Here is a 55,334-nt window from a genome sequence, read left to right as displayed (position 1 = left end):
TCTGCCTCGACTGAACGGGCCCCGGGCCGCGTCACGGAAGCTACGCGCGAGGCTGACACGGCCGTGTTCACGCAGCTCACTGCCGTGATCGTACGCGCCATGCGAACATATGTACGTGTCGCCCGGGGCCAGCATCCTGCACGCCGACCTGGACGCGTTCTACGCGTCGGTCGAGCAGCGTGACGACCCGCGTCTCCGCGGCCGGCCGGTGATCGTAGGCGGCGGCGTGGTGTTGGCTGCCAGCTACGAGGCGAAGGCGCGGGGCGTCCGCAGCGCGATGGGTGGGCAGCAGGCGCGGCGGCTGTGCCCGGACGCGATAGTGGTGCCGCCCCGGATGTCGGCGTACACGCGGGCCAGCCGGGCGGTGTTCGAGATCTTCCGGCACACCACGCCGCTTGTCGAGGGGCTCTCCATCGACGAGGCGTTCCTCGACGTGGGTGGTCTGCGGCGGCTGGCCGGGCCGCCTGCCGACATCGCCGACCGGCTGCGCCGGGAGGTCCGCGAACAGATCGGTTTACCGATCACGGTGGGGGTGGCGCGTACGAAGTTCCTGGCGAAGGTGGCCAGCGGGGTGGCGAAGCCGGACGGGCTGCTTGTCGTCGCGCCGGATGCCGAGATGGCGTTCCTGCACCCGCTGCCGGTGGAGCGACTCTGGGGCGTCGGCCCGGTCACGGCCGCGAAGTTGCGGGAGCGCCGGATCCGTACCGTCGGGGAGGTCGCCCGACTCGGCGAGGCGGCGTTGGTGTCCCTGCTCGGCGCGGGCACCGGCCGGCACCTGCACGCCCTGGCGCACAACCGTGACCCGCGGGCGGTGCAGGTCGGCCGGCGGCGCGGCTCGATGGGCGCGCAGCACGCGCTGAGTCGCGCCCCGCATCCGGCCACCGAGTTGGACGGCATTCTGGGGGGCCTTGTCGACAGGGTCACCAGGCGGATGCGGGCGGCCGGACGGTCCGGGCGCACTGTGCTGCTGCGGCTGCGCTTCGGCGACTACACCCGGGCGACCCGCTCGCACACAGTGCGCAAGGCGACAGCTGACACCACGCCCCTGCTCGCTGCCGCGCGGGCGCTGCTGCGCGCGGCACTGCCGGAGATCGACAGGCGGGGCATCACGCTGATCGGCGTGTCGGTGGGCAACCTCGACGACAACCCTGTGCAACCGGAGTTGCCGTTCGACGCCGTCCCCGGGGCCAACCTGGACGCCGCCGTGGACGCGGTTCGGGACCGGTTCGGGTCGACTGCCGTGACCCGCGCGGTGCTGCTAGGCCGGGATCCGGGCGTCGAAATGCCCCTTCTGCCGGACTGATCTCCCTGGTGGCGGCGGATATCACAGCTGCTGGAGGGTTTAGCGGCGGCATGATCGGAGACGTTGTGACGATCAGCCTGAGGGGGGACCACCATGTCCGACGACAGCAGCAACCGCGCGAGCCGGCGTGCCGAGCGTCCGCACGACGTGACCGACCCGCTGCTGTGGCAGCTGGCGCTCGACGTGCTCGACGCCCACGAGCCGACCGAGGACGGCGTCTGCGGCAACCTGCTCTGCGCCGGGGAACCGTACCCATGCGCGGCACGCGGCAACGCTGAACAGTCGCTGCGGCTGGCTCGAGGCGGGGCCGAGACACCGCCGACGGCCGCCCAGCAGTGGGACGGCCGTGACGAGACACCTGACAACTGGTCCACCCAGGAGTCCTTCCACCCGCGGCGAACCCGGTCCGGCGAAGCGGTATCGGCGTCGCGGGCTTCGGCAGCCTGACGCCTCCGCCACGACAGCGACACGCCAGCGGGCGCCCGACCGGAATCCGATCGGGCGCCCGCTGGGTCGTACGTCAGAGGCTGAGCCGCTGCCCGGGGAAGATCAGGCCCGGGTCCGAGCCGACGACCTGCCGGTTGCGCTCGTAGAGGGCCTGCCAGCCGCCGTCCTGCTGGTGGCTCTGGGCGATCTCCGACAGGGTGTCGCCGGACTTCACCACGTAGGTGTCGCCGCTGGCGGCGGGGGCGGTGCGCTTGTTGCTGCGGGTCGCCGGCTGCTCACCGCGCGACGACCGCTGGGCGGGCTTGTCGGCCTTCGGAGTGGACTTCGACTTGGCGGTGGACTTCGACTTCGTGGTGGGCTTCGTCGAGGACTTGGTGGCGGAGCCGCCCGACGCACCGGCCTTCTTGCCGCAGGTCGGCCACGCGCCGATGCCCTGCCCCTTGAGCACCTTCTCGGCGATGGCGATCTGCTCGCCGCGGCTGGCCAGGTCGGCGCGGGCGGCGTACTTCTTGCCGCCGTAGCCGGCCCAGGTGCTCTGCGAGAACTGCAACCCGCCGTAGTAGCCGTTGCCGGTGTTGATCTTCCAGTTGCCACCGGACTCGCACTTGGCGATGGCGTCCCAGTTGACGGCCGCCTGGGCAGGTGCGGCCGGGCCGAAGAGCGCCACGGCGCCGGTGACCGCGCCGACGGCCAGGGTGCCGACGGCGATGCGGCGGGTGCTGACCCGTCGATGACGGGGGGTGTAGACAGACGTCATGAGTGTGCTTCCTCCACGCCGGCGAGGTGAGCTGTCGGGTTCGGGCCGAGGAGCCCGGCCGCACGGTGGCGGCTTCACCCCGAGGTGACGATGCACCGAGGAACGTTTGGGTCCCCCGCTCCTGCCCGGGTGACTGGGTTCCGACGACCGGGGGCAGGATTTGGCGTTACCGGTCGTGGCGTCCGCAGTGGCGGACCCGACCGACGTTAGGCACGGCCGGCATCGATCGCCCAACCCCTGTGAAGTTCTTCACCGGGGCACGCTGAGCGGCGCGCTCAGCGGTTGCGGGCGGCGTTCAGCTGTGCAGCGACCATGATGGACCGCTTCCGATCAGGTCGGCCGTTCCCCGGCCGGTGGAGCCCGACAACGCGGGTCACCACCGGCCGGGGCACCTCCCTACAGAGTGCGGGCGAGCCGGTCGGCGAGCGTACGGGTGAAGCGGGCCGGGTCGGCCAGGTCGCCACCCTCGGCGAGTACCGCGAGGCCGTACAGCAGCTCGGCGGTTTCGGTGAGGGTCTCGGCGGAATCGCCCTGCTCGTGAGCCTTGCGCAGAGCGGCTACCAGAGGATGACCGGGATTGATCTCCAGGATGCGCTTCGTCGACGGGATCTCGTGCCCCATCGCCCGGTACATCTTCTCCAGTGTCGGCGTGAGGTCGTGCGCGTCACCCACCACACAGGCCGGTGAGGTGGTGAGCCGCGACGACAGGCGGACCTCCCGGACGCTGTCGGAAAGTGTCGTGCCCAGCCAGTCCACGAGCGCCGCGAACTCCTGCCGCTGCTGCTCGCGCTCGGCTTCGGCCTGCTGCTTCTCCTCGTCGGTGTCGAGGTCGACCTCGCCCTTGGCGATCGAGCGCAGCGGCCGACCGTCGTACGTGCCGACCCGCTCCACCCACACCTCGTCGACAGGGTCGGTGAGCAGCAGCACCTCGTGGCCCTTGGCCCGGAACGCCTCCAGGTGCGGGGAGTTCTCGATGGTGGCCCGGGAGTCGCCGGTGGCGTACCAGATGTCGCTCTGGCCGTCCTTCATCCGGGAGACGTAGCCGGCCAGGTCGGTGAGCTCGGCCGGGTCGTGGGTGGAGGCCAGCGACAGGATCTCCAGCAGGGTGTCGCGGTTGTCGGTGTCGTCGATGAGCCCTTCCTTGACGACAGTGCCGAACTCCTTCCAGAAGGTCTGGTAGCGCTCGGCGTGGTTGGCCTTGAGGTCCTTGACAGCGGCGAGGACCTTCTTCACCAGGCGGCGGCGGACGATCTGGATCTGGCGGTCCTGCTGGAGGATCTCGCGGGAGATGTTCAGCGACAGGTCGTGGGCGTCGACCACGCCCTTGACGAAGCGTAGGTAGGTGGGGACCAGCGCCTCGCAGTCGTCCATGATGAAGACGCGCTTGACGTAGAGCTGGACGCCCCGGCGGCCCTGCGGGGAGAACAGGTCCAGTGGGGCGTGGCTGGGCAGGAAGAGCAGCGCCTCGTACTCGAAGGTGCCCTCGCCCTTCATGTGTACGACCTCGAGCGGGTCGGCCCAGTCGTGGCTGACGTGCTTGTAGAACTCGTTGTACTCGGCGGCGTCGACCTCGTCGCGGGGTCGCGCCCAGAGCGCCTTCATCGAGTTGAGGGTCTGCACCTCGCTGGTGGGGTCCGCGCCGTCGGCGCCGGGGCGTTCGACGGTCATCCGGATCGGCCAGGCGATGAAGTCGGAGTATCGCTTGACGATCTCGCGGATGGTCCACTCGGCGGTGTAGTCGTGCAGGTTGTCCTCGGTGTCGGCGGGCTTGAGGTGCAGGGTCACCGCGGTGCCCTGGGGCGCCTCGGCGACCGGCTCGATCGAGTACGTCCCCTCGCCTGTGGACTCCCAGCGGGTGCCGCCGGTCTCGCCGGCCTTGCGGGTCAGCAGGGTTACCCGGTCGGCGACCATGAACGCGGCGTAGAAGCCGACGCCGAACTGGCCGATCAGGTCCTGCGAGGCGCGGGCGTCGGCGGACTCCCGTAGTTGGCGCAGCAGCTCGGCGGTGCCGGACTTGGCGATCGTGCCGATCAGCCCGACCACCTCGTCGCGGGTCATGCCGATGCCGTTGTCCCGGACGGTCAGGGTGCGGGCGTCCCTGTCGACCTCGATGGCGACGTGCAGGTCGTCGGTGTCGGCGACGAGGTCCTTGTCGACAAGCGTGGCCAGCCGCAGCTTGTCCAGCGCGTCGGACGCGTTCGAGATGAGTTCCCGCAGGAAGACGTCCTTGTTCGAATAGATCGAGTGGACCACCAACTGCAGGAGCTGACGCGCCTCAGCCTGGAACTCCAATGTCTCGGCCTGGTTGCTCACACCGTCTCCCTTCTCGGCTCGTGCGGAGGTTCGCCGAAAGGATACGAGCCGTCACGGGCGGGGCGGTGGCCGCATCCGGGTCGTATTCCCGATCGAGCCGGGCCGTCGCGTGACCTAGCTGACTTTGATTAGCAAAAGTCAGGTCCGATAGCGTGACGCCCATGAAGATTGCTGGAAGCACCGCCCTCGTCACCGGCGCCAACCGCGGCTTCGGCAGGCACCTGGCCGCCGAGCTGCTCGCCCGCGGCGCGACCGTCTACGCCTGCGCCCGCAACCCGGACACCGTCGACCTGTCCGGCGTGACGCCGGTACGCCTCGACATCACCGACCCCGCCTCGGTGGCCGCCGCCGCCGAGCTGGCCGGCGACGTGAACCTCCTGATCAACAACGCCGGCATCGAGTCCCACACCGACCTGATCGACGGCGACCTGGACCTCGTACGGCTCGAACTGGAGACCAACTACCTCGGCACCCTGTCGATGGTCCGGGCCTTCACGCCCGGCATCGCCGGCAACGGCGGCGGGACGATCCTCAACGTGCTCTCCGTGCTGTCCTGGCTGAACTTCCCCTCCTCCGGGGCGTACGGGGCCGCGAAGTCGGCCGAGTGGGCGATGACCAACGCGCTGCGCGTCCAGCTCGCCGAGCGGGGCATCCGGGTCGCCGGCCTGCACGTCGGCTACATGGACACCGACATGGCCACCCACGTCACCGGCCCGAAGTCCGACCCCGCCACCATCGCCCGGATCGCCATCGACGGCATCGAGTCCGACGCGTACGAGATCGTCGCCGACGACACCAGTCGGCAGGTTCAGGCCGGGCTCGCCGGCGGGGTGGGCGCGCTCTACCCGCAGCTCCCTGACCCCTCGACGCGACGGGCCGCCGCCGGGTGTTCCCGGCGGCGGCCCACTACAGCGGGTACGCGGTCAGCTCGCCTGAAGCGTCACGTCGTCGATCACGAAGCTCGTCTGCAACGACGAGTCCTCGGTACCGGTGAACGTCAGCGTCACCGTCTGGCCGGCGTACGCGGCGACGTTGAGCGTGCGCTGGACGTAGCTGCTGGAGGCGTTGAGGTTCGAGTACGTCGCCAGCGTGGTCGAGCCCATCCGCACTGTCAGCTTGTCGTACGCCGTGGACGAGGTGGTCTCGGCGGTGTCGATGCGCGTCCAGAACGACAGCGTGTAGCTGGCGCAGCCGGCCGGCACCGTCACCGACTGGGACAGGGTCTCGGTGCGGGTGCTGCCGTACCCGTTGAGCCACGCCTTGTACGACCCGGTCCGGGCCGGCTTGCTGCTGGAGTTGGTGATCACGCCGGAGGACGCCGTCCACACCGTGGCGCCGCTCTCGAAGCCGCCGTTGCCGATCACCTGGGCGGCCGCGCAGCCGCCGGTGCCGGTCACCGTGAGGGTGAGGGTGGCGCTGCGGGTGACCGAACCGGTGCCGGTGACCGTCACTGTGAAGGTGCCTGTCGCGGCGCTTGACGACGCGGTCAGGGTCATCGTCGACGAGCCGCCGGAGGTCACCGAGGACGGGCTGAACGAGACGCTCACCCCGCTTGGCGCGCCGGAGGCGGACAGGCTCACCGACTGCGCCGAGCCGGCAGTGGTCGCCGTGGAGACCGTCGCGGTGGTGCTGGCGCCCCGGGCCACGGTGCGGGTCGTGGGGCTGACCGCCACTGAGAAGTCGTTGCTCGGGGTTCCTCCGCCGACGGCCAGATCCCACAGCGCGTACGCCACGCCGTCAGCTGCCCGGTTCAGCACGGTGGCGCTGACGTTCGCCGTGGTGTCGCAGGACCGGTGGTAGCAGGGGTCGTAGGCGGCGTTCGCGGTGCCGCCCCACTTGGCAGCCTGGGCGCTGGTCTTGCGGGCGCTGGCGCCCGCCGCGTAGCCCGAGGTGGGGATGCCGGCCTGCTGGAAGTAGTAGTCGTCGGAGCGGCCCTGGCCCTCGACGTTCTCCTCCGGCTGCAACCCGAGCGAGTCCCAGTACGCCTTGAGCGGGGCAGCCGTGGTGGACGTGACCCGGTTGATGAAGTAGCCGCCGTTTGTCGAGCCGACCATGTCGAAGTTGTAGTAGCCCTTGATGTAGCCCCGCTGGGTGCTGCTGAGCGAGTTGACGTAGAACCGGGAGCCGTTGAGCCCCTGCTCCTCGTCGGTCCACCAGGCGAACCGGACCTTCTTGGTCATTGTCGGGTTCTGCGCGGCCAGGACCAGGGCGTTCTCCAGCAGGACCGACGAGCCCGTGGCGTTGTCGTTGATTCCCGGGCCGGCCGACACGCCGTCCAGGTGGGCGCCGAACATGACCACCTGGTCGGTCGGGCCGCCGGGCCATTCGGCGATCAGGTTGTTCGAGGGGTACGTGCAGCTGGAGCAGTACTGCTCGGTAACGGTGTAGCCCGCCGCCTGGAGCTTGCCCTTGACGTAGTTGAGCGAGGCCGTGTAGCCGGCCGAGCCGGCCCGCCGGTTGCCGCCGTTGCTCGTGGCGATGGAGTTGAACTGGGTCAGGTGCGCCTGGACGTTGCTGACGGAGATGTCCGGCGCTGCCAGGACGGCGGCTGACGCGGCGATCGGCCGGGCCGCAGCCGTTCCGGTGGTGGGCGACGCGGATGCCGGCTGGGCGGCCAGCGTCACCGTCCCGGCGAACACGGTGAGCGCGATTGCCGCGCTCAGCGTTCTGCCTCTCATGGGGGCTCCTCGGGGGTTGGAGAGATTACCGAGACACTTACAGATATCTATCCCGCAGGCATCGGTCGTTCGGCCAACCCCACCGGCTCGACGCCGGACATACCACCACGCAGCCGCCCGCCGGTATCACCGACCCGCGCCGCCTCCCCACTGCCGGGCGCTCCGCGAGCCCGTACCCGCCCGGCAGTGGGACAGGCGGGTGCCGACGTCAGCACAGGTGAGGCGAAGTGTCAGGATGGGTACGTACCACCAGCAGGGGTCATCGGGCCCGGAACGGGGGCTTGCGATGAGGCCGGGTCGAGCGTGAAACGACCCAGCACGGACCTCTTCACCGACGGTGGCCACGCCGGCCGGCTGATGGCCGAGCTGGACTGGGCCGGCACTCCGCTGGGCCCGGTGGCGGGCTGGTCGCAGAGCCTGCGGTCCGCCGTCCGCATCGTGCTCTCGTCCCGGTACCCGATGCTGCTGCTCTGGGGCCCGGACTTCACCCAGCTCTACAACGACGCGTACGCGGCGCTGATCGGCGACAAGCATCCGGCCGCGCTCGGCGACGACGTCCGGGTGACACTGGCCGAGGGCTGGGACGTCCTGGGCCCACTGATCCAGGAAGCCATGGCGACCGGGGTGGCGAGCTGGGTGCCCGCCCTGCGACTCCTGCTGGAACGCGCCGGCTACCGCGAGGAGGCGTACTTCAGCGTCTCGCACGCACCGGCCCGCGACGACGACGGCAGCACCGTCGGCGTGCTGACCGTGTGCAGCGAGGTCACCGAGCAGGTCGTCGGCGAACGGCGGCTGCGCCTGCTGCGCGACCTGTCCCTGCGCGGCGACGGCCGTACCGTCGACGTGGACGCCACCTGCGCCCGGCTGATCGACGCGATCGGCGGCCATCCGCTGGACGTGCCGTTCGCCGCGATCTACCTGCGCGACAACGAGGTGCTGCGGCGGACCGCCTGCGTCGGCGGCCCGCCCGGTCAGACCACCGTGCCAGGGGCGCTGCCCGACGCCGTCGACCTGGCCGCTCCCGGCCCGGTCGCCCGGGCCTGGGGGCTACCCGACGCCGCCCGGGGTCGGCTCGTCGAGGTGACAGGTCTCGCGGAGCTCCTGCCCCTGCCCGCCGGCCCGTGGGACGACCCGACCCGCGTCGCGCTGGCACTGCCGCTGCCCTCGGCGGCCGAGGACCAGCCGCCCGGCGTCCTGCTCGCCGCTGTCAGCCCCAACCGGCACCTTGACGAGGCGTACCGATCCTTCTACCAACTGCTGGTCCAGCAGGTCGCTGTCGCGGTGCGCAACGCGCGCGAGTACGAGCAGGAGCGGCGTCGGGCCGAGGCGCTTGCCGAGCTGGACCGGGTGAAGACGAACTTCTTCACGAACGTCAGCCACGAGTTCCGTACCCCGCTGACCCTCATGCTCGGCCCCCTCGCCGACGCGCTCGCCGACTCCACCGCGCCGCTGGCCTCCGTGCAGCGGGAGCGGGTGGAGACCGCCTGGCGCAACTCCACCCGCCTGTTGACGCTTGTCAACAGCCTGCTCACGTTCTCCAGCCTGGAGGCCGGGCGGGCGCGCAGCGACGCCCGCGTCGTCGACCTGGCAGCACTCACCGCCGAGCTGGCAGGCGTCTTCCGGGCAGCAGTGGAACGGGCCGGCCTGACGCTCGACGTCGACTGCCCGCCGCTGCCGCGGCCGGTGACGGTGGACCCGGTCAACTGGGAACGCATCGTCACAAACCTGCTCTCCAACGCTCTGAAATACACGTTCATCGGGCGGATCCGGGTCGCCATGGACGCCGACGACGACGAGGTACGCCTCACCGTCGCCGACACCGGCATCGGGATCGCCGAGGAGGACCTGCCGAAGCTCTTCGAGCGCTTCCACCGGGTGCAGGGCGCCCGGTCACGCAGCCACGAGGGCACCGGTATCGGCTTGGCGCTGGTCCGTGAGTTGGCCCGCCTGGAGCGCGGCGATGTCCGGGTGACCAGCCGGGTGGGTGTGGGCACCACGTTCACTGTCGCCCTGCCCTGGTCGACGTCGAAACCCACGGCGGTGACCGGTCCGGCGCGCGATGGGCGGGGCGACGCCGCCCATGCCGCCGTCCAGGACGCGTTGAGCTGGCTCACCGACCCGACCGGCGGTGTCGCGGAGCCCGCCGCGGTGTCCGGGCCGGGCACCGACGAGTTGGCCGGGGCGCGCATCCTGGTGGCCGACGACAACAGCGACATGCGGGCGTACCTGAGTCGGCTGCTCACCGGCCAGGGCTGGCGGGTGCGGTCGGTCACCGACGGCCAGCAGGCCCTCGACGCGATCCATCGCGAGCCACCGGACCTGGTCCTCACCGACGTGATGATGCCGGTGCTGGACGGCTTCGACCTGGTCCGTCGGCTGCGTGCGGACCCGGCGACCAGGGCTTTGCCGGTGCTGGTGCTCTCGGCGCGGGCCGGCGAGGAGGCGAGCGTCGCAGGTCTGAGCCTCGGCGCCGACGACTACCTGGTGAAGCCGTTCGCCGCTGTGGAGCTGATCGCCCGGATACGGGCCGCCATCCGTCGTGCCCGCGCCCACGCCGCCGCCGGCAGCCTGCCCGGGGCCACCGGCCACGTCGTCGATGAGGGCCGGCGCGTCGACGATGTTTCGCCCGTCGTCGACGGCCGGCCCGGAGGCGACGTCCCGCCCGTCGTCGACGGCCCGCCCGCCGGCGCTGGCGGACCTGCCGCCGCGCCGCTCGCGGAGTCCGCGTTCTCCGCTGCCCCGGCATTCGCGGGGACCCCTTCCACAGCGACCGCCCCGGCTGAGGGTTCGGCCAACGGTACCGACGCCGCGTCGGTGGTTCCGCCGGTCGGCACCGGCGGCGCTGTGGACGTCCAATGGGCGTACCCGTCCGCGCCCACCTCGGCGTCGGCGATGCGCCGGGACGTCCGGCGGGTCCTGGGCGGCCTGGACGTCGACCCGGACGTGCTCGAGGATCTGCTGCTCGCCGCGTCCGAGGCGGTGAACAACGCCGTCGAGCACGCCCAGCGGCCCAGCCGCCCCGAGGTGCGGGTACGACTCCGGGTGGGCGACGGCGTGGTCCGCATCTCGGTACGCGACTTCGGCACCTGGCGCGACCGCCGCCCGGCCATGGACCGGGGTCGGGGCGCGCTGCTGATGAACGCCTACGGCGACGTGCGGATGGTCTCCACCGGCGAGGGCACCACGGTGACCATCGAGCGCCGGCTCGTCGATCCGGCCTGACCGGCGGATCTCACAGCCGCTTGTTCTCGGCGTCGTGGGCGACGATGCCGTCCAGCCGGTCGCCGGGGGCCAGATCCGCCGGATCGAACCAGAAGATCACCACCTGTTTGTCGGCGCTCCAGCGGGCCAGCCGGGCGCTCACCTGCCTGCCGTTCACGGTGCCGGTGATCTGCTGGGCCGGGCCGACGAAATAGCCGAAGGTGGGGACCGCCGCGCCCGCGCCACGCTCGTCGTAGCCGATCTGGTGGAACCCCGGGCCACGGTCGGCGCCCTCGACGTCGTTGACGAGGATGTCCGTCGTCAATCTGCCGTCGGGGGCGCGGCGACCGGCGGCCAGCCCGATGCTCACCCCAGGTTGGCCGGGCACCCGCACCTGCACGACGTAGAAGACCCGCTGCTCGACGCCGTGGCGTATCCCGCTGTCGACGACGTGACCCAGCGGCTTCGGGATGTCGCGTGCCATCGTCGTGGGCGTCGTCGGTTCGGGCGAGTCCGGGGTGGTCGGCGAGGCGGCTACCGGCGGCGGAGCGACGGCGACCGGTGTCGGTCGCTCGACCGACGGGGGGTCGCCCGGCCGGATGCCGACCGCCACCACGGCGGCCACGGCCGTCAGTCCGGCCGCGAGCGTCGCGGCACCGGCGAGCCGGCGGCGGGTCCGCAACCGCCGTCCCTCGCGCAGGACGGCGGTCAGGTCGAGGGCGACGCCCGGACGCTCGGTCACACGCATGGCGTGGCGCAGCCGGTCGAACTCGCTCATCGGCAGGCCTTCTCGTCGTCTGCCGCCCGCTGCCGGGTGGCGCGCAGCTTCTCCAGCGCCCGCGAACTGGTGCTCTTCACGGTGCCCACCGAGACGGCGAGTTCCCGGGCCACCTGCGCCTCCGGAAGGTCGAAGTAGTAGCGCAGCACGAGGATCGCCCGCTCGCGCGGGCTGAGCGCGCCGAGAATGGCCCGCAGCCAGTGCCGGGTGGCCACCTGGTCGGCCACGTCGGCCCGCCGCTGCTCGGGAACCTCCTCGGTCGGGTACTCCCGCAGCGGCCGCCGCCACCCGTCCACCAGGTGGTTGAGCAGGATCCGACGGGCGTACCCGTAGGCGTCGTCGTCGCGGATCCGCGACCAGGAGGCGTACGTGCGCACAAGCGCGGTCTGTGCGGCGTCCTCGGCCTGGTGGTGGTCACCGGTCAGCAGGAACGCGGCATGCACCAGCCGCGCGGACGCCGCCCGCGCGAACTCGACGAACTCCGCGTCACCTCGGGCCATGCCGGCCCCTCCCCCGTGCCACAGAAGTACGGACGGGTGGGACCGCCGAAAAGTTGAGTCATCGCGAGATCAACTTTCGGTGGATTCCACCCGTCCTCTCTCCCGTGCCGCCCCAGCGCGGCGCGCGAGGGGAGAGACATGTCGACGAAAGCTACCCGCCGGGTGCCGGCCGGCGCGGCGGCGCTGCCCGTCGTGGTGATGGCGCTGCTGGCCGGCTGTGGGCTGCCGGCGGCGGGCCAGCCCGTGGCCACGCGCACCATCGGCGATCCGACGACAGCACCGTTGACGACCGCGCCGGATGCCACCACGACTGGCAGGCCGCCCGGGCGGTCGCCCGTCGCAGGTGTCGCACCCGTCGCGGTCAGCTATCCCGCCACCGGTGGTGGCCGCTGGTCGACAGCCGCGGCCGAAAGCGCACCCGAGCACGGTGGCCGAGGGCGGTTGCTGCGCTACCGGGTCGCCGTCGAGCGCGACATCGAGGGCCTGTCGGTGGCCGGCGTCGCCGCCGCGGTCTCCGCGACGCTCGACGACCCGCGCGGCTGGACGGCCGGGGGGACGTGGCGGCTGCGCCGGGTGGGCGTCGACAGCGCTGCCGACTTCACCATCTACCTGGCGACCCCGGGGACCCGCGACGACCTGTGCCAGGACACACCTGACGGCTACACCTCGTGCCGCAACGGCAATCGGGTGGTGCTCAACGTGGCGCGCTGGGTGAAGGGGGTACAGAGCTACGGCGCGAGCCTGGCGACCTACCGCGAATACATGGTCAACCACGAGGTCGGGCACCGGCTCGGCATGGGCCACGAGCGGTGCCCGGGGCGGGGCCGGCCGGCGCCGGTGATGCAGCAGCAGACGTTGGGCCTGCACGGCTGCACAGCCAACGCCTGGCCGTACCCGGACGGCCGGGACCGCTACGCCGGGCCGGTCGGGGCGTACCGTGACGAGATGCCGCCGCGCGAAGGCGCCCGCCCAGCGCCGTGAGGGGAAGCTGGCCCGTCGCGGTTCACGATTTCCGGCCGCGCTCCTGTTCGAGTCGCTCGTCCAGCCGGCCCAGCTCGTAGATGGCGTTGAGGTTTGTCGGCAGGCGACTGACGTTGTCCGGAACGGGGTCGGGATCCACCTCCGGATTCGGGTTCGGGTCCGGGGCGGGCGCGGGGGCCGGAGCGGAGGTCGCGCCCGCCGCGACGGCCGGCCGGCGACCGCGCAGGAGCAGCAGCGCCAGCACCGCGAGGACACCCGCGGCCAGCAGGTAGTACCCCGGAGGCGGTGGCCAGTTTCCGCGTTCCGGGGCGCCGAGTGCCGGCCCGTCGAGCGACTCCGAGTCGCCGCCGTTCGGCAGGGGCACCGCCGCGTCGCGGGCCACCCGCCCCGGACCGGCCGGGTCCACAGTGCCCGGCGCCACGGCTGACCCCGGGGCCGGCGACGGTGAGCCGGACGCCGCCGGCGGGGCGGCGGAGGCCCCGGGCGGGGCGACCGCTGCTGACGGGCTCGGCGCGGGGCCGCCGGTGGGGCTCTGCGTCGGGCTCGGTGCTGCGGGCGAGCCGGAGGCACTGCCGCCTCCGAGCAGGCCGTCGACGATCTGACCGACGCCACCGAGCAGGGAGCCGACCGGGCCGGACGTCGTCGACGGCGTGGGCGTGGGAGCGGGCGTCAGCGCGAGAGCCAGGGTGAGCGCGACGATGGCAGGCATGTGTCCACCTCGGATGCGTCGATGTGCCAGGCACGGTACCGCAGCACGGCGGTCCAGGTGAACAGACAGCGCCGGGTGGGGACGCGCGTCGCGCCCCCACCCAGCACCTCGGGCAGATCAGGCGGGCAGGCCGCCGACCTGGGTGGAGATCCAGGACCGGATGGACGGCAGGTCCACGTAGATGGACGGGCCGGTGGCGCAGGTGGAGTTGTTGTTGCCGGCACGACTGGTCGCGCCGATCAGGTTCCACACGCCGTTGACCCGACGCACCTGCGGGCCGCCCGAGTCGCCGTAGCAGGCGCCGGAGTTGCCGTTCGTGTTGTTGGTGCAGATCTCGTACGGGCCGTTGATGCCGGAGCAGCGGCTGTCGGCCACGATGGACGTGTCCAGCTCGTTGGCGACGGTGGGGGCTGATCCGCAGCCACGGGGCGCGCACGTCTGACCCCAGCCGATGATCCGGGTGGCGGTGCCGACCGCGCCGGAGGTGCTCGGGATCGGCGCCGGGGCGTACGTCACCGAGCTGGCCAGTTGCAGCAGCTTGACGTCGACGCTCGGGTGGTTGACCGCGCGGGTCACCTGGACCACGGTTCCGCCGCTGCTGCGGTTGACGCTGCCCACCCGGACCGAGGACGGCGTGGAGCAGTGCTTGGCGGTGACCGCCCAGTTGGCCTTGATCAGCGTGCCGGTGCAGCCGGAGACGTACACCATGAACGGGTAGCTCTCGCTTGCCGGCCGGCCACCGACGACCAGCGGGCTGATGTCGCCGGCCTCGTCGGTCCAGGTGTACGTCGTGCCGGCGGCGGGCGCGGCAAGCGTACCGGCGAACAGGGAGTTCACCCGGGACGCCTCGGTCGAGCTGGGGTTGGCGTTGCGGCAGGAGACCGGGGCGCTGCTGCCGGACATCAGGTCGGTGCAGAGGCCGGTGCGCCGGTCCGGCAGGCCGAGGATGTGGCCCAGCTCGTGGGCGGCGATCCGGTTGCGGTCGTACCCCTGGTTGACGGCCGTGCGGCCCATCCAGATCCGGCCCGACCCGAGGCCGGTCGACTGCGCCCGGGGCCACCCGTCGTCGACGTAGATGGTGATGCTGGCCGGGGTGCCGGCCAGGAGCCGGACGTTGCTGACCCTGCTGTTCCAGATCTGCGCCGCCTGGTCGAAGTTGGTGCGGAACTCGCCGGTGCGGCTCGCGTCGTAGTAGACGGTCCGCACGGCGGCGGCCGGTGCGCCGGTGGCGAGCTGCATCCCGGCTACCGCCAGCACGGCCACCAGCACGGCCTGGACGGCGCGTCTGAGTTGTCGTCGGTACATCACGCACTCCCCTGGGTCGCCCCGACGACCCGGGGTCGTCGGTCATTGACGTACGTAGATGTTAAGACGACGACGGTCGATGTCCGCTATAGCGGAATCGTCATACCGGCCTCAGGTGGCAGCCGCGCCGCCCGCGGCGACCAGCGTCTCGGCCGCGGTCGTGCGGGCGTAGAGGACGAAACGGCCGACGCGGTGGGCCCCCACCAGGCCGGCCTCGCGCAGCGCGCCGAGGTGCTGTGACACGGTGCCCGGGGTGAGGCCGCAGCGTTCGGCCAGTTCCAGGGTCGAGGTCGGGACCGCCAGTTCGTGCAGCAGGGCGGCCCGGGTGCGACCCAACACCCGGGCCAGTCCCCGCCCGTCCGGGGCCGGATCCCGCTCCCATACAGTGGCCGTCGCCCGCGCCGGAAAGCGCAGCACCGGTTGTCCCGGGGAGCCGAAGTTGGACCACACCCGGCGGCCGATGAAGACCGACGGCACGAGCAGCAGGCCCCGACCATCGAGTCGCACACTGCCAGCGAGGACGATGTGCTCCACCTTCAGCGTGTCGGCCTCCAGCCGGACGAAGGGGTCGAGCTGGTTGAGCAGGCCGTGCAGCCCGTCGGTGGCCATCCGTTGCGCGCCGAGCAGCACCTCCCGCTCCAGCAGGGTTCGCATCCGGGGCCAGTAGGGTGCGATGACCGCATCGGTGTACGCCCGAATCGCGTCGGCCAGCCGGCCCAGGTGAGTCGGCGGATCGGCGTAGAGCGCCGCCAGGGGCGACGACCTGGGCCCTGGCAGCGTGTCGAGGCTTGCCCGTACCGCTTCGGGAGGTGTGGCGACGAGGGTCGCCAGCTCGATGTCGAGGGTGGGCTGTGACGTGGCCGGGGGCGGACAGATGAAGGTCGGGATGATTGGTGTCGGCATCTGCACCAGGTCGGCGAACATCTGCCAGTCCACCTCGGCCAGACGCGGCCGGGCCCGCTCGTGCCAGGCCAGATGCTCTGGGAACTGATGCGGCCGCTTGATGATCCGCACACTGGCCACCGCCTCCCACAACGGTGACACCGCGAATCGCGTCATCGCCAGGTCCCGCGCGTCCAGACCGACCAGCATCATCCGCGCCCCCCGATCGATTCGGCGAGCATCAAATCTATCGGTCGAAAGGACCGCGACCGGCACCGTGGGCGGCATGACCACCACCCCGACGGTGACCGCCGCACGCCGGCAACCGGAGCCCTGGCCACGATCCTTCCGCCTGCTCTACGCGGCCTCCCTCATCGATGGCATCGGCTTCCACGTTGGTCAGTTGGCCGTACCGGTGCTGGCCGTCTCCCTGCTGGCCGCCAGTCCCGGTCAGGTTGGAGTTCTCGCCGCTCTGAGCACCGCCGCCTTCCTGCTGATCGGCCTGCCGGCCGGCGTCTGGGTCGACCGGCTGCCTCGCCGTGCAGTGCTGATCACCGCCGACTTCACCAGGGCGGCGTTGGTCGCATCCGTGCCGCTGGCATGGTGGGCCGGCTGGTTGAGCATCCCGCAGCTCTATCTGGTGGTGCTGCTGACCGGCGTCGGCACCGTCTTCGCCGACGTCGCCGCACAAAGTTGCCTGCCCGAGTTGGTCGGCCGGAATCGGCTGGTGGCCGCCAACTCGCTGATGATGAGCACCGGCGCCACCATGCAGATCGCAGGACGAGGACTCGGCGGCCTGGTCGTGCAGACACTCACGGCACCGATCGCGATCGTTCTGGACGCGGTGGCCTACGTTGCGTCCGGGACGATCCTGTCCCGCGTCCGCACCGGTGCTCCCCAACGGCCTGCGACCGGGACGACGGGCGGGTTCGTTCGACAGCTCAGCACGGGCGTGCGGCACGTGACCGGCAACCAACTGCTCCGCCCGCTCGCCGTCTCCACCGCGAGCATCAACCTGACAATGCAACTCACCACGACCATGTTGCCGGTGGTCTTCCTCCGCGAACTGGGGCTGGGCGCCGCCGCCCTCGGCCTGTTCCTGGGGGTGGGCGGGCTCGGCGCTCTTCTCGGCGCGTTGAGCGCGCGACCGCTCGCCGAGCGGATCGGCCACGGCCGCTCCCTCTGGCTGCCCGGTCTGCTCGTCGCACCGCTCGGCGGGTCCGTCGCGCTGATCGACAACGGGCCGATGCTCTGGGTGGCGGCCTTCGGCTGGCTGATGTTGGCCTGGCGGACGGGGATCGGCAACGTGATCGGGGTCAGCCTGCGCCAGAGCGTCACCCCGGACGGACTGCTCGGCCGGATGAACGCCACCTTCCGATTCCTGCTCACCGGGGCGCTCACCATCGGCGCGATCGTCGCCGGCGTGCTCGCCCAGTACGCGGACGTTCGCACCGCACTGGTGGTCGGTGCACTCGCCAACGGACTGACCTGGCTGCCGGTGTTCTGCTCACCGCTGCGCACGCTGCACCGGCCACCCACGGTCGACTGATCCCATCCGCTGTTACGGGCCTGTTACGCCACAGCGAAATGGTCGTGCCGTGCCGAGGCCACGGTCGAGATCGAGGGTCACCGGCACACCGCCACGACGTGGCCCCGAGCAGCGGACGGAGGCACCACGATGAGGATCAGAAACGCGCTGACGGCGCTGGCGATCGTCCTGGCCGGGCTGGTCGCCGGCGCGGGCAGCGGCCACGCGGCGAGCACCACCGCAGCGACAGCGTCGCCGTACTGCGGGATCACCTGGGGCAGCGCCGACAAGACGGCCGGCACGCTGAGCGACGCCCCACTTGTCGACGTACGGACCGGTCGGCACGACTGCTACGACCGGGTGGTGTTCGAGTTCGCCGGCCCGGTGGACGGCTACTCGGTCGGCTACGGCGAGACGTGGACCGAGGGCGAAGGGTTGGCGCTGTCGCCGTACACCGCCGGGGGCGCCCTGCTGCGGGTCTCGCTGCGGGCACCCGCCTACGACGCGGCCCACTCCGGCACGATCCCGTACGCGGTCGGCGAGCACACCGCGAACCTGCTGCGCTACCCGACGCTGCGCGACGTCGTCTTCGGCGGCAGCTTCGAGGGCTACAGCACCTTCGCGGTCGGCGTACGGGCCCGGTTGCCGTTCCGAGTGCTCGTGCTGGCCGGGCCCGGCACACACAGCCGAGTCGTGCTCGACGTGGCCCACCAGTGGCAGGAGTGACAGGTCGGCGACGTCTCCCGGCCGGACGGTTCGCGACCGTCCGGCCGGGCGGGCGTCACCTGGGCGAGCCCTGCTCGGGTGCGTCCTCGGCCAGGTGCCAGACCTCCCGCATCGGCGCCCACCAGTCCCCCGACCCGGGTTCGGCGAGCGACTCCTGACACGGATCGGTCAGCTTCCACCACTCCTGCGTCTGCGGGTCCGCGGCGATGAGCCGCTGGTCGGCCTCGTAGTCGTCACCGACGTACTCGTAGTAGCCGAAGAGCAGGTCGTCGTGGAGGAAGATCGTGTAGTTGCGGAAGTTCGCCTCGCGCAGCGTCTGCTCGACGCTCGGCCAGACGTCGGCGTGTAGCCGCAGGTACGTTTCCCGCTGGTCCGGGCGGAGCCGAATCACACAGCCAAAACGTTGCACGTCGTGCCCTCTCGGGTGAGCTGACCGGGTCGGGAGCAAGGTAGTTCACCGACCCGCCACCGTGGCACCCCGCAGAGCCGGCCGGGCCGCCGACACCGACCGTTTCGCCAGGTCGCACGCCATGAAGGCGGGTCTACCCTCAGGTGATGGAGGGCCGCGTACTGGTGGTCGAGGACGACGCCTCCATCCGGGAGGTCACCGCCCTCGGTCTGCGCCGCGCCGGCTTCCGGGTCGACACCGCCGTCGACGGGCGGCAGGCCCTGGCGGCATGGCGGGCCCACCCGGTCGACCTGATCGTGCTCGACGTCATGCTGCCGGGCCTGGACGGCCTTGAGGTGTGCCGGGAGATCCGGCGGACCAGTCAGGTGCCGATCCTCATGCTGACCGCCCGCACCGACACGCTCGACGTGGTGGTCGGCCTGGAGTGCGGCGCGGACGACTACCTACGTAAACCCTTCGACCTGCCCGAACTGGTCGCCCGGGTCCGCTCGGTGCTGCGCCGGGCCACCGCGCCGGTGGCGTCGGGCACCATCGAGGTCGGCGGGCTGGAGATCGATCCGGGCAGCTTCGTGGTGCGCCGGGACGGCCGGGAGGTCACGCTGACCGCCACCGAGTTCCGCCTCCTGCTGGAGCTGGCCCGCCGCCCCGGGCAGGTCTTCACCCGCGAGCTGCTGCTGGACCTGGTCTGGAACCACAGCTTCCTCGGTGACTCGCGCCTGGTCGACGTGGCGGTCCAGCGGCTGCGCGCCAAGATCGAGGACGACCCGGCGCACCCACTGCTGGTCCGCACCGTGCGCGGCGCCGGCTACAAGCTGTCCACCGGCTGAGGAGGAGGGTCGGCGATGGCCGGACGCGCTGTGGCACCGGGCCGTCTGCGGCGCCGGCTGACGATCGCCTTCGTGCTTGTCGCCGGGATGTCGGCCGGGCTGCTCGCCGGCGGGACCGGGCTGCTGCTGCGGCAGTCCTGGATGGACGCGTCGCTCCAGGAGGCCGCCGCCGACGCCCGCTACCAACTCGTCCTCGCCGGACAGTTCCTGCCGCTTACCGAGCAGCGCAGCACCGAGCTGCTCACCAGCTTCGAGAGCAGCGGCCGGCACGTGGTGCTCGTCGACGGACCGGCCCGCCCCTCGCATCCGGAGTACGCCCCGACGCTTGGCACCCGGTTGCGGGCCACTGTCGCGGGCGGGCAGCTCGGCTACCAGCGCTCCGCGCCCGGGATGCGCCCTCGACTGCTTGTGGTCGGCGGACGCATCCCCGGGTCGACCGCCGAGCTGTACGTGCTCACCGACGAGGACGGCATCGCCGCCGACGTGGTTCAACTGCGCAACGCGCTGCTGGCCGGCTGGGTGTTCGTGGTGCTGCTCGCCGCAGGGGTGGGGCACGCGCTGGCCCGCCGCACGCTGGAACCGGTCAATCGGGCCAGCCGGGCCGCCCGGGCGCTCACCGAAGGGCTGCTCGCCACCCGGCTGCCGGTACGCGGGCGCGACGAGTTCAGCGACTGGGCGGCGTCGTTCAACGAGATGGCCGAGGCCCTGGAGGCGAAGATCGCCGCGCTGTCTGCGGCGCAGGCCCGGGAGCGGCGGTTCACGGCCGACGTCGCGCACGAGCTGCGTACCCCGGTGACCGCCCTGGTGGCAGCGGCGTCGCTGCTGCGCGGGCACCTCGACCAGTTGCCCGACGACGCGCGGCCGGCGGCGCGGCTGCTGGTCGGCGACGTGGTCCGGCTGCGCCGGCTGGTGGAGGACCTGATGGAGATCTCCCGGCTGGACGCCGGGCGGGAGCGGCCGAGCGTCGAGCCGGTGGACGTGGTGGCCCTGCTGCACGGGATCGTCGCGGCGCGCGGCTGGTCGGCGCGGGTGCTGATCAGTGGCGAGCCGATCGTGCTGCGCACCGACCCGCGCCGGCTGGAGCGGGTGCTTGCCAACCTGGTGTCCAACGCTGTCGAGCACGGCGGTGGCGAGATCCGGGCAACTGTGGCCGCGGCGGGTCCGCTTGTCGTCGTCGAGGTCACCGACCAGGGGCCGGGCATCCCGGCCGAGCATCTGCCCCGCCTGTTCGACAGGTTCTACAAGGCCGATCCGTCCCGCTCCGCTCCGGGCAGTGGGCTGGGGCTGGCCATCGCCCGGGAACAGGCCACCCTGCTCGGCGGCGTTCTGAGCGTGCGCAGCGAGCCGGGTGCCGGCACACGGTTCCGGCTGGAGCTGCCCGCGCACGGTCCCGGCGGCGTGCCACGTCCGGCGGCGCACCCCGATGGGGAGACCGCCAGCCCGAAGGGTGGCGTGGGATGAGCTGGCGCCCGCTGGTCATTGTCGTGCTCGTCGCTGTGCCTCTCGTCGGCGGCTGCGGCACCCCGCGCTCCGGCGCCCTCGGCCCGGCGCCGACCGCACCGCCGTCGAGCGCCGCGCCCACCGGACGCCCGAGCCCCATCCCCACACCGCGGGCCACGCCGACGCCGACATCGTCGCCGGCGGTCACCGGCACGCCGCCGCGCCCGCTGGCACCGATGCCCACCGCCACGCGCCACCAGGCCACGGTGACCATCGAGCTGTGGTACGTGCGGTCCGGGCAGCTCGTTCCGACCCGGCGGACCCGACCGGCCACCGTGGCGACGTCCCGCCTGGCGCTGACCGAGTTGGCCGCCGGACCCACACCCGCCGAGGCCGCCACCGGGTTGACCACCCGGTTGCCGGCCGGCGCCGAGGTCACCCGGATCACCGACGGCGTGGCGACACTGCGGGTCCCACCCGCCGGCGATCCTGCAGAACAGCGCCTCCGCGAGGCGCAGGTGGTCTGGACGCTCACCCAGTTCCCCAGCGTCCGGCAGGTCCGCTTCGGTGGCGGCGACCCGGTCGGCCGGGCCGACTACGCGGGCCTGCTGCCGCCGATCGTGGTCACCGGCCCCACCGTCGGCGAACGGGTCACCGCTCCGCTCACCGTCACCGGCAGCGCCGACGTGTTCGTGGCCACCGTGAGCGTCCGGGTGCGCGACGCCTCCGGCCGGGAGGTCGCCACCGGATTCGGCACCGCCAGCTGCGGCAGCGGCTGCCGGGGCGCGTACCGGGTGGTGGTCGGCTGGCGTACGAACCGCGAGCAGCACGGCACGATCGAGGTGTACGAGGTGTCAGCGGACGACGGCGCGCGGATCAACACGGTGGCCGTGCCGGTGATCCTCGCGCCCGGTTGAGGAGCGGGGCTCACGTTTCGAGGTGGCGGCGATGGTTATACCGCCGCCGGGCGGGCTGTCCGGCCCGAAGGATGACCGCAGCACGGAGGCATCACCATGGCCGGAGCGACCTCGACCGCGCCCGGCGCACCCGGCACCGGGGCGTCGACAGACACGCAGCACCCGCGGCGCTGGCTGGCGCTGGTGGTCATCGCCCTCGCGCAGCTGATGGTGGTCCTGGACGCCACAATCGTGAACATCGCGCTCCCGCAGGCCCAGGCGGCCCTGGGGATCAACGACGCGAACCGGCAGTGGGTGGTCACCGCATACACGCTGGCCTTCGGTGGCCTGCTGCTGCTCGGCGGCCGGATCGCCGACTACTGGGGTCGCAAGCGCACGTTCATCGTCGGCATGATCGGCTTCGCGCTGGCCTCCGCGCTGGGCGGGCTGGCGACCACCGGCGAGATGCTCTTCGCCGCCCGGGCGTTGCAGGGCGTCTTCGGCGCGCTGCTCGCCCCGGCCGCGCTGGCCCTGCTCACCGTCCTGTTCACCGAGACCACCGAGCGGGCCAAGGCGTTCGCCGTGTACGGCGGCATCGCCGGTGGCGGGTCGGCTGTCGGCCTGCTGCTCGGTGGGGTGCTCACCGAGTACGCCAACTGGCGCTGGTGCCTGCTCGTCAACATCCCGGTCGCCGCCGTGGCGATCTTCCTCGCCCTGCCACTGGTGCCGGAGAGCCGGGCGCACGGCAACACCCGCTACGACGTACCGGGCGCTGTCGTCGTCACCGCGGGCCTGGTCTCCCTCGTGTACGGCTTCACGAAGGCCGCCGAGGACGGCTGGGACGCCGCCGCGACGCTCGGTTTCATCGCCGCCGGTGTGGTGCTGCTCGCCGTCTTCGTGGTGATCGAGCTGCGCTCCAACCATCCGCTGCTGCCACTGCGGATCATCCTGGACCGCAACCGGGGCGCGGCGTACCTCACCTCGACGCTTATCGGCGCCGGCCTGTTCGGCGCGTTCCTCTTCCTGACCTTCTACTTCCAGGTGGTGCTTCGGTACACGCCGCTGGAAGCCGGGCTCGCGTCGCTGCCGGTCACCGCGGGTGTGCTGATCGCCGCCGCCGGAGCCAGCCAACTGATGCCCCGGCTGGGCGCCAAGCCGCTCATGGTCGGCGGGGCCGCGCTCGCCGCCGTCGGCATGCTGCTGCTCACCCGGATCGACGTGGACACCTCGTTCCTCACCCTCCTGCTGCCCGCCCAGGTCATCCTCGGCATGGGCCTCGGTTTCACGTTCGTGCCGCTGTCCAGCCTGGCACTGTTCGGGGTGCCGGAGCACGACGCCGGCGCGGCCAGCGCGACGCTCAACGCCACCCAGCAGATCGGCGGCTCGTTGGGCACCGCCCTGCTGAACACCATGTACACGAGCGCGGTCACCGCGTACCTGGTGTCCCGGGCACCGAGCCCGGCCACCCAGGTCAAGGCGCTGGTGCACGGCTACAGCGTGGCGTTCGCCTGGGGCGCGGCCCTGATCGTGCTCGCCGGCCTGATCGCCCTGTTCCTGATCAAGGTGCGCAAGGGGGACATCCGGACCAGCGGCACCGCGCACATGGGTTGAGCGGTCCGACGGAAGCCGGCCAGCGTCGGATAGCGTTTCGAGGACCGTCGACAACCCGCTGAGGAGATACATGCCCACCTCTGCCGATGAGATCATCACCGCTCTGCGGGCCGGCCACGAGGAGTTGGCCGCGCTCGTCCGGGACCTCAAGGAGGACGACCTGATCCGACCGTCGGGTGCCAGCGAGTGGCAGGTGTCCCAGGTGCTCAGTCACCTGGGCAGCGGCGCCGAGATCGGCCTCGCCACGCTGAGCGCCGCCCGCAGCGGCGAGCCCGGCCCGGACGGTGACTTCAACCGCGGTGTCTGGCAGCGGTGGGACGCGATGTCCCCGGCCGAGCACGCCGCCGGGTTCCTCGCCACAAACGAACGTCTCGTCGAGGCGTACGAGGCACTCGACGTCGACACCCGCGCCACGCTGCGCATCGACATGGGTTTCCTGCCCGAACCGGTGGACGTCGCCACGTCGGGCCGGTTCCGGCTCAGCGAGTTCGCCCTGCACCAGTGGGACGTCGAGGTGGCGTTCAACAGGTTCGCGTCGGTGACGCCGCAGGCGGTGCCGTTGCTGCTCGACCACGTCGGCGGCATGCTGAGCTGGACCAGCCGGCCACAGGAGCTGGCCGGCCGGGAAGCCACACTGCTGCTGCGGCTGCACCGGCCCGAGCGGACGTACGGGCTGCGGCTGGGCGAGCGCGTCGAGGTGGTCGACGCGCCCGAGCAGCCCGACGGCGAGTTGACCGCACCGGCCGAGGCGTGGCTGCGACTCGCGGTGGGCCGGCTCGGGCCCGCGTACACGCCCGACGGAGTACAGGTGACCGGCCCGGTGACAGTGGACGACCTGCGCCGGGTCTTCGTCGGTTTCTGACGCGCGCGTACCGCGCGGGCCGGTCGTTCCCGGCCCGCGCGGCCCGTCACCCCTTGACGCAGACCACCTGCTTCAGGTGCGCCACCACCTCCACCAGGTCCTCCTGCTGCGCCATCACCTCGGTGATGTCCTTGTACGCGCCGGGGATCTCGTCGATCACCCCGGCGTCCTTGCGGCACTGGACCCCGGCGGTCTGCGCGACCAGGTCGTCCCTTGTGAACGTCCGCTTGGCCTGCGCCCGCGACATCCGCCGGCCCGCGCCGTGCGACGCCGAGCAGTACGCGTCCGGGTTGCCCCTACCCCGCACGATGTACGACCCGGTGCCCATCGACCCGGGGATGATGCCCAGGTCACCCTTCCCGGCCCGGATCGCGCCCTTGCGGGTGACGAGCACGTCCACCCCGTCGTAGCTCTCCTCGGCGACGTAGTTGTGGTGGCACGAGATCGGCTCGTCGTAGGACACCTGCGGGAACTGCTCCCGCACCACACCGCAGAGCAGGGCCACCATCACCGCCCGGTTGCGCCGCGCGTACTCCTGCGCCCACCACAGGTCCCGCCGGTACGCGTCCATCTCGGGCGTGCCCGCGAGGAACACGGCGAGGTCCCGGTCGGGCAGGTCGGCGTTGTGCGGCAGCGCTCGGGCGACCCCGATGTGCCGCTCGGCCAGCTCCTTGCCGATGTTGCGGGACCCGGAGTGCAGCATCAGCCACACCCGGCCGTCGTCGTCGCCACCCTGCTCCAGGCAGACCTCGATGAAGTGGTTGCCGCCGCCGAGCGTGCCGAGCTGCCGCTGTGCCCGGGTCTCCAGCTGCGCCACCTTGCGGTCCAGCCCGGCGAACCGGCCCCAGAAGTCGTCCCAGCCGCCCTGCTCCAGGCCCCGGACCCGACGGGGGTCGACGGCCCGGCCCCGCTGCGCGAAGCCCACCGGGATGGTGGCCTCGATCGCGGAGCGCAGCCCGGCCAGGTCGTCCGGCAGGTCGGCGGCGGTAAGCGAGGTACGCACCGCTGACATGCCGCAGCCGATGTCCACGCCGACGGCGGCCGGCGAGACGGCCTGCCGCATGGCGATCACGGAGCCGACAGTGGCGCCCTTGCCGAAGTGCACGTCGGGCATCACGGCGACGCCCTGCACCCAGGGCAGCGCGCCGATGTTGCGCAGCTGCTTGGCCGCCTGCGGTTCGATGGCGTACGGGTCGGTCCAGACCCGGACCGGTGCCCGGGTGCCGGCGAGGGGCGTGAATCCCATGGTGGTCTCCTTGTGTGGGTCCCGGCCCATCGTTGCAGGGGGTGACCGGGAACGATCGCGGTCCGGGTCGACCGGAGCGCGGGAAGTTCAGCGGATACGAAAAAGCCGCCCGATCCTCAGGGGGTGGGCGGCTACCGGACGCGCTCGCGTCAGCGGTGGAGCCGCCCGGACAGCCGGCACTCGGCGCGACGGCCGAGACCCCGATACCACGCGCCGGATGGCAACGCGGCACCCGCGCCCGGCGTACGCCAGGGTGTGGTGGTGCGGGCGCGCTGCGACACGGCGTGCTCCTCGGGGGGTCTGATCGGTTGACCTTGCGTCGGGAACGGTAGACGGGCCGGCGGGTGTCCGCAAAGGATTTCACACGTGGGAGCCGCCTGCACCGGGCGGAAAAAGACCGGCGCCCCCACACCCGGGAGGGTTGGGGGCGCCGGATGACCTGGCTAGGACGTGCAGCTGTCGTGGACCTCTGTCACAGGTCGGTCCAGAACTCCCGCAGGACGGCGGACAGCTCGTGCGGAGACTCCAGGGGCGTCAAGCGGCCGGCCCCGCTCACCTCCGACACGCGGCCCTTGGGCGCCTTGTCGGCGTAGCCCTGGGCGACCGACCTGTCGAATACGGTGTCCCCGGTGGCCGTCACGAAGTTCGTCGGCACCGTGATGCGGCTCGGCAGGTCGGTCCGGTCCGGCGTCCGCCCGCAGGTACGAAGCGTCGCCACCACCATGTCCAGGCGGGTGTCCTGCATCATCTGGCGATAGCGGGCCAGGCTCTGCAGGCTCGCCCCGGACGCGACGATGTACTCGGCGAACCGCCGGTAGACGGCGTCGATGCCCTCGCGTACGGCGAGCTTGGCCATCTCGTCCCGGTACAGGCGGTACGCCGGGGTGTCGGCCGGCAGGTTGGGGCTGAGGAACGACATCGAGCGGACCAGCTCGGGGTACCGCTCCGCAACCAGCCCACCGACCACCGAGCTGAGGCTGAACCCCACCAGGTCGACGGGTTGCCCGTCGCCCAGCTCACGGGCGACGGCGGCCACGTCCTCGACGTACACGTCGAGGTCGAGGAGGTCGTCGGTGGTGATCGGGTCGGACAGGCCGAACCCGCGCAGGTCGAGCGACACGCACCGCCTGATGTCGGACAGGTCGGCGATCTGGTCCAGCCAGAACGTGCTGTCCAGGATGAAGCCGGCAAGGAACAGGGCCGTCGGGCCGGAGCCGGACTCACGGAAGTGCAGGTTGGTCTTGTTGACGTGCAGGTGTGGCATCAGGGGGGCTCCCGGAGTCGGAGATCAATGGTCCTTCGGGACCGGCTGGTTGAGGATGTCGCGGAGCGCGTCTCCGAGGACGTAGAACGCCACGATGGTGGCGGTGAGGAACACACCGGGCACGATGGCCACCCACCAGGCTCCTTGCAGCTCGGTCTGTGCTCCGCCGAGCATCGAGCCCCACGAGAAGTCGGGAACCTGCACGCCGAGACCGATGAAGGACAGCGCCGACTCGACCAGGATGAGACCGCCGACCGACGTCGTCCACAACACGATGACGCTGCTGGACACGCCGGGCAGAAGGTGCACGCGCATGATCCGCGCGACGCTGGACCACTGGAGCCGGGAGGCTTGCACGTACTCCATCCGCTTGAGCTGCGAGACGGTGACGGCGATGGTGCGGGCGTACGTCGCCCAGCCCCAGAACGACAGCAGGATGACCAGGTTGCGCAGGCTCGGCCCGAACAGGGCGACAACGGCGATCGCGATGACGTAGAAGGGCAGCGAGAACTGGATGTCGGCGAACCGCAGGATCGTCGGCCCCACCCGCCGCTCGAAGTAACCGGCGATCAGGCCCATCGTCGTACCCAGCAGCATCGCGATGGTCGCCGAGATGGTGCCGACGAACAGCGAGATGCGTGCTCCGTGGAGGATGCGCGAGAGCAGGTCCCGTCCGAACTCGTCGGTGCCGAACAGGTGCGTCGTGTCGCCACCGTCCAGGAACGCCGGAGGCTGCCGGGACCTGGCGAGGTCCTGGACGACGGGGTCGTGCGGGGCGATCAGCGGCGCGAAGATCGCCGTGAGGGCGACGAGCAGCAGGAACCCCAGCGCCACCATCGCGCCGGGGCGGCGCACGAGCCGCCCCAGCGGGCCGCGCGAGCGCGTCCGTACGTCGGTTTTCGGCACGGTCGGGCCCGCCTCGCCGCCCACACCGGGCTGGAGCGCTTGCTCCGTCATGACACACCCACCTTCGTCCGCAGGCCGGAGTCGATCAGTCGGTTCACGACGTCCGCCAGAAGGTTCACCAGCCCGACCATCAGCGTCACGACGAACACCCCGGCCATCACGATGGGAAAGTCCCTACCGTGTACGGCGTTCACCAGGAGCGCGCCGATCCCGCGGTAGTTGAACAGCGGTTCGAGGACGACCAGCTGGCCCACGGAGAACGCGAACAGGATCCCCGAGTACGAGATGATCGGCGGGAGCGCCACCGGCAGGACATGCCGGAACATGAGTCGCCCCTGTGAGATCCCCTTCGATCGGGCGACGAGGACGAACGGGCGGTGCAGCACGTCCGCGACCTCACCTCGGGCCAGCCGGGCCAACGCGGCCGTGTGGCTGGCGGTCATCGCGATGATGGGGATGATCGCGTACTCGATGCCGCCCGACCCGGTCGCCGGCAGCACCTTCCACTGCAGGGCCAGGAAAAGCACAAGCACGATCGCCAGCCAGAAGTACGGGACCGCCTGCAACAGGAACGACCCGCCCATGAAGATCTGGCCGATCCGGAACTTCCCGGCCCGCGCCACCGCGCTGCCCAGCGCGATGCCGAGCAGCATGGTGAGCACCTGGGCCGGTAGGAGGATCAACATGCTCGCCCCGAGCCGGTCCGTCACCGCGGTCAGCGCGTCGCCGCCGAAGGTGAAGGACCGGCCCAGGTCGAGGACTGCCAGGTCACCCATGAAGCGGAGGTACTGGCTCAGCAGGGAGCCCTCCAGCCCCAGTCGGGCCCTCGTCGCCTCGACGATCTCCGGCGTGGCGTCCGGTCCGGACAACACCTCCGCCGGATCACCCGAGACGCGCAGGAGCACGAACAGCACTGTCATCACACCGGCGACGGTGAGGACCAGCTGGGCCAGGCGACTGATCAGATACGTCAGGTGAGCCACGTCTATCGACCCATCCGCGCGGTGCCGACAGTCATGACTTCGTCACTGTCGACGCGTCCACCCAGAACCCGGTGCTCGGGTCGTACCCGGAGACGTCGGAGGTGTTGGCGACCACCCACTGCTGGCCGAACAGGAAGATGAAGGGGAGCTCCTTGTGCAGGTGGGCACCCATCTCCTGGAGGACCTTCTCGCGGGCGGCGGAGTCCATCTCGTTGCGGGACTTCTCCAGCAGCTGGTCGTAGTGCGCGTCCACCCAGCCCTTGCGCCCTTCGGCACCGGCCGTGGGGTAGCGGTAGGTCAGTTCGGCGTCGAACAGCGGCGAGTAGTTCATGCCCTTGACGAACAGCGGCCACTTGCTGCCGTTGTTGAAGCCGTCCACCCACACCGCGAAGTCCAGGACGGTGACCTTGACGGTGATGCCAATGGCCCCCAGCTGGCCGCTGATCGCCTCCATCAGCGGCTTGTTCACCGGCAGGCCTGCGATCTCGGTGGAGAAGGGCTTGACGCCCTCCCGAGCCAGGATGTCCTTGGCCTGCTGAAGGTCGAACGGGATGGCCTTGATGTCCGGGTTGTGGCCGAAGCAGCCCTTGGCGGTGAGCTGGCCGGGCAGCGGGTCGCCGGCGCCGTTCATCACCGCGCTGACGATGGAGTCCACGTCGATCGCCAGGTTCAGCGCACGACGGACCTCCAGGTTGTCGAACGGCGCGATCTTGGTGTCGAACTGCACGGCCAGCGGCGAACCGGTGGACACGACCTCCACCTTCATGTCCGAGCCCAGGTTCTTGAGGGCCTGCACCGGCAGGTTGTGGCCGATGTCGAGCTGCCCGGACTGCATCGCGGCCAGGAAGGCGCTCTGGTCGGAGTACTGCATGTACTCCACCCGCGAGTTGGCCGGCTTACCTTCCCAGGGGTCCTCCGCCGCTTCCAGGGTGATCTGCGAGTTGGGGACCACCTTGGTGATCCGGTACTGCCCACTGCCGACGGGCGCGAGGCCGAACGCCTCAGTGCCGGCAGCGGTGTACGCCTTCTCGGGCACGATGAACAGCAGGGCGGTCCGCTTCTCCAGGATGGCGTCCGGCTTGGTGGTGCGGATGCGCACCGTCAGGTCGTCGACCACGTCGACCGAGCTGACGTTGGCGATCAGGGAGGCCAGGGCCAGGCCTTCCTTCTTCGTGATGTCGTAGGAGAACTTGACGTCCTTGGCGGTCAGTGGCGTGCCGTCGGAGAACTTCACACCTTCGCGGAGCTTGAACTCCATCTCCGTATCGGACAGCCGCGTCCACGAGGTGGCCAGCCCCGGCTCGATCTTCAGGGTCGACGGGTTCATCCGGGTCAACGCGTCGAAGGCGAGGTAGTTGGCGCTGTGTCCGAGGGACTTCAGCGGGTTGGCGTCCGGGTCCAGCACCGACGTACCGATCCTGATCGGCCCGCCGGCGCCGGCGTCCTCGTCGTCGGACCCGCAGGCGACGAGCGCCGGAGCGACTGCGAAGGCGGCGCCGACGAGCGCCGTGTAGCGGAGGAAGTCCCGACGCGATCGCACGGTCCGGGGGTTGACGGCGTCAGTCATGTGATGCTCCTGCACTGGGGTTTGGCGAACTGGTGAGGGCGGTGGTGCTCTGAGCCGCGGTCGCGGCGGGTGGCCTGGGCCAGGTTTCCGGCTGAGGAATGCGGGCCGTGGCAGTTGCGGACAGCTCCAGCACTCCCGGCCGATGGCACGCCACCCGACGACCGCTGGGCGTGGCCTGCAACGGCGGGTACTCGGTCGCGCACTTGTCGACGGCGATCGGGCACCGCGAACGGAAGTGGCAGCCGGCCGGGGGGTTGATCGGGGACGGCACCGACTCGGCCTCGGACGGCGCGGCAGGACCACGCGACCGGGTGGACACCAGCAGGTGGGTGTAGGGGTGCAACGGCTGACGCATCAGCTCCACCGTGGGCCCCGCCTCGACGATCCGTCCGAGATACATCACTGCGCACTCGTGGCTGAGGTGGTGGGCGAGCCCGAGGTCGTGCGTGATGAACAGCATCGCCAGGCTCAACCTGCCCTGAAGCTCCAGGAGGAGGTTGACGATCTGCGCCTGGCTGGTCAGGTCGAGAGATGCCGTCGGCTCGTCGGCCACGAGCAGCTTCGGGCTCAACGCGAGCGCACGGGCGAGCCCGATGCGCTGCCGCTGGCCGCCGCTGAGCTGGCTGGGGCGTCGGGTCTCGACCGACGCCGGCAGGCCGACCATGTCGAGGACCTCCCGCACCCGGTCGGCCGGGCTGAGGCCGTCGGGCAGGCCGTGGATCTGCAGCGGCTCCGCGATGGAGTCGCCGACGCTCATCCGCGGGCTCAACGAGGTGTACGGGCTCTGGAAGACCATCTGCATCCGCTGGCGGATCGTGCGCAGGTCACGGTGTCGCAGGTGGGTGATGTCCTCGCCGTCGAAGCGGATCTGGCCGTCGCTGGGCTCGTCCATCCGGACCACGCACCGGCCGAGGGTGCTCTTGCCCGAGCCACTCTCGCCGACGAGGGCGAGGGTCCGCCCACTGTCGATGCGCAGGGAGACACCGTCGACGGCCCGGAGCACGCGGCCGCGCGACAGCGCGAAGTGGCGCCGGAGGCCGTCCACCTGAAGCAGGCTCGACGTGCCCGGGGTGGCTTCCGAGGTGTTGCTGGTGCTCATGACGCCGTCTCCTGAGAAGCTGACACGAGGCAGGCCGCGGACCGCTCGGGCACCGTCGCCAGCGGCCGGAGGACGGGGGTCTCCACGCTGCACCGCTCCTGTCGGAACGGGCACCGGGGTGCGAAGCGGCAGCCGGGGATGTCGACGTCCGGTCGGGGTGGCGCCCCGTCGAGGATCGTCAGGGGCGTGAAGGGCTCGCGCTCACCGGAGTCCGGGTGGGCGTTGAGCAGCGACCACAGGTACGGGTGCTGAGGGGTGGCCAGTGTCGCGCGGGTAGGCCCGTGTTCGACGACCTGGCCCGCGTACATGACGACGATCCGGTCGGAGTAGTCGGCCGCGATCGCCATGTCGTGGGTGGTGAGGATGACGCCCGTTCCCATGTCGCTGGTCAGGGCGCGAATGAGGTCGAGCACCTGCGCCTGTGTGGTGACGTCGAGTGCGGTCGTCGGTTCGTCGCAGATCAACAACGGCGGGTCGACCGCGAGTGCCATCGCGATCACGACCCGCTGGAGCATCCCGCCGGACAACTCGCGCGGGTAGGCGCTCAGGCAGCGCTGCGGTTCGGCGATGCCGACCCGGCGGATCATCGCCAACGCCTGTTCGCGAGCCTCGGCGCGGGAGCACCGTTGGGCCGCTCGAATGGACTCGATGACCTGGAACCCGATGGTCAGCACGGGGTTCATGGCCGAGCCGGGATCCTGGAAGATCATCCGAGCGGCGGAGGCGCGGAACTGCCGGAGCCGTCGGCTGTTCATCGTCGTGACGTTCTCACCACGGAACTCGACGGTTCCGTCGGTCGCGAGCTCCGGTGGCAGCAGTCCCAGGACCGCGAGCGACGTCAGCGACTTCCCGGAGCCCGACTCCCCCACCACCGACACGATCTCGCCGGCGCGGACGTCCAGGGACACACCCCGGACCAGGGGTATGTCGCCAACGCTGATGCGGAGGTCGCGGACGCGCAGCAGCGGCTCATCCGCAGACTGCGTGACCGTGTCGGCAACGGTGCCGGTCGTCATGGGGGACGTCACGACAGCGGCACCACGGTGGTAGCGAAACCCGAAACCACATTCCGCTCAGCGGAACGTGGTTTCACCTCAAACGCTTGACACATCGGTATCGCTCCTCACTCCAGCACTGCGGGATCCAGGCCCGCAGCACGGCTCTTCCGCTCCGCGAAACGCCGTTTCGCAGACGCTAAACTCTGCCTGGCTGTTGGTCAACGGCTCCGAAACGTTCACCTGACTGGCCGTTTGGACGTCGAATCGCACCCTTCGGCCACCCCGGCTCCGCCGGGCGCGCCGGTGCTCAGCGCGACGCGCGCCGCCCGCCATCGACGGTGACCGCGGTACCGGTCACCCAGCCCGCGTCGGCCCCGACGAGGTAGGCCACGGCCCCCGCCACGTCGTCCGGTTCGCCGACCCGACCGAGGGGCACGTCGCGGGCGAGCGACGCCTCGTGGGAGGCCAGAACCGCCGCCGTGGCGGGCGTCCGGACCAGGCCCGGCACGACGGAGTTGACCCGGATGCCGTGCGACGCCCACTCGACAGCGAGGGTGCGCACCAACGACGCGCAGGCAGCCTTGGCCGCCCCGAAGTGCGCGAGGTCCGTCGCCGCCCCCTCGGCCAGGCTGGAACCGACGTGCACGATGCTCAGCGGGCGCGACAGCCGGATCGACCGACGCGCCGCAGCGCGTGCGCACCTGAAGAAGCCTCCGACGTTGAGGTCCAGCACCGCACCGAACGTCTGATCGTCGATCTCCAGCGCCGCGCTGCGCGGCGCCCCACCCGCGCTGCACACCAGCACGTCGGGGTTTGGTCCGTCGGCGAAGAGCGCCTCGACGGCCCGGCTGTCGGTGACGTCGAGGTGGGCAGCGCGACCGCCGACCTCGGCGGCCACCTCGCGTGCGGCATCGAGGTCGACGTCGGCGACCACCACGTGCATCCCGTCGCGGGCCAACCGTCTGACCACTGCCGCTCCGATGCCCGACGCCCCGCCGGTCACCACGGCGACGCGGGTCACCACGGCAGCGCGCGCCGCGCCGGGGCCACTCGACACCCGCTCCCATCGGCACACCAGTCGTCGGAACGACGTTCTCTTTCGCGTACCCGGAACATTGGCTCTACCCCTCACTTGGCACCATGGGAAAAGAACCGACAAACGATCTTCCGCACTGCGGAACGCTGTTCCCACTTGTACGCTAAGCTCTGCCTCGCCGGCAGGTCAACGTCTCGGGCACCCTGAGCTGGATGACGATCTGGGCGCCGGCACGCTCCCCTCGGCCGCGGGGCGCTCAAGCCGGCCGAGGGGAGCGCTGGCCCCACCCACACGTCGCAGCCCACGCACATGTCGCAGCCCACGCAAGGCGCGGGCGCGCACGGCTGGGACGCCGCCGCTGGACGCCCGTTGTCCAGGTCAGCCGACCCGTCCGGGTCAGCCCACCGACGAGCGGGCCACCGGGGCGGCGAAGAACGTGTCCGGGTACGGCTCGTCGCGGAACCTGTAGTGCCACCACTCGCGGTCGTAGTTGACGAACCCGGCGTCGGTCATCAGCCGCTTCAACAGTTGACGGTTGGTACGCGCCGTCGGGCTGACGCGGCTGTCGGCCGTGTGCGCCCGCGTGTCGAAGCAGTCGAAGCCGGTGCCCATGTCGACGCTGTTGTCGGCGAACCGTTGCCCGACCGGCGCCGTGCAGGCGACCTGCGGCTGCCCCGGCAGGAACGGAGGCTGGCTGGCCGGAGGCTCGTCGACGAGCGTCAGGTCCACGGTGCTGCCACGGCTGTGCGCCGTGGGCGCGCCGATGTAGCCGTCGGCGAAGAGCCGGTCCTTGTCCAGGTGCGGATAGAACTCGGCCTTGGTCTGCTGCTCACGCGGACGCTTCGACCAGGCCACGAAGTCGTCCACCGCCGGCTGCGGGCGGTAGCAGTCGTACACCTTGAGGCTGTGCCCACCGGCGAGCGCGGCGTCCTGCGCCCGGCGCAGCGCCTCGGCTGCCGGCCGGGTCAGCAGGCACAGCGGCTCCGGGTAGCCGGCGACCGGCCGACCCACGAAGTTGTGGTCGGTGGCGTACCTGATGTCGGTGTGGATGCGCGAATCGACGTCGCCCAGCACCACGAAACCCGGCAGCCGGTCCGCGGCGGACGGCCCGGCACCCGCCGAGGTCGGCCCCGGGCTTCCCGACGCCGGCGCGGGAGCTGCCGGCGTCGGGCCGGAACGCGGGTGCGAGCAGCCGCCCAGCGCCGCGACGAGCGCGAGCACGGCGGCACCGCCCACCCGGCCTGACCTGCGCACCCGTTCTGTCTACCAGCCGCACCCGGTGCTCCACGCCCGATCAACCGACTGCCGCCCGCGACGGATCAGCGAGCGACGACCGGATCCGCTCCCACCGGTCGCACCATCTCGGCGTCGTCGACAAGGTGCCCGCGCAGGAACCGCAGCGCCGCCTCGTCGTCGTCGATCCCGCCAGCCTCGTGACCGTTGTACCGCCACACCGCCAACTCGGTGGGCCCCGCGTGGGCGTTCACGGCGGCGTAGACCCCCGACGGCGGCACGATGTCGTCCATCAGCGCCACCGAGTACCGGGCGGGCCGCTGGCAGCGCCGCGCGAAGTTGACCCCGTCGACGTACGCCAGGGTCGTGAAGACCTGATCCTCGGCGCCCCGGTGGACGGCCAGGTAGTCACGGATCTCCCGGAACGGCCTCGCGTCGGTGACCACCACCGAGCGCGGGATGTCGCAGAGGAACGGCACGAGGGCGACCACCGCGCGCACGCCGGGCGCCAACGCGCCGGCCGCGAGGGCCAACGCGCCGCCCTGGCTCTGCCCGAACACCGCCACCCGGGTGGGGTCGACCATCGGCAGGCCACGGACGGCGTCCACCGCCCGGACCGCGTCGGTGATCAGCCGCCGGTAGTAGTACGTGTGGGGATCGGCGATTCCCCGGGTCATCACACCGGGCACTTCCGGACCGGCCACGCCCGGATCCCCGGTGGCACCGCGGCTCCAGCCGGACCCCTGCCCCCGGGTGTCCATCTGCAGGTGGGCGAACCCTGCCGACGCCCACAGCAGGTTCTCCAGCGGGTGCCCCCGACCGCCGCCGTAGCCGACGTACTGCACGAGGGTCGGCAGCGCCGTATCCGCCCCGCGAGGCACCCGCAGCCAGGCCCGTACGGGGTGACCGGCGAAGCCCGCGAACGTCACGTCGAACACATCGATGCTGGTCAGCCCGGTCGTCACCGGTTCGATCCGGACCGGCCATCCGGCGGCGCGGGCCTCGGCCAGGGTTCCGGCCCAGAAGTCGTCGAAGTCGCCCGGGTCGCTCACCACGCCACGGTGGTCGCGGAGCTGGTCCTCGGACAGGTCGGTGTACATGGCGTCCTCGGTCCGTAGATCGACAGGGAACAGGCGGCGGCCGCCGGACGGCGACGGCAGGCAGCACACCGGAAGGTGCCCGATAACTTACCGGTACCGTTCCGCAACTCCGCCGAACGCTAGAACCGACCTGCCATGTCGTCAACCCACGTTCGTGAGGCAAGATGGCGCGAAGGGGCGGGAACACCGTTCCGGGACAATGGTATGGCGACGGCTTGCGGTCGCTCTTCCGGACCGGTGAGGAGACGCGGGTGGGCGCGGACGACGGACGCAGGGTGACCATCACCGCGATCGCACGGGAGGCCGGAGTTTCGGTGCCGACCGTGTCGCGGGTGCTCAACGGACGGTCCGATGTGGCCCCTGACACCCGGGAACGGGTCGAGGAGCTGCTGCGCCACCACGGCTACCGGCGACGCAGCAGCCGCAGCGTTCGCCGCGCCGGCCTCGTCGACCTGGTCTTCAACGACCTGGACAGCCCGTGGGCGGTGGAAATCATCCGCGGTGTGGAGGACGTCGGGCACGGCGCCGGCGTCGGCACCGTGGTCTCCGCGATCCACAGGCAGCCCACCGCCGCCCGGCAGTGGCTGCAGAATCTCCGGACCCGGGCCACCGACGGCGTCATCTTCGTGACGTCACACCTGAGCCCGCCCCTGCACGCCCAACTCCGCCGCCTCAACGTGCCCGTGGTCGTCGTCGACCCGGCCGGCGTTCCGGCCATGGACGTACCGACCATCGGCGCCACGAACTGGGCCGGCGGGCTCGCCGCGACCGAGCACCTGCTGGCGATCGGGCACCGGCGGATCGGGTTCGTCGCCGGGCCCACGCACCTGCTGTGCAGCCGCGCCCGCCTCGACGGCTACCGCGCCGGCCTGGAGGCGGCAGGCGTACCGGTGGACGACGCGCTGATCTACCCGGGCGACTTCTACCACGCCTCCGGCTTCTCCGGCGGCACGGCACTGCTCGACCTGGACGACCCGCCGACAGGCATCTTCGCCGCCAGCGACCAGATGGCCTTCGGCGTGTACGAGGCCATCCGGCGTCGCGGTCTGCGGGTACCCGACGACGTCAGCGTTGTGGGTTTCGACGATCTGCCCGAGGCCCGCTGGGCGTCACCGCCACTGACCACTGTGCGGCAGCCGCTTGTCGAGATGGGCCGGCTGGCGGCCCGGACGGTGCTGCGACTGGCGCAGGGCGAGAGCATCGACTCCCCCCGGGTGGAACTCGCCACCGAACTTGTCGTGCGGGACAGCACCACCGCGCCGCCGACCGGGTCATCACACCCGTCATGATGGCCCGAATCGTGTCGGATCCTGGGTTGGCCCGTACCGGTCCGGAAGCCGAAATTTTCGGTCCGCCGGCCGTCGTTCGTACTGCTGGCACTCGCCTGGCTGAGCGACCTCACCGACGATAACGCCCGCACCTGGCCGCGCGACCTCACCGCCGGCCCCGCCGGTGACGTACCGGCGCGGTGGGCGACCGTGAGTCGCCCACCGCGCCGTACGCGTCAGTGGTGGTGGTGGGACCGGACGGCTCGACGGATGTCGACCGGCAGCGCGGGCGCGCCGTCGACCGGTGCCGGATCCTCGGCCGTCGGCGCCACTCCCCCGGCGGCGATCCGGTCCAGGGTGGCCAGCCCGGCGGTATCGACCTCACCGAAGATCGTGTAGTTGGGGCGCAGCGCCGAGTCGGCGTACACCAGGAAGAACTGGCTGCCGTTGGTGTCCGGCCCGGCGTTGGCCATGGCCAGCACGCCCCGGGCGTAGAGCCGGCGGACGCCTGTCGGATCGGTCGGCGCCGGCGGCAGGTCGGTCGGCAGCTCATCGCGGTAGCGGTAGCCGGGGCCGCCCTCGCCCGTGCCGGACGGGTCACCGCACTGCAGGACGCTAAGCGTGGGGTACGCGGTGAGCCGGTGACACGACGTGCGGTCGTAGAACCGCTTGCCGACCAGGTGCAGGAAGCTCTGTACCGTGCACGGCGCGGCCTCCCGGTCCAGGGTCAACCCGATCGGCCCGTGGTTGGTGGCCAGGGTCACCCGGACGGTGCCCCGAGTCGGCGTACGGCGGGGGTCGGGCGGCAGCGGCACCGGGCGGGCGGCCGGCTCGTCGGGCGTCTCGGTGTACGCGCAGGGGCCGTGCGTGGTGCGCGGCGGACGCTCGGCGGCGGACGCCGTCAGCGCGCCGCGGGATGCGCCATGCGCTGTCAGCGCGTCGCGGGCGGCGCTCGGTGCCGCGACCGCTGCGGCGGCGGCGCCGGCGACAAGCGCCCCGGCGAGCGCCGTCACGCCCGCGAGGCGGGTGAGCGCGCGCACCGGTCGGCGAGGTACCGCCACACCGGAGGTCGGTTCGAGTTCACTCGACACAGGGATCCTCCTGGACTCGTGGTGCCAGAACGACCGGAGTCTATGGACACCAGAGCCGGTTGTCGATTCGTTCAGGGCAGCCGCCGGCGGCGCCACAGCAGCCCGCCCAGCAGCACCAGTACCCCCGCGCCACTCACGGCGGTCACCAACCACAGCCATCCCGCGCCGGGGTGCGGGCCGCTGGCAGCGGCCGGCCGGGGCGCACCGGGTGCGGCCAACGCCGACGGCGCGGCCGACGGCGTGGCGGTCAGCTCGCTGGGCTCGACCAACCGGCCCACTGCGGCATCACGGGGCAGCGAGAAGCCCCAGTCCAGCAGTGCCGCGCCCTGCTCCCAGCCGCGCATCGGCGCCGGTTCGGCACCCAGCAGCGTCACCACGAGTCGCCGCCCACCGCGCTCGGCCGCGCCGACGTAGGTGTGCCGAGCCAGGTCGGTGAAGCCGGTCTTGCCGCCCAACGCGCCCGGGTACCGGTAGATGAGCTGGTTCTCGTTCTGGATCTGGAAACCCTTGGTGCGCTGCGCAGGCTGGGCCGGGATGGCCGTCTGGTCGGTGAGCGCGTACCGCCGGAAGGTCGGCTGGGCGAAACAGGCCCGGGCGATAAGCGCCAGGTCGTACGCGCTGGTGAACTGTCCCTTGGCGTCCAGGCCGGACGGGGTGACCGCGTGCGTCTGCAACGCGCCGAGCCGGTGCGCCTCCTCGTTCATGGCGCGCACGCCGCCGGCCGCCCCGTCGGAGCCGCCGCCCAGCCGGGCCAGGGCGTTCGCCGCCTCGTTGCCCGAGTTGAGCAGCAACCCCAACCAGATCGTCTCGATGGTGTATCTGCCGCCCTCCACCAGGCCGACGGCCGACGAACCGGGCTCGATGTTCATGTCGGCGGCGGTGACGGTGACCGTCTGCTTCGGGTCGAGCCGGGGCATCATGGTGGCCGCCAGCAGCAGCTTCTGCACGCTGGCCGGGGTGCCGTACTCGTGCGGGCCGCAGCCTCCGAGCACCTGACCGGTGTCGAGGTCGGCCACCAACCACGACGTGGCGGTGATCGCCGGCGGCGCGCCCACGCCGGCCGGCACGACCAGGCCGCTGGTGGCCAACCCGGCGCCGCCGACGGTCCGCTGCTCGGGCACGTCGGGCGGGGGCGTGGGCCGGGGCGGCCGGGACACCGCAGGCGCCGGCACCCGGGGGCACCGCACGGCCTGCGCGGCGCCAGCCTGCGCGGGGGCAGCCGGCGATGCTGGCGCGGCGGTGACCGGCCCCGAGGCGAGCAGGGCGACGGTCGCCGTCACCGCCAACAGCGCAGCTCTCATGTGCCCGACCCTAGTCAACAAGATCGCCCGGCGGGACCGGATGCCGCCGGACGGATCGTCTCGGTGACAGGCGGGCCGTCTTCACGGGCGCGCACCGCCGACCCGGTCGCCGCCGGCGGCAATGGCTCATCGAGTACGTCAGCCGACTCCACAGGTCAGGCGACGTGCCGTAGCCACCGCCGCTGCCAGGGCGTCTCCACCGCCTTCGGGTGATAGCCCGCCCGCACCCACGGCACCGCCCGCTCGACGGGCAGACCGTCGAGGATCGCCAATGCCGCCAACGCCGTACCCGTACGACCCACCCCGCCCCTACAGGCCACCTCGACGCGTTCACCGTCGTACGCCCGCCGCAGGGCCTCCCGCAGGGCGTCGAGCGTGTCCGCTCGGTCGAGCGGGACCCAGAAGTCGGGCCACCGGATCCGCCGATGCGGCCACGCCGGCGCCGGGCCGGGCGCCAACAGCAGGGCGAAGTCAGCCGGCGACGCGGTCGCGGCGACACGGCGCCCGCGCACCGTCGCCCCACCGGGCAGTACGAGCACACCCGACTGCTCAGACCAGGGCTGCGCGACAGTCACCTGAGCATTGTGCCGCGAAACAAGCACCTGTCGGGCTCCCGTACCGACACAGCGCTGCCCCCGACCGGGTGGGTGGCGAGGGCGGTGTCGGTGTGCGGGTCGCCTCTCGGCGAGTGGCGCGACGCGACTCCAGCCTGACGGCATTCCGCGGCGGCGCCTGCAGGTGAGGCGGCCTATCGGGCAACGGCACCTGTGGATGGGCGCGGCTACTCTCGCCCGCATGCCGCACCTCCGTCTCAGAGCGCGCTACATGGTTCCCGTCTTCCTTGCCGTTCTAGCAACCTGGATCTGGAACATACCGACGCCAATCGACGAGCCGGACCTGCCGGCAGAGATGTTCGTGGTGGCAGGCACGGTCGAGTCGTTTCGGACCACAAGCGCGTCGACGGGAAGCGGCAACAGAAGGATCGCCGCACCGGTGTATCTGGTGACGCTCCGCGAGCACCCCCGGGTCGAGTTCAGCGTACGAAATCTGCCGAGCAAGGAGCTGGTGCCCGGCACGCCGGTCCGATTCGAGATGGGCAGTGACCCCGGCCCGACGCTGGAGAGCGGGCGCTTGTTCGAAAACGCGCTCTACCGGATCAGGGCCGACACTTTCGTCGCCGACGGCATCGTGCTCTACACGGCGGCCGAGGTGAGGGCAGCACGCGAGGCACGCAGCGACACGGCACTCATGAGGTACCGCAGCGTCTCTCTGTTGATGTGGGCTGTGGTGGTCATCTGGATCGTGCTGCTGGTCCGGCGCCATCGGGTATTGCTGCGCTCTTTGCTACACCCCGACGGCGCGTCAACTATGGCTGACAGGTTGCGAAGGTGGGTTTACAGAGAGTAGGACCACACCACCGCGCCGGACCACGCAGTCGTACCCGTGCCCGGCCCTACCCTGCCCTGCGTTCGTCAGTGCTCGTGGGGGGTTTGCGAGCCGCTCCGGTAGAGCGTTCCGCGCCCACTCGGGTCGGGTACGCCAGGCGTCGGGGTGATCGGGTCGGGGGTGACCTCGACGGCGGGCTCGGGGTTGCGGGCGGCGCGGCGGGCGCGCAGCACGCGGGACCCGACGAACCAGGCCAGGGCCGCCACGCAGACCACGATGACGACGTTCTGGAGGACGCCGACGTAGTTCTCGACGAGGTGCCAGTTGTCGCCGAGCAGGTAGCCGGCCAGCACGAAGGTGCTGTTCCAGATGAGGCTGCCGAGCGTGGTGTAGAGCAGGAAGATCCGTACCGGCATCCGTTCCACACCGGCCGGGATGGAGATCAGGCTTCGGAAGATCGGAATCATCCGGCCGAAGAAGACGGCCTTCACGCCGTGCCGCAGGAACCACGCCTCGGTGCGGTCCACGTCGCTGAGTTTCACCAGCGGCAGCCGCTCCACGATGGCGCGCGTCCGGTCACGCCCCAGTAACGCGCCGATGTAGTACAGCGCCAGGGCGCCGACCACCGATCCCAACGTCGTCCAGAAGATCGCCCCGGCGAGGCTCATCCGGCCCTGCGCGGCCACGAAACCCGCCAGCGGAAGGATGATCTCGCTGGGGATCGGCGGGAACAGGTTCTCCAGTGCCACCGCCAGGCCGGCGCCCGGCCCGCCGAGTCGTTCCACCAGGTCGGTGACGTAGCCGACGATGCCATCCTGTGGCGGTTCGGCCGCAGCGCTGGGGGTTCCGGTGGCGAGCACGGCGTGGGACGTTCGAATCATGCCCCCACGCTACGAAGTGTTCCTGAGAGTCGGCCACGCGGGCCACCCCCCGGTCGAGCACGCCGCCCCTTGCGAAGGGGGCGCGCAGAACCGTACCCCACTGCGGCTCGCGGTGGCGCAGCCTTCGTGCGTACCCCTGGATGTCGCGGAGAACGCGCGGGCGCACGCCGCCGCGGTCCGCGCGGCGCACGCCCGGGTTGTCGTTTTTCCGGAGCTGTCACTGACGGGGTACGAGTTGCAGGGGCCGGCCGTGTCGGTCGACGATCCCCGGTTGGCGCCGCTGGTCGAGGCGTGCGCCGAGACGGGCACCCTCGCGCTTGCCGGCGCGCCGGTCGCCGGTGAGCACATCGCCACGCTGGCGGTGACCGGCGACGGCGCGACGATCGCGTACCGGAAGATGTGGCTGGGTGACGTGGAGGCCCGCCGCTTCCGGCCGGGCGACACGCCGGCGGTGCTGGATGTGGACGGCTGGCGGATCGGCCTGGCGATCTGCAAGGACACCGGCGTCGCCGCGCACGCGGCGCAGACTGCCGCGCTCGGGATCGACCTGTACGCGGCGGGCGTGCTGGAGTCGGCGTGCGACGCGGCCGTGACGGACGGGCGGGCGCGGCGGATCGCCACGACGCACCGGGTGTGGGTGGCGGTGGCGAGCTTCGCGGGATCGACGGGTGGCGGCTACACCGAGGCGGCCGGCGGGTCGGCGATCTGGTCGCCCGCGGGCGAGGTGCACGCCCGCACGGGCACCGAGCCCGAAGCGCTGGCCCGGGCCGACATCGGCTGACGGCACCGGGCCGACCGGCGAGATGGGGGCCCCGTCACCCACTTCGCCAGACCAGGCGGGCGGCGAGCTGTCACCCGCTCCGGCGGACCATGCTCGCGGCAAGCTCGGCTGAACTGTGGTCGGGCTCGACTCCGTCGGCCAGGATCACGTCGCCGGCGATGTGCCGTGTCCGGAACGGCTTGATCTCCTGATAGTCGCTGGAGTCGTACCAGGCGCGGGCCGTGGGCAGGTCGGGAAACTCGATGATCACCAGATGGCCCGGCCAGGTCCCCTCCAGGACCTCGACGTCGCCGCCGTGGACGAGGAACCGGCCGCCGAAGGGGGCGAGGGTGGCGTCGATGCGGCGCAGGTACTCCAGCACGTCGGCGTGGGTGGATGCGGTGCGCAGATGCGCAAGTCCGTAAGCGGTCATGGGGAGATGGTCTCGGGGCTGCCGGTGCCCTGTCGATTACCTCGCAGGTAATGGATCGTGCGCAGCCGCTGTCACTAGGGTCGAGGCGTGACGATCACGGCAGGGCCCGCGCGCGCCGTCGGGGAGTTGCTGCGCGACTGGCGCCGAACCCGCGGGATGAGTCAGCTCGACCTGTCGCTCGAGGCGGGGGTGTCGGCCCGGCATCTGAGCTTCGTGGAGACCGGGCGGTCGCGCCCGAGCCCGGAGCTGATCCTGCGGCTGGCCGAGCAGCTCGACCTGCCGTTGGCGGCCCGCAACACGATCCTGCTCGCCGGTGGCTACGCACCCGCGTACTCCACTCACGACCTGACCGATCCGGAGCTGGACCCGGTACGCGCGGCAGTGCGGCAGATCCTCGACGCCCACAGCCCGTACCCCGCTCTGCTCGTCGACAAGCACTGGCACCTCGTCGAGGCCAATCCGGCGGTGGCCCTGTTCACCGCTGGCGCCGACCCTCGCCTGCTGAGCCCACCGGTGAACGTGCTGCGGCTCAGCCTGCACCCCGACGGCATGGCTCCGCGCATCGTCAACCTGCCGCAGTGGCGCGCGCATCTGCTGAGCCGTCTGCGCCAGCAGGCCGTGACGAGCAACGACCCGATCCTGTACGACCTGCACGAGGAGCTTCGCGGCTATCCCGGCGGCCACATCCAGGAGACGCCGATCAGCACGGCGGTGTCACGCATCGTCGTTCCGCTGCGCTACCGCCATGACGGCCGGGAGCTGTCCTTCCTCAGCACCACCACCCTCTTCGGTACGCCGCTGGACGTCACAGTCGCCGGATTGGCCGTCGAGGCCTTCTTTCCGGCCGACCCGGCGACCACCGATCTGCTACGGGCCCTCGCCGGTTAGGAAGTCGTGGCGGTGCAGCGCCACGACTTGAGATGTCGTACGGCCAAGGCAGGATCAGTGCCATGCACGCACTTCCCTCCCGTCTGTCCGTTGTCACAGTGGGCGCGCGCGACGTGGGCCGGTTGCGGGCGTTCTACCGCTCGTTGGGCTGGCCCGAGTCGCCGGGCAGCGACGACAGTTGGTCGGCGTTCCTGCTCGGCGGCGTTCTGTTCGCGCTCTTTCCGCTGCCGGAGTTGGCCGCCGAGGCGGCACCCGGCGTGGCTGGTCCGGCCGGTGGCTGGTCCGGCGTGACCCTGGCCTGCAACGTCGACAGCCGGGCCGAGGTCGACACGGCCTTCACCGCGGCGGTTGCGGCGGGTGCGACTGTGGTCGCCGAGCCCACCGACCGGCCCTGGGGTGGGCGTTCGGCCTACATCGCCGATCCCGAGGGCAACCGTTGGGAGATCGCGTGGGCGGGCACGGCCCGCTTCGACGAGCGCGGCGCCCTGGTCTCCTTCGGGTGAGTGCCGTCGCGGCCGTGGTCCTAGGCTTCGGTCATGACGTCTTTTCCGGGGACCTTCGCCGCCGACGTGGTCAGCGCTTCCGCACAGGAGCAGTTCGAGGCGTTCATCGACGAGCACCGCCGTGCGCTCAACGGCTGTCTGGACGGGTTGACCGAGGAGCAGGCGCGCCGATCGTTGGTGCCGTCCCGCACGACGCTGCTCGGCCTCGTCAAGCACGTCACGTTCGTGGAGAAGGTGTGGTTCGACGAGGCCGTCACGTGCCGGTCCCGCGCCGAGATCGGCATCCCGGCGACGCCGGACGAGTCATTCATCCTCGACGACGGTGACACCATCGCCAGCATCCAGCGGGCACACCGCGAGGCGTGCGAGGCGTCGCGCCGGGCGGCGGCCACCCTGGGTCTGGACGATGTGCTGCGCGGCAACCGACGCGGTCCGCTGCCGCTGCGCTGGGTCTATCTGCACGTGTTGCGGGAGTTGGCGCAGCACTGCGGGCACGCGGAGATCCTCCGTGAGCAGATCCTGAGCGAGTGAGGCGCCGACTACGATCGCCGCATGCCCGAGCTGGTCGCGCCCACCGTAGGCCTACGCGGGGCGTGGCTCGACGCGCATGACGAATGGGGTGCCGGCCTCCACGAGGATGGGTTCGGGTTACGGCCGACGGATGAGGTACGCACCCCCGACGGGTTCGCGGCCTGGGTGGCGCGGCTGACCGACCAGTCAGATCCGGCGACGCCGCTGGACGAGGGCCAGGTGCGGTGCACGTACCGGTGGATCGTCGAGGACGGCCGGGTCCTCGGTGGGATCGCGCTGCGGCACGAGCTCAACGACTTCCTGCTGCGGGTCGCCGGCCACATCGGTTACGGCATCCGGCCGTCCGCGCGACGCCGAGGTGTGGCGACCTGGGCATTGGGTCGGATGCTGGACGAGGCTCGGCGGCTCGGCCTGGATCGTGTTCTGGTCGTCTGCGTGGCCGACAATCTCGCGTCGGCCAGGACGATCGAACGGCAGGGCGGCGTCCTTGAGTGTGGCCCGGACACCGGCCTCGGCCTCGCGCGCCGCTATTGGATCACGCTCCCGGCAGCGCCCGGCCAAGCAGCGCGCAGCTCCCGCGTCAGTCGCTGATCCGGCCCGTGCCGGACGTGTCGGCCCGGGTGAGCAGGGCGTCGAGCTGGGCGGCTGTGCGCGCCGGCATCTCGCGCCGCTCGACCAGCTTCGCGATGCGTTCCCGCAGGTCGGCGATGTTACGCGCGCGGTCGCGTGGCCGGCGGTTGAGGTCGTCGAGCTCATCGCGCAGGTCCTCGGCGGTCTTGCGGTCGATGTCGCCGCGCGCCTGCGCCTGGGCGAGCACCGACGCGAATTCGCCGGTGACCTGCCACAGGCTGACCGGCACCTGCTGGCCGAAGGTCCGGGTCGGAGTCGGGCTCGGGGTCGGCGGGCTGCTGGTGGGCGGCGGTGCGGCCGGTGACGTCGGCCTCGGCGACTGTGTGGTGGGCGAGGACGCCGGGGAGTTGGTCACCGACGGGGCGGCGAGCTGCGAGGTATCGGGTGACTCGGGCGAGTCGGGGCCCTGGGTGAGCAGCGCGCCGAGTCCGACCACTGCCGCGAGGCCAGCGGCGGTCAGCACGGCGAGCGGCCGGCGGGAGCGACGCCGACGGGGTGCGGCGCCCGACGGTGCGGCGCCCGACGGTGCGAGGGACGGTGGGGTCGCCGAGCGGTCGATGAGCGTGGGCGGGTGGACTGCCTGGGTCGACGACGGGACGTGCGACATCTCGGTGGGTCGGTTGCCCGCGGCCGGAGCCGGCGACGGGAGGCGCACCATTTCGGTGGGCGGATGCGCTGCCGCCGGGTGCGGGAAGCCCAGCATCTCCGGCTCGACCGGCTGGGTGGTGCCGAACCGGCGAGCGAGACGCGCGGCGCTCGGGCGGTGGGCCGGGTCGGTGGCGAGGCAGGTGAGGGTGAGCTCGGCGATGTCGGCGGGCAGGCCGGGCACCCGCAGCGGCGGCACCGGCGTGCGCTGCCGGTGCACCTTGAGGGCGTCCTCCCAGCTCTGCACGGGCAGCGGTGCCTGGCCGGTGAGCAGGCGGTAGAGCAGCGCGCCGAGGGCGTACACGTCGCTGGCCGGGTCGGGCGGGCCGGCGGCGAGGCGCTCGGGGGCGAAGTAGGCAGGGGTGCCCATCAGCGGTTCGCCGGAGCGGCTGTCGAGGCCGCCGAGCGCGGCGATGCCGAAGTCGAGCACCTTGGCGCCGGTGTCGGTGAGCATGACGTTGCCCGGTTTGACGTCACGGTGCACCACGCCGATGCGGTGCGCCGCGGCCAGCGCGGCGGCGATCTGCCCGGCCACCCGGACCGCCTCCGGCCAGGGCATCGGCCCGGACCGCAGGCGATCGGCAAGGTTGTGCCCGTCGACCAACTCCATGACCAGGTACGGCACGACGACTCCGCCGGCCAGTGTCGCCTCGGCGTAGTCGTACACCTGGGTCACGTGCGGGTGGGTGAGCCGGGCGGCCGCGCGGGCCTCGCGCCGGATCGTGGCCATCAGGTGCGGGTCGGCGGCGAGCTGCCCGGCGAGCACCTTGACCGCGACGGGCCGGCCGAGCACCTCGTCGTCGGCCCGCCACACCTCGGACATGCCGCCGAGGCCGATCCGCTCGTGCAGCACGTAGCGGTCGTGGAGGCGGAGTGCGGGCGTGAACTGTGACATGGCCTCACCAGTCTGCCTGGCCCTTCCCCACTCGACCACCCGCGCCGCCCGGTGCCGACCCGCCCGTTCCCGGCGTACCGAAATGGGGTGTTGTGCGGGTGGCACCGGGCCTTGCGGGCAGGTCAGGAGCAGCGTGGGGTGGACGGCACCGGTCGCGGCTGGATCCGGTCGGCGAGCCGGTGCAGGGCACCGGCAGCGGCCTGCCGGGTCGGCGCGAGCAGCGCCCGGCGGGTCCGCTCGGCCTGGACGGGGGCGTCCGGTCGGGCCGAGTTGACGTGTCGGCTCATGGCGTCGAGAGCGGTGACGTATCCGGTCGGGAATTCCATGATCAACTCCTCGGGACAGGTCCGGTGGAGGACCGGACGATGAGTGCGGTGGGCAGCAGCACGTGACCGGCTGCGGGGTCCGTGGGTGGGTCGAGCAGCAGTTCGGCGGCGATCCGGCCCTTCTCCTCGGCCGGTTGCCGGACGGTGGTGAGGCCGGCGGTCGCGGCCTCGGGAACGTCGTCGAAACCGGTCACCGAGACCGGCGGGTCGGTGCCACCCGGCCGCTGGGCCAGCGCGTCGAGCACGCCCAGGGCGAGCACGTCCGAGCCGGCCAGCACGGCTGTCGGCGGCGCGGGCCCGTCGAACAGCCCGGCGACGGCGGCGACTCCTGCGGCCCGGCTGTTGCCCGCAGCGCTGACCAGTGTCAACTCGCCCCAGCCGACGCCGACCTCGGCGAACGCGTCGGCGAAGCCGGCAAGCCGGTCGCGGGTGGTCGGATGCCACACCTCGTCCGCCCCGGCCAGGGTGACCGGGCCGGTCGACGCGTCGGGCAGCACGGCGTCGGCGAGCAGGGCGACCCGGCGGTGGCCGAGGCCGGCCACGTGCGCGGCGATGCGGTAGGCCGCCGCGCGCTCGTCGATGCCGACGAACCGGTCGTCGGGGCCGGCGTCCTCGCGGGCCGCGGTGGTGACGAACGGCAGGCCACGCTCCCGGATCACGTCCAGCGCCCATTCCTCGTCGGCGGCGCAGTAGACGCAGAAGCCGTCGACGGCGGCGTTCTCCACCGCCCGCCGGGCGTCGGTCTGGGCAGGCGGCAGCGGCACCAGCAGCATGCTGGTGCCGTGCCGTTCGGCGGCGCTGCCGACCCCGGCGAGGAAGCGGACCGCGAAGGGGTCGGTGAAGGCGTACGACAGTTGCGAGGTGAACAGCACCCCGATCGAGCCGACGAAGCCGCGACGCAGGGAGCGGGCGGTGGGGTTGGGACCGGGGTAGCCGAGCTGCCGGGCGGCGTCGAGGATCCGCTCGCGCAGGGCGGCGGAGAGCTGGTCGGGGCGGCTGTAGGCGTTGGACACCGTGCTGCGGGAGACACCCACGGCCTCCGCGACGGCTTGCAGTGTTGGCCTCACCCGGCACCCCTCTGGATCGATTCAGAACTGTATCGATCCAGAGATTAGCGTGACACGTCGGCGTCGGTCAATAGCGACCCTTCAGGGCACCAGCACCAGACGCCCCCGCAGACCTCCGGCGGCCAGCCGCTCGTGCGCCGCCGCCACCTCGGCCAGCGGCAACCGGTCGGCCAGTCGCAGGCTCAACTGGCCGCTGTCGACAAGCGCTGACAACTCCGCCAACCGGGCGCCGTCGGCGCAGACCTCCTGAACGACGACCCGGGTGGCCCGCAACGGCGGTGGGGCGAACGGCGCCACCAGCGCCACGAACGTTCCCCCGCCCCGCAGCGCCTCGTGCGCCGCGACGCCGACGACCGCGGCGTCGACCACCGCGTCCACCCCACCTGGAACCACTGCGCGCACCGCCGCGCCCAACCGGTCCGTACGCGGCACGAACCAGTCGGCGCCCAGCCCGCGTACCAACTCCTCGTCCCGTGGGTCGGCCACCGCTACGGTCCGCACACCGCGCAGCGCCGCCAGTTCGAGTAGCAGACCACCCACCCCGCCGGCCGCCCCGGTGACCAGCAGCGTCCGCCCGGCGTCCAGTCCCGTGAGGGCGAGTGACCGCGCCGCTGTGAGACCGATGAGCGGCAGCGTCGCCGCCACCTCCGCGGCGACGGTACGCGGGGCTGCCGCGACCGCGTCCTCGTCCAGCACCACCCACTCGGCCTGGGCACCCGGCGCGGAGAGGACGTCCCGCAGCCCGATCACCGCGTCACCCACAGCGAACCGCCGCACCTCCGCACCGATCGCGTCCACCTCCCCCGCGACGTCCCAGCCCAGCGCCACGACCGGCAGCGGTGGCAGCAGGCCCGCCGCGCTCAACGCTCCACTGCGGGTGGACAGGTCGATCCGGTTCACCGCGGCGGCGGCGACGCGTACCCGCAGTTGGCCGACCCCCGGCTCCGGTCGGGGCACGTCGGCGATCTGGAGGACCTCGGGGCCGCCGAACCGGCGGACGATCACAGCTCTCATACCGGCGACGCTAGGAGCGCTAGTCTCCGGCGGGAAGGAGGCACCTTCGGGTGCCCTGGGCACCGGGAGGTACGCCATGGCCACCATGACCGCCGACGAACGACGCGAGCGGGAACGGCGTCGCTACAACGCCTTCCTGGCCGAATGCCCCGGTCACGAGGTGCTGGCGACGCTCAGCGACAAGTGGCTGACCCTCGTGGTGAGCGCACTTGCCGACGGGCCGCTACGGCACAGTGAGCTGGCCCGTACCGTCGCCGGGGCCAGTCAGAAGATGCTCACCCAGACTCTGCGCAAACTGGAGCGCGAGGGCCTGGTGAGCCGGACGGTGACCGCTGGCGTGCCGGCCCGGGTCGACTACCAGCTGACGCCGCTGGGCGAGAGCCTGCTGCCCGTGCAACGGGCCATCAAGGCGTGGGCAGAAACGCACATCGCCGAGGTGCACGAGGCCCGAGCCCGCTACGACGACACGGGCACGCGTCAGTGCGGGTAGGCCTCCTTCAGCAGCCGGCCGAGGATTTCCGGAGTGCGCTCCGGCGGTTCGGCCTCCACACAGAGCCGTTCCATGGCGACGGCGTAGTAGTCGAGGTCGTCGCGCTTGTCCAGGTAGAGGGCGCTGGTGAGCTGTTCGATGTAGACGATGTCGGGCAGCTCCTGGTCGCCGAAGCGCAGGATGGTGAAGGCGCCGCCGGCCGCCGCGTGGCCGCCGGCCGCGAACGGGATGACCTGGAGTCGGATGTGGGGCGACCTGGTCGCCTCGATGAGCGCCTCGAGCTGCCCACGCATCACCTCGACGCCACCGATCGGCCGGCGTAGCGCCGCCTCGTCCACCACTACCCAGAGCTGCGGCGGACGATCGCGGCGCAGCAGTTGCTGGCGCTGCATCCGCAACGCCACCCGGCGATCGATTTCGGCCACGTCCGCCGCGCTGTGCCCGAGCAGGACGACCGCGCGGGCGTACTCCGGAGTTTGCAGCAGGCCGGGCACGAACTGCACCTCGTAGCTGCGGATCAGCGCCGCCGCAGCCTCCAGCCCCAGGTAGGACTGGAACCAGCTGGGCAGGACATCGCCGTAGCGGTGCCACCACCCTGGACTGTTGGCGTCCCGGGCGAGTTTGAGCAGCGACTCACGCTCCTGCCCGTCGGTGACGCCGTACAGGGTGAGCAGGTCGGCCACGTCGCGTTCCTTGAAACCAACGCGACCCAGCTCCATCCGACTGATCTTCGACTCGGACGAGCGGATCTCCCAGCCGGCGCCTTCGCGGGTCACCCCGCTGGCCTCCCGCAGCCGGCGCAGTTGGGCACCGAGCAACATGCGCAGCACTGTCGGCCCCGTTGTCGGGCCGCCCTCGGCGGGAACCATCGTCACGTGCGGGCCTCCGGTATACCGACCACTTGGTCGGGCATCCGGCCCGGCCGACGTGTAAGCATGCCATGGACCGTCGGTGAGATGAACTCCTCCGGAGCGGTGAATCAGTCCCGTTCCCGGGACCGGCCTGTCGGAGCGCTCAGTTGATCAGATGATCGAAGTCGCCGTCGCGGGCGCCGAGTACGAAGGCGGCGATCTCGTCCACTGTGTAGATCAGCGCCGGTCCCTCCGGGTGCCGGGAGTTGCGGACGGCGATGCCTGCTCCCCCGGGCAGTTCGGCGATTTCGACGCAGTTGCCGCTGGGGTTGCTGCGACGGCTCTTCAGCCAGCTCAGCGGGGGCAACTGATGGATCGGAACGCCATTGGGTGGCTGCTGCATGGGAGGCGTCTTTCTGCTCACGAGCCCGCCGGTGCCCGTGGGAGGAGCGGTTGACGGCGAGGGTGCGGTATCGACATCGGACGTATGCACGTGCATCTGCTATTGCATCTGCACCGGACGGCGAGCATGATAACGCACGTGAACGGTGCTTATCCGTTCACTTTGAGTGACCCCACTGTGGGCACCAACGGGGAGAAATGGGCCCGACGCGGCACCCGCGCCGCGTCGACCGAGGCTGGAGGCGGTCGCGGCGATGGGAGGTCTCGTGCCGGATCCGATGAGCGTCGCCTCCGGCATCTGTGCGGCGGGAGCGCTGCTGTCCTCCTGGCAACTGCGCCGACGGGCGCTGCGCGCCGAGGCCGAGATCGAGCACCTCCAGGCCGAGCTCGCCGCCGAACGGCACGCCGCCAGCCACGACCCACTCACCGGGCTGCCCAACCGGCGTGCCTTCTACCGCCTCGCTGCCGCGCTCCTCACCGACGCCGCCGGCCAGCCGCTGATCGCCATCGTGCTCGACCTCGACGACTTCAAGCAGATCAACGACCGGTACGGGCACGCCGCCGGCGACCAGGTGCTGATCAGCGTCGCCGACCGCCTGGCCGGCTTCGCCGGGGACAACCTCGTCGCCCGCCTCGGCGGTGACGAGTTCGCCGGCCTGCTCGCCAGCCCGACCGTCGACCGGCGCTGGATCGAGCACGCCACCCGCCGGCTCAGCGAAACCGTCGCCGCACCGATCCGGCTCAGCGGATGCAGCAGCGTCCGGGTCACAGCCTCCGTCGGGCTCGCCCCGGTGACCGGCCCCGCCCAGCTCACCGAGGCGCTCAGCCGCGCCGACGCGGCCATGTACCAGGCGAAGAGCCTCTCCGGCGCCCGCCCGGCCCACCAACTCACCGACCGTACCCGCCTCGTGGAGCGCTGACCGTACCCGCGCCTGGACGCTCAAGCCGGCGGCTGTACCGGGGTCGGTCTTTACTGCGGTTGGTCTTTACCGGGGTCGACCTTTACCGGCGTACGGTCAGCGCCAGCCGTAGCCGGCGCGCAGCGCCTGCCCGACCCGGTCGAACCGGGGCCGGTCCAGCACGGCGCCCTCCCGGCGGATGCTGTCCTCGCGCATGGTGAGCACCCGGTCCAGCCGGACCCAACTGGGCCGGTTGTCCCGGTCCCACTCGCCCGGGCCGAGCGCGAACCAGTGCCGCTGCCCGTCCCGGTCGCTCTGGCTGGACAACATCAGCCCGAACAGGGTCCTGCTGTGCCGTCCCACCACCAGCACCGGACGGTCCTTGCCCTGACGAGGGTCGTCCTCGTACGGCACCCAGGTCCAGACGATCTCCCCCGGGTCGGCGTGGCCGTCCTGCTCGGGGGCGTACGTCAGCTCCCGCCGCTGCAACGCGCTGACCTGCCGGGGACGGGCCACCCGTGCGGGAGCCGGCCCGGACCGTCGGGGCGACGGGATCGCCGCGCCGACCCGGGAGATGCGTTGCGCCACGTTCCTCAACAGACCAGCCACGGCGGGCAGCCTACCGGCCCCGGTCCGAGCGCCCGGAGCCGGTGCTGCGGCAGACTGGCCCGATGAGCGACGTGCCCGACGACCTGCCGGTGTGGGAGCGGCGCGCGGTACGTGTGGTGGTCTGTGACGCCGACGACCGGGTGTTGTTGTTTCACACCCGCGACCCGGACCATCCACGGTTGGGCACCTGGTGGGAGCTGCCCGGCGGCGGCATGGACCCCGGCGAGACGTACCGCGACACCGCCGTCCGAGAACTGCGCGAGGAGACCGGCATCGTGGTCACCGGCGACCAGGTGGGTGCACCGACCTGGCGACGGCGAGCGAGTTTCCTGCACCGACAGCTGCGTCACGTCCAGGACGAGGTGGTCGTCGCGGTGCGGCTGGCCGGGCCGGGGCCGGACGTGGACGAGGCACACCGGCTCGACTACGAGCGGGAGGACTACTTCGGCTTCCGATGGTGGCCGCTGCCGGAGGTCGTTGCCAGCTCCAGGCGGTTCTACCCCGGCCGGCTCCCTGAGCTGATCACGCCGTTTCTGGCCGGCGAGAGCATCGACGAGCCGTTCGAGCTGTGGTCGTGACCCGACCGCCGGTGAGGATGCCGGACCGGAGCGCGGCAGGCAGAGTGGGGGCATGACGACCGACCTGCACGGGCCGCTGTCCGCGTACGCCGAGCGGCTGCACACCACGATCGGCGACCGGCACCACGTCGCCTCCCCGCTCGGCGCCTGGCTGCTGCTCGCCCTCAGCGCGGCAGCGGCCAACCCCGACCCGGCGGTGAGCTCCGACCGAACGAGCAGCCCCGACCCGGCAGGTGGCTCTTACCCGGCGGTTAGTTCCGACTCGACGGCCGGATCTGAGGCGGCAGCCGATCGGCTGGCGGCGGCTCTGGGCACGGACCTGCTCACCGCGGCGGGGGTCGCCCGCGCGCTGCTGGACACGCCGCATCCGCTGGTCGCGTCCGCAACGGCGCTGTGGCACCGACCGGGTCAGAACCTCGACGGTACGGCCGGGTGGCGGGCGGCGTTGCCCGCGACGACCGAGGTGGGTGCGCTACCCGATCAGGCTGGGCTGGACGCGTGGGCGCGCGAGCACACCGACGGGCTGATCGAGACCTTCCCGCTGAAGGTCAGCCCGGACGTTGTCTTCGCCCTCGCCAGTGCTCTCGCCACGCGGATCTCGTGGGCCGAGCCGTTCGAGGTAGCCGACGCCCGTACGCTCGGCCCCGGCAGCGTCTGGGCATGTGACCTGCGCCGAGTCCTGCGCAGCCCGGGGCACGGCCACCGGTGCGCAATCGTGACGACCGCGCGGGCCGGTGACGTGGTCATGCATGCCGCCCCGGCGCAGACAGCCGACGGGGCGGGGCTCGTGGTGCTCTCAGTCGCCGCCGCGCCGGAGGTGCCGCCGGCCGACGTGCTGGCCGCCGCGTACCACCTCAGCGCCGGCCTGGTAGACGGCGCCGAACCGGACGGACGGCGGTCCCTGTTCGACCTCCCGCTCGGCGATACTCCCCTGTGGACGATTCGGGAGGAGCAGGTACGGACCCGGGCCCGCGACGGCCGCGAAGAGCGGCACAGCGCGGTGCTTCCCTGCTGGTCGGCCCGCAGCGACCATGACCTGACCCCCGAGTCGCTGGGCTTCCCGGCCGCCACGGCGGCGCTGGCACGAGCGCTGGGCCAGCCAGTGCGGGGCTTCGAGGCGCGGCAGGTGGCGATGGCCCGCTACGACCGGTACGGCTTCGAGGCTGCGGCGGTGACCGGCATGTTCGGGACGGTGAGTCTTCCGCCGGAGGGCGTGGCACGCATCGCCGAGCTGCGCTTCGGCCACCCCTACGCCGTGGTGGCCGTAGCCACCGACACCCGAGCGGGCGGCGCCGGGGGCTCGTCGTGGCACGGGGTGCCGGTCTTTTCCGCCTGGGTCGCCGAGCCCGAGGACCTATCCGGCGCCTGACGGCGTTCGCCGTCCACGATCCACTCGGCTTCTTGGAAATCGCGGTATCCAAGGGCCTTGGATACCGCGATTTCAAGGAACCCGAGTGGATCTACCCGCGAGCCCAGGGCGTCAGATGTCGGGCAGAGTGGGCGGGCCGGTCGTGGCGTCGCCATCGCCTGGCAGTCGTGCCACCATGTCGCGGAACTCCCGTACGGTCACCGTCTCGCGCAGGGTCGCGAAGACCGCCCCGGTGCCGGCCCGTGCGGTAGCCGGGTCCACCCCGGCGCGCTGACCCACCCGGCGGAGGAACTCCGCCGGTCCGGCGTCCACCTGAGGCGGGGGCACAGCAGGCCCACCGACTTCGAGACCCACGCCGGAGTCGAACCCGTCGACGCCGGCACCCGCCCCGTCGACACCACCGGCCGGGCCGTTGGCCAACCCGACCTCATCCGAGGGCAGGCCAGCCAGATCCGAAGGCAAGCCGGGCAGATCCGAGGACGGGCCCGGCACGTCAGAGGGGGGGCGCGACACATCCGACGGCGGGGGCGGCGCGAAGTCGTTCAGATAGCCGTCCACCTGGTCCGGAAGGTGCCCGACCAGGTCGTCGGGCACACCGCCGGTGACGCGTTCGGCCATCGTCTGGAGTACGGCGCGGGCGAGGGCGGCGGCCTGCTCGGTCGGCAGGCCGGACCGTCGGGACACCGCGTCGATGAAGTGCGGAAACCCGCTGCCGCCCGCGCTGTCGGTCACGCCCGGCGGTTACCCACGGCCGGTGCCGGCAAACAGCGCTGCCAGCGCAGGCGGTGCCGGCAAAGGACGCTGCCAGCGCGGGCCACCGTCGCCGGTGCCGGCAAACGGCGCTGGCCGCCGTCGCTAGGCAGTGTCTTCAAAGGTTCACAACCATTGGAGTAACGCGGCGATAGTGACGGTGGCCTGGAACGACGTGGCGG

Annotated in this window: 55 protein-coding genes, 2 pseudogenes and 1 riboswitch (1 of these 58 running past the window's edge); of the genes and pseudogenes, 24 read left to right on the top strand and 33 right to left on the bottom strand. The window is 71.8% G+C overall.

Annotation, left to right across the window (positions count from 1 at the left end):
* The 3 genes from ACLQ23_RS04125 to ACLQ23_RS04115 all read left to right on the top strand — a co-directional run.
* Positions 1–14 carry the end of a VOC family protein gene (locus ACLQ23_RS04125; protein ID WP_355597182.1) on the top strand. It extends 424 nt beyond the left edge of the window, so only the last 14 of its 438 coding nucleotides appear in the window; its start codon lies off the left edge, out of view; it ends in the stop codon at positions 12–14.
* A gap of 101 nt (positions 15–115) precedes the next feature.
* On the top strand, positions 116–1,303 hold the full coding sequence (gene dinB / locus ACLQ23_RS04120; RefSeq protein WP_425880363.1) for a DNA polymerase IV: 1,188 nt from the start codon (positions 116–118) through the stop codon (positions 1,301–1,303).
* A gap of 93 nt (positions 1,304–1,396) precedes the next feature.
* Positions 1,397–1,750 carry a hypothetical protein gene (locus ACLQ23_RS04115; RefSeq protein WP_425880362.1) on the top strand — a complete coding sequence of 118 codons (354 nt, stop codon included), beginning with the start codon at positions 1,397–1,399 and terminating at the stop codon, positions 1,748–1,750.
* 73 nt (positions 1,751–1,823) lie between these two features.
* Here the strand turns inward: ACLQ23_RS04115 and ACLQ23_RS04110 are convergent, their stop codons facing one another.
* Both ACLQ23_RS04110 and htpG read right to left on the bottom strand, forming a co-directional pair.
* Entirely contained in the window at positions 1,824–2,507 is a 684-nt protein-coding gene (locus ACLQ23_RS04110; RefSeq protein ID WP_355597188.1) for a transglycosylase family protein, read from the bottom strand.
* 2 nt (positions 2,508–2,509) lie between these two features.
* A riboswitch (cyclic di-AMP (ydaO/yuaA leader) is annotated at positions 2,510–2,683 on the bottom strand.
* 220 nt (positions 2,684–2,903) lie between these two features.
* Positions 2,904–4,820: a molecular chaperone HtpG gene (gene htpG / locus ACLQ23_RS04105; protein WP_425880361.1), complete on the bottom strand. Its 1,917-nt coding sequence runs from the start codon at positions 4,818–4,820 to the stop codon at positions 2,904–2,906.
* A gap of 161 nt (positions 4,821–4,981) precedes the next feature.
* Between htpG and ACLQ23_RS04100 the strand changes: the two are divergent.
* Positions 4,982–5,614: pseudogene (locus tag ACLQ23_RS04100) on the top strand (SDR family oxidoreductase); the annotation flags it as partial.
* A gap of 129 nt (positions 5,615–5,743) precedes the next feature.
* Here the strand turns inward: ACLQ23_RS04100 and ACLQ23_RS04095 are convergent.
* On the bottom strand, positions 5,744–7,498 hold the full coding sequence (locus tag ACLQ23_RS04095) for a M28 family peptidase (RefSeq protein ID WP_355597192.1): 1,755 nt from the start codon (positions 7,496–7,498) through the stop codon (positions 5,744–5,746).
* A gap of 303 nt (positions 7,499–7,801) precedes the next feature.
* On the opposite strand from ACLQ23_RS04095, the gene ACLQ23_RS04090 reads away from it, so the two are divergent.
* The gene (locus ACLQ23_RS04090; RefSeq protein ID WP_425880360.1) at positions 7,802–10,720 is read left to right on the top strand and encodes an ATP-binding protein; all 2,919 of its coding nucleotides are present in this window, start codon (positions 7,802–7,804) and stop codon (positions 10,718–10,720) included.
* Between the two features lie 10 nt (positions 10,721–10,730).
* On the opposite strand, the gene ACLQ23_RS04085 is transcribed toward ACLQ23_RS04090, so the two are convergent.
* Positions 10,731–11,477: a hypothetical protein gene (locus ACLQ23_RS04085; RefSeq protein ID WP_425880359.1), complete on the bottom strand. Its 747-nt coding sequence runs from the start codon at positions 11,475–11,477 to the stop codon at positions 10,731–10,733.
* A complete protein-coding gene (locus tag ACLQ23_RS04080) occupies positions 11,474–11,977 on the bottom strand; it encodes a SigE family RNA polymerase sigma factor (RefSeq protein ID WP_355597198.1) in 504 nt (167 codons plus the stop codon). The genes ACLQ23_RS04085 and ACLQ23_RS04080 overlap by 4 nt, the downstream gene beginning before the upstream one ends.
* Before the next feature lie 138 nt (positions 11,978–12,115).
* Here ACLQ23_RS04080 and ACLQ23_RS04075 point away from each other — a divergent pair, with 138 nt between their 5' ends.
* On the top strand, positions 12,116–12,958 hold the full coding sequence (locus ACLQ23_RS04075; RefSeq protein WP_425880358.1) for a DUF3152 domain-containing protein: 843 nt from the start codon (positions 12,116–12,118) through the stop codon (positions 12,956–12,958).
* A 22-nt stretch (positions 12,959–12,980) separates the two neighbouring features.
* On the opposite strand, the gene ACLQ23_RS04070 is transcribed toward ACLQ23_RS04075, so the two are convergent.
* The 4 genes and pseudogenes from ACLQ23_RS04070 to ACLQ23_RS04055 form a co-directional block, all read right to left on the bottom strand.
* Positions 12,981–13,667, bottom strand: coding sequence for a hypothetical protein (locus tag ACLQ23_RS04070; protein WP_355597202.1), 687 nt, complete (start codon positions 13,665–13,667; stop codon positions 12,981–12,983).
* Positions 13,668–13,784: 117 nt separating this feature from the next.
* Positions 13,785–14,495 carry a S1 family peptidase gene (locus ACLQ23_RS04065; RefSeq protein ID WP_425735398.1) on the bottom strand — a complete coding sequence of 237 codons (711 nt, stop codon included), beginning with the start codon at positions 14,493–14,495 and terminating at the stop codon, positions 13,785–13,787.
* A gap of 3 nt (positions 14,496–14,498) precedes the next feature.
* A pseudogene (locus tag ACLQ23_RS04060) lies at positions 14,499–14,906 on the bottom strand (snapalysin family zinc-dependent metalloprotease); the annotation flags it as partial.
* 177 nt (positions 14,907–15,083) lie between these two features.
* Positions 15,084–16,067: an ArsR/SmtB family transcription factor gene (locus tag ACLQ23_RS04055; RefSeq protein WP_355597204.1), complete on the bottom strand. Its 984-nt coding sequence runs from the start codon at positions 16,065–16,067 to the stop codon at positions 15,084–15,086.
* 73 nt (positions 16,068–16,140) lie between these two features.
* Between ACLQ23_RS04055 and ACLQ23_RS04050 the strand changes: the two genes are divergently transcribed.
* On the top strand, positions 16,141–17,403 hold the full coding sequence (locus tag ACLQ23_RS04050) for an MFS transporter (RefSeq protein ID WP_355597206.1): 1,263 nt from the start codon (positions 16,141–16,143) through the stop codon (positions 17,401–17,403).
* 129 nt (positions 17,404–17,532) lie between these two features.
* Positions 17,533–18,108, top strand: coding sequence for an AMIN-like domain-containing (lipo)protein (locus tag ACLQ23_RS04045; protein WP_425880357.1), 576 nt, complete (start codon positions 17,533–17,535; stop codon positions 18,106–18,108).
* Positions 18,109–18,163: 55 nt separating this feature from the next.
* Here ACLQ23_RS04045 and ACLQ23_RS04040 read toward each other — a convergent pair whose 3' ends face one another.
* Positions 18,164–18,499 carry an L-rhamnose mutarotase gene (locus ACLQ23_RS04040; RefSeq protein WP_355597209.1) on the bottom strand — a complete coding sequence of 112 codons (336 nt, stop codon included), beginning with the start codon at positions 18,497–18,499 and terminating at the stop codon, positions 18,164–18,166.
* Positions 18,500–18,663: 164 nt separating this feature from the next.
* On the opposite strand from ACLQ23_RS04040, the gene ACLQ23_RS04035 reads away from it, so the two are divergent.
* From ACLQ23_RS04035 to ACLQ23_RS04015, 5 genes are all read left to right on the top strand, one after another.
* Positions 18,664–19,344 (top strand): response regulator, encoded by a 681-nt coding sequence (locus tag ACLQ23_RS04035; RefSeq protein WP_425880356.1) that lies wholly within the window; start codon positions 18,664–18,666, stop codon positions 19,342–19,344.
* 15 nt (positions 19,345–19,359) lie between these two features.
* Positions 19,360–20,805: an ATP-binding protein gene (locus tag ACLQ23_RS04030; RefSeq protein WP_425880355.1), complete on the top strand. Its 1,446-nt coding sequence runs from the start codon at positions 19,360–19,362 to the stop codon at positions 20,803–20,805.
* A complete protein-coding gene (locus ACLQ23_RS04025) occupies positions 20,802–21,701 on the top strand; it encodes a Gmad2 immunoglobulin-like domain-containing protein (protein WP_355628646.1) in 900 nt (299 codons plus the stop codon). Before ACLQ23_RS04030 ends, ACLQ23_RS04025 begins: the two co-directional genes overlap by 4 nt.
* 96 nt (positions 21,702–21,797) lie before the next feature.
* Positions 21,798–23,291 (top strand): MFS transporter, encoded by a 1,494-nt coding sequence (locus ACLQ23_RS04020; RefSeq protein WP_355597217.1) that lies wholly within the window; start codon positions 21,798–21,800, stop codon positions 23,289–23,291.
* Positions 23,292–23,361: 70 nt separating this feature from the next.
* Positions 23,362–24,153, top strand: coding sequence for a maleylpyruvate isomerase family mycothiol-dependent enzyme (locus tag ACLQ23_RS04015; RefSeq protein WP_355597219.1), 792 nt, complete (start codon positions 23,362–23,364; stop codon positions 24,151–24,153).
* Positions 24,154–24,199: 46 nt separating this feature from the next.
* On the opposite strand, the gene ACLQ23_RS04010 is transcribed toward ACLQ23_RS04015, so the two are convergent.
* From ACLQ23_RS04010 to ACLQ23_RS03965, 10 genes are all read right to left on the bottom strand, one after another.
* Positions 24,200–25,399: an RtcB family protein gene (locus ACLQ23_RS04010; RefSeq protein WP_355628649.1), complete on the bottom strand. Its 1,200-nt coding sequence runs from the start codon at positions 25,397–25,399 to the stop codon at positions 24,200–24,202.
* Positions 25,400–25,871: 472 nt separating this feature from the next.
* Entirely contained in the window at positions 25,872–26,663 is a 792-nt protein-coding gene (locus ACLQ23_RS04005; RefSeq protein WP_355597223.1) for an alpha/beta fold hydrolase, read from the bottom strand.
* Positions 26,664–26,687: 24 nt separating this feature from the next.
* Positions 26,688–27,620, bottom strand: coding sequence for an ABC transporter permease (locus ACLQ23_RS04000; protein ID WP_355597225.1), 933 nt, complete (start codon positions 27,618–27,620; stop codon positions 26,688–26,690).
* On the bottom strand, positions 27,617–28,552 hold the full coding sequence (locus ACLQ23_RS03995) for an ABC transporter permease (protein ID WP_053656262.1): 936 nt from the start codon (positions 28,550–28,552) through the stop codon (positions 27,617–27,619). The genes ACLQ23_RS04000 and ACLQ23_RS03995 overlap by 4 nt, the downstream gene beginning before the upstream one ends.
* A gap of 31 nt (positions 28,553–28,583) precedes the next feature.
* The gene (locus ACLQ23_RS03990; protein WP_355597227.1) at positions 28,584–30,119 is read right to left on the bottom strand and encodes an ABC transporter substrate-binding protein; all 1,536 of its coding nucleotides are present in this window, start codon (positions 30,117–30,119) and stop codon (positions 28,584–28,586) included.
* Positions 30,112–31,218 (bottom strand): ABC transporter ATP-binding protein, encoded by a 1,107-nt coding sequence (locus tag ACLQ23_RS03985; protein ID WP_355628652.1) that lies wholly within the window; start codon positions 31,216–31,218, stop codon positions 30,112–30,114. Before ACLQ23_RS03985 ends, ACLQ23_RS03990 begins: the two co-directional genes overlap by 8 nt.
* A complete protein-coding gene (locus ACLQ23_RS03980; RefSeq protein ID WP_355597231.1) occupies positions 31,215–32,246 on the bottom strand; it encodes an ABC transporter ATP-binding protein in 1,032 nt (343 codons plus the stop codon). Before ACLQ23_RS03980 ends, ACLQ23_RS03985 begins: the two co-directional genes overlap by 4 nt.
* Before the next feature lie 277 nt (positions 32,247–32,523).
* Positions 32,524–33,273 (bottom strand): SDR family NAD(P)-dependent oxidoreductase, encoded by a 750-nt coding sequence (locus tag ACLQ23_RS03975; protein WP_355628655.1) that lies wholly within the window; start codon positions 33,271–33,273, stop codon positions 32,524–32,526.
* 375 nt (positions 33,274–33,648) lie between these two features.
* Positions 33,649–34,506, bottom strand: a complete 858-nt coding sequence (locus ACLQ23_RS03970; protein ID WP_425735384.1) for a M15 family metallopeptidase — start codon at positions 34,504–34,506, stop codon at positions 33,649–33,651.
* A 65-nt stretch (positions 34,507–34,571) separates the two neighbouring features.
* The gene (locus ACLQ23_RS03965) at positions 34,572–35,585 is read right to left on the bottom strand and encodes an acetylxylan esterase (RefSeq protein WP_355597234.1); all 1,014 of its coding nucleotides are present in this window, start codon (positions 35,583–35,585) and stop codon (positions 34,572–34,574) included.
* Between the two features lie 251 nt (positions 35,586–35,836).
* On the opposite strand from ACLQ23_RS03965, the gene ACLQ23_RS03960 reads away from it, so the two are divergent.
* A complete protein-coding gene (locus tag ACLQ23_RS03960; protein WP_355597236.1) occupies positions 35,837–36,874 on the top strand; it encodes a LacI family DNA-binding transcriptional regulator in 1,038 nt (345 codons plus the stop codon).
* Positions 36,875–37,089: 215 nt separating this feature from the next.
* Here ACLQ23_RS03960 and ACLQ23_RS03955 read toward each other — a convergent pair whose 3' ends face one another.
* The 3 genes from ACLQ23_RS03955 to ACLQ23_RS03945 form a co-directional block, all read right to left on the bottom strand.
* The gene (locus ACLQ23_RS03955; RefSeq protein ID WP_355597238.1) at positions 37,090–37,944 is read right to left on the bottom strand and encodes a peptidylprolyl isomerase; all 855 of its coding nucleotides are present in this window, start codon (positions 37,942–37,944) and stop codon (positions 37,090–37,092) included.
* 71 nt (positions 37,945–38,015) lie between these two features.
* Complete coding sequence (locus tag ACLQ23_RS03950) at positions 38,016–39,245, bottom strand: D-alanyl-D-alanine carboxypeptidase family protein (protein WP_425880354.1); 1,230 nt, start codon at positions 39,243–39,245, stop codon at positions 38,016–38,018.
* A gap of 155 nt (positions 39,246–39,400) precedes the next feature.
* Positions 39,401–39,820, bottom strand: coding sequence for a protein-tyrosine phosphatase family protein (locus ACLQ23_RS03945; protein WP_425880353.1), 420 nt, complete (start codon positions 39,818–39,820; stop codon positions 39,401–39,403).
* Between the two features lie 220 nt (positions 39,821–40,040).
* Between ACLQ23_RS03945 and ACLQ23_RS03940 the strand changes: the two genes are divergently transcribed.
* Positions 40,041–40,652 carry a hypothetical protein gene (locus ACLQ23_RS03940; RefSeq protein WP_425880352.1) on the top strand — a complete coding sequence of 204 codons (612 nt, stop codon included), beginning with the start codon at positions 40,041–40,043 and terminating at the stop codon, positions 40,650–40,652.
* A gap of 65 nt (positions 40,653–40,717) precedes the next feature.
* Here the strand turns inward: ACLQ23_RS03940 and ACLQ23_RS03935 are convergent, their stop codons facing one another.
* Positions 40,718–41,512, bottom strand: a complete 795-nt coding sequence (locus tag ACLQ23_RS03935; protein ID WP_425880351.1) for a DedA family protein — start codon at positions 41,510–41,512, stop codon at positions 40,718–40,720.
* Positions 41,513–41,624: 112 nt separating this feature from the next.
* Here ACLQ23_RS03935 and ACLQ23_RS03930 point away from each other — a divergent pair, with 112 nt between their 5' ends.
* Positions 41,625–42,293 (top strand): carbon-nitrogen hydrolase family protein, encoded by a 669-nt coding sequence (locus ACLQ23_RS03930; RefSeq protein WP_425880350.1) that lies wholly within the window; start codon positions 41,625–41,627, stop codon positions 42,291–42,293.
* Between the two features lie 70 nt (positions 42,294–42,363).
* Here ACLQ23_RS03930 and ACLQ23_RS03925 read toward each other — a convergent pair whose 3' ends face one another.
* Entirely contained in the window at positions 42,364–42,705 is a 342-nt protein-coding gene (locus ACLQ23_RS03925; protein WP_355597248.1) for a DUF1330 domain-containing protein, read from the bottom strand.
* 87 nt (positions 42,706–42,792) lie between these two features.
* Between ACLQ23_RS03925 and ACLQ23_RS03920 the strand changes: the two genes are divergently transcribed.
* The 4 genes from ACLQ23_RS03920 to ACLQ23_RS03905 all read left to right on the top strand — a co-directional run bounded on the left by ACLQ23_RS03920 (position 42,793) and on the right by ACLQ23_RS03905 (position 45,218).
* Positions 42,793–43,593 (top strand): helix-turn-helix domain-containing protein, encoded by an 801-nt coding sequence (locus ACLQ23_RS03920; protein ID WP_355597250.1) that lies wholly within the window; start codon positions 42,793–42,795, stop codon positions 43,591–43,593.
* Between the two features lie 62 nt (positions 43,594–43,655).
* Positions 43,656–44,096, top strand: a complete 441-nt coding sequence (locus ACLQ23_RS03915; RefSeq protein ID WP_355597252.1) for a VOC family protein — start codon at positions 43,656–43,658, stop codon at positions 44,094–44,096.
* 33 nt (positions 44,097–44,129) lie between these two features.
* Positions 44,130–44,627, top strand: coding sequence for a DinB family protein (locus ACLQ23_RS03910; RefSeq protein ID WP_425880349.1), 498 nt, complete (start codon positions 44,130–44,132; stop codon positions 44,625–44,627).
* A 21-nt stretch (positions 44,628–44,648) separates the two neighbouring features.
* Positions 44,649–45,218, top strand: coding sequence for a GNAT family N-acetyltransferase (locus tag ACLQ23_RS03905; RefSeq protein WP_425880348.1), 570 nt, complete (start codon positions 44,649–44,651; stop codon positions 45,216–45,218).
* On the opposite strand, the gene ACLQ23_RS03900 is transcribed toward ACLQ23_RS03905, so the two are convergent.
* The 4 genes from ACLQ23_RS03900 to ACLQ23_RS03885 all read right to left on the bottom strand — a co-directional run bounded on the left by ACLQ23_RS03900 (position 45,208) and on the right by ACLQ23_RS03885 (position 49,204).
* Positions 45,208–46,797 (bottom strand): protein kinase domain-containing protein, encoded by a 1,590-nt coding sequence (locus tag ACLQ23_RS03900; RefSeq protein ID WP_425880347.1) that lies wholly within the window; start codon positions 46,795–46,797, stop codon positions 45,208–45,210. The genes ACLQ23_RS03905 and ACLQ23_RS03900 overlap by 11 nt on opposite strands.
* Positions 46,798–46,919: 122 nt before the next feature.
* Positions 46,920–47,123 carry a hypothetical protein gene (locus tag ACLQ23_RS03895; RefSeq protein WP_355597260.1) on the bottom strand — a complete coding sequence of 68 codons (204 nt, stop codon included), beginning with the start codon at positions 47,121–47,123 and terminating at the stop codon, positions 46,920–46,922.
* Between the two features lie 2 nt (positions 47,124–47,125).
* Positions 47,126–48,190 (bottom strand): LacI family DNA-binding transcriptional regulator, encoded by a 1,065-nt coding sequence (locus tag ACLQ23_RS03890; protein ID WP_425735378.1) that lies wholly within the window; start codon positions 48,188–48,190, stop codon positions 47,126–47,128.
* A gap of 81 nt (positions 48,191–48,271) precedes the next feature.
* Positions 48,272–49,204 carry an NADP-dependent oxidoreductase gene (locus ACLQ23_RS03885; RefSeq protein ID WP_053656868.1) on the bottom strand — a complete coding sequence of 311 codons (933 nt, stop codon included), beginning with the start codon at positions 49,202–49,204 and terminating at the stop codon, positions 48,272–48,274.
* Positions 49,205–49,280: 76 nt separating this feature from the next.
* On the opposite strand from ACLQ23_RS03885, the gene ACLQ23_RS03880 reads away from it, so the two are divergent.
* Positions 49,281–49,694 (top strand): winged helix-turn-helix transcriptional regulator, encoded by a 414-nt coding sequence (locus ACLQ23_RS03880; RefSeq protein WP_053656866.1) that lies wholly within the window; start codon positions 49,281–49,283, stop codon positions 49,692–49,694.
* On the opposite strand, the gene ACLQ23_RS03875 is transcribed toward ACLQ23_RS03880, so the two are convergent.
* Positions 49,682–50,569 (bottom strand): helix-turn-helix domain-containing protein, encoded by an 888-nt coding sequence (locus ACLQ23_RS03875; RefSeq protein ID WP_157552628.1) that lies wholly within the window; start codon positions 50,567–50,569, stop codon positions 49,682–49,684. The two genes, ACLQ23_RS03880 and ACLQ23_RS03875, sit on opposite strands and share 13 nt — an antisense overlap.
* Positions 50,570–50,708: 139 nt before the next feature.
* On the bottom strand, positions 50,709–50,948 hold the full coding sequence (locus ACLQ23_RS03870; RefSeq protein ID WP_053656862.1) for a DUF397 domain-containing protein: 240 nt from the start codon (positions 50,946–50,948) through the stop codon (positions 50,709–50,711).
* A 265-nt stretch (positions 50,949–51,213) separates the two neighbouring features.
* Between ACLQ23_RS03870 and ACLQ23_RS03865 the strand changes: the two genes are divergently transcribed.
* Entirely contained in the window at positions 51,214–51,867 is a 654-nt protein-coding gene (locus ACLQ23_RS03865) for a GGDEF domain-containing protein (RefSeq protein ID WP_053656974.1), read from the top strand.
* A 96-nt stretch (positions 51,868–51,963) separates the two neighbouring features.
* On the opposite strand, the gene ACLQ23_RS03860 is transcribed toward ACLQ23_RS03865, so the two are convergent.
* Positions 51,964–52,455 (bottom strand): type II toxin-antitoxin system PemK/MazF family toxin, encoded by a 492-nt coding sequence (locus tag ACLQ23_RS03860; RefSeq protein ID WP_053656860.1) that lies wholly within the window; start codon positions 52,453–52,455, stop codon positions 51,964–51,966.
* A 62-nt stretch (positions 52,456–52,517) separates the two neighbouring features.
* Here ACLQ23_RS03860 and ACLQ23_RS03855 point away from each other — a divergent pair, with 62 nt between their 5' ends.
* Together ACLQ23_RS03855 and ACLQ23_RS03850 are read left to right on the top strand one after the other, a co-directional pair.
* Complete coding sequence (locus ACLQ23_RS03855; protein WP_053656858.1) at positions 52,518–53,033, top strand: NUDIX hydrolase; 516 nt, start codon at positions 52,518–52,520, stop codon at positions 53,031–53,033.
* 52 nt (positions 53,034–53,085) lie between these two features.
* The gene (locus ACLQ23_RS03850; RefSeq protein ID WP_053656856.1) at positions 53,086–54,402 is read left to right on the top strand and encodes a hypothetical protein; all 1,317 of its coding nucleotides are present in this window, start codon (positions 53,086–53,088) and stop codon (positions 54,400–54,402) included.
* Positions 54,403–54,513: 111 nt separating this feature from the next.
* Here the strand turns inward: ACLQ23_RS03850 and ACLQ23_RS03845 are convergent, their stop codons facing one another.
* Complete coding sequence (locus tag ACLQ23_RS03845; RefSeq protein WP_053656855.1) at positions 54,514–55,134, bottom strand: DUF2267 domain-containing protein; 621 nt, start codon at positions 55,132–55,134, stop codon at positions 54,514–54,516.
* Positions 55,135–55,334 lie beyond the last annotated feature (200 nt).

This window comes from Micromonospora sp. DT41, from assembly GCF_049841715.1.
Classification (GTDB): Bacteria; Actinomycetota; Actinomycetes; order Mycobacteriales; family Micromonosporaceae; genus Micromonospora; species Micromonospora profundi.
This window is presented reverse-complemented; position numbering and strand designations above follow the sequence as displayed.

What these genes read in the sequence shown, in the direction of transcription:
- ACLQ23_RS03965 (WP_355597234.1), bottom strand. Translation starts at nt 35,585, where the DNA reads ATGTACACCGACCTGTCCGAGGACCAGCTCCGCGACCACCGTGGCGTG.
- ACLQ23_RS04080 (WP_355597198.1), bottom strand. Translation starts at nt 11,977, where the DNA reads ATGGCCCGAGGTGACGCGGAGTTCGTCGAGTTCGCGCGGGCGGCGTCC.
- ACLQ23_RS04055 (WP_355597204.1), bottom strand. Translation starts at nt 16,067, where the DNA reads ATGATGCTGGTCGGTCTGGACGCGCGGGACCTGGCGATGACGCGATTC.
- ACLQ23_RS03950 (WP_425880354.1), bottom strand. Translation starts at nt 39,245, where the DNA reads ATGAGAGCTGCGCTGTTGGCGGTGACGGCGACCGTCGCCCTGCTCGCC.
- ACLQ23_RS04110 (WP_355597188.1), bottom strand. Translation starts at nt 2,507, where the DNA reads ATGACGTCTGTCTACACCCCCCGTCATCGACGGGTCAGCACCCGCCGC.
- ACLQ23_RS04085 (WP_425880359.1), bottom strand. Translation starts at nt 11,477, where the DNA reads ATGAGCGAGTTCGACCGGCTGCGCCACGCCATGCGTGTGACCGAGCGT.
- ACLQ23_RS04020 (WP_355597217.1), top strand. Translation starts at nt 21,798, where the DNA reads ATGGCCGGAGCGACCTCGACCGCGCCCGGCGCACCCGGCACCGGGGCG.
- ACLQ23_RS04115 (WP_425880362.1), top strand. Translation starts at nt 1,397, where the DNA reads ATGTCCGACGACAGCAGCAACCGCGCGAGCCGGCGTGCCGAGCGTCCG.
- ACLQ23_RS04025 (WP_355628646.1), top strand. Translation starts at nt 20,802, where the DNA reads ATGAGCTGGCGCCCGCTGGTCATTGTCGTGCTCGTCGCTGTGCCTCTC.
- ACLQ23_RS03915 (WP_355597252.1), top strand. Translation starts at nt 43,656, where the DNA reads ATGCACGCACTTCCCTCCCGTCTGTCCGTTGTCACAGTGGGCGCGCGC.
- ACLQ23_RS04015 (WP_355597219.1), top strand. Translation starts at nt 23,362, where the DNA reads ATGCCCACCTCTGCCGATGAGATCATCACCGCTCTGCGGGCCGGCCAC.
- ACLQ23_RS04075 (WP_425880358.1), top strand. Translation starts at nt 12,116, where the DNA reads ATGTCGACGAAAGCTACCCGCCGGGTGCCGGCCGGCGCGGCGGCGCTG.
- ACLQ23_RS04070 (WP_355597202.1), bottom strand. Translation starts at nt 13,667, where the DNA reads ATGCCTGCCATCGTCGCGCTCACCCTGGCTCTCGCGCTGACGCCCGCT.
- ACLQ23_RS03900 (WP_425880347.1), bottom strand. Translation starts at nt 46,797, where the DNA reads ATGTCACAGTTCACGCCCGCACTCCGCCTCCACGACCGCTACGTGCTG.
- ACLQ23_RS04000 (WP_355597225.1), bottom strand. Translation starts at nt 27,620, where the DNA reads ATGACGGAGCAAGCGCTCCAGCCCGGTGTGGGCGGCGAGGCGGGCCCG.
- ACLQ23_RS03880 (WP_053656866.1), top strand. Translation starts at nt 49,281, where the DNA reads ATGGCCACCATGACCGCCGACGAACGACGCGAGCGGGAACGGCGTCGC.
- ACLQ23_RS03895 (WP_355597260.1), bottom strand. Translation starts at nt 47,123, where the DNA reads ATGGAATTCCCGACCGGATACGTCACCGCTCTCGACGCCATGAGCCGA.
- ACLQ23_RS03885 (WP_053656868.1), bottom strand. Translation starts at nt 49,204, where the DNA reads ATGAGAGCTGTGATCGTCCGCCGGTTCGGCGGCCCCGAGGTCCTCCAG.
- ACLQ23_RS03870 (WP_053656862.1), bottom strand. Translation starts at nt 50,948, where the DNA reads ATGCAGCAGCCACCCAATGGCGTTCCGATCCATCAGTTGCCCCCGCTG.
- ACLQ23_RS04005 (WP_355597223.1), bottom strand. Translation starts at nt 26,663, where the DNA reads ATGCCACACCTGCACGTCAACAAGACCAACCTGCACTTCCGTGAGTCC.
- ACLQ23_RS03910 (WP_425880349.1), top strand. Translation starts at nt 44,130, where the DNA reads ATGACGTCTTTTCCGGGGACCTTCGCCGCCGACGTGGTCAGCGCTTCC.
- ACLQ23_RS03850 (WP_053656856.1), top strand. Translation starts at nt 53,086, where the DNA reads ATGACGACCGACCTGCACGGGCCGCTGTCCGCGTACGCCGAGCGGCTG.
- ACLQ23_RS03940 (WP_425880352.1), top strand. Translation starts at nt 40,041, where the DNA reads ATGCCGCACCTCCGTCTCAGAGCGCGCTACATGGTTCCCGTCTTCCTT.
- ACLQ23_RS04030 (WP_425880355.1), top strand. Translation starts at nt 19,360, where the DNA reads ATGGCCGGACGCGCTGTGGCACCGGGCCGTCTGCGGCGCCGGCTGACG.
- ACLQ23_RS04095 (WP_355597192.1), bottom strand. Translation starts at nt 7,498, where the DNA reads ATGAGAGGCAGAACGCTGAGCGCGGCAATCGCGCTCACCGTGTTCGCC.
- ACLQ23_RS04010 (WP_355628649.1), bottom strand. Translation starts at nt 25,399, where the DNA reads ATGGGATTCACGCCCCTCGCCGGCACCCGGGCACCGGTCCGGGTCTGG.
- ACLQ23_RS04045 (WP_425880357.1), top strand. Translation starts at nt 17,533, where the DNA reads ATGAGGATCAGAAACGCGCTGACGGCGCTGGCGATCGTCCTGGCCGGG.
- ACLQ23_RS04035 (WP_425880356.1), top strand. Translation starts at nt 18,664, where the DNA reads ATGGAGGGCCGCGTACTGGTGGTCGAGGACGACGCCTCCATCCGGGAG.
- ACLQ23_RS03935 (WP_425880351.1), bottom strand. Translation starts at nt 41,512, where the DNA reads ATGATTCGAACGTCCCACGCCGTGCTCGCCACCGGAACCCCCAGCGCT.
- ACLQ23_RS04050 (WP_355597206.1), top strand. Translation starts at nt 16,141, where the DNA reads ATGACCACCACCCCGACGGTGACCGCCGCACGCCGGCAACCGGAGCCC.
- ACLQ23_RS03855 (WP_053656858.1), top strand. Translation starts at nt 52,518, where the DNA reads ATGAGCGACGTGCCCGACGACCTGCCGGTGTGGGAGCGGCGCGCGGTA.
- ACLQ23_RS03925 (WP_355597248.1), bottom strand. Translation starts at nt 42,705, where the DNA reads ATGACCGCTTACGGACTTGCGCATCTGCGCACCGCATCCACCCACGCC.
- ACLQ23_RS03990 (WP_355597227.1), bottom strand. Translation starts at nt 30,119, where the DNA reads ATGACTGACGCCGTCAACCCCCGGACCGTGCGATCGCGTCGGGACTTC.
- ACLQ23_RS03905 (WP_425880348.1), top strand. Translation starts at nt 44,649, where the DNA reads ATGCCCGAGCTGGTCGCGCCCACCGTAGGCCTACGCGGGGCGTGGCTC.
- ACLQ23_RS03985 (WP_355628652.1), bottom strand. Translation starts at nt 31,218, where the DNA reads ATGAGCACCAGCAACACCTCGGAAGCCACCCCGGGCACGTCGAGCCTG.